Source organism: Streptomyces coeruleorubidus, from assembly GCF_008705135.1.
In the GTDB taxonomy this organism is placed as follows: Bacteria; Actinomycetota; Actinomycetes; order Streptomycetales; family Streptomycetaceae; genus Streptomyces; species Streptomyces coeruleofuscus.
The window spans coordinates 4,506,091-4,563,761 of the sequence record NZ_CP023694.1 but is presented as its reverse complement, the minus strand read 5'-3'; the positions used below and the strand labels follow the sequence as shown (position 1 = coordinate 4,563,761).

Genomic DNA, 57,671 nt, shown 5'->3' with positions numbered 1-57,671 from the left:
CGACAGCGAGGACAGCCCGCCGGTGCTGCGCTACCGCACTCCCATGGTCCAGGCCCGGCGGCGCGTGGCCCGGGGCCTGCGGGCCCTGAAGGAGGCCATGGACGAGGGGCCGCTGATCGACGGCCTGGTGGACGTCGGGCGCTGGCTGGAGGAGTTCCACCCGCGCTCGCTCGTGGAGCTGGACTACGGCGGCCTGGTGCACGCCCTGCCGGCCGGGGCGCTGGAGCACGACCACTCGGCCGCGGACGTGGCCGAGGGCATCGCCGCGCTGCGCCGGGGCGACGGGGCGGTCGCGGGGGAGGCGTACGCCCGGCTGGTGGACCGGTGGCGTTCCGTCCGCGATCTGCGGTCGGCGAACTGACCTCTGACCTTCGGTTCCTACGGACCGCTCGCGACCGGTCACGAACAGGCGTTTGACGTACCGCCCGTTTTGGGGTTTCGTCCTCGCACCGACGTTCCTGAAGTGCGCTCTGCGTCTACTGACGCCTTGTCAACAACGGACGTAGGTTCCGATCCGGGCGTACCTCTCAAGTAGGCCAAACGTGACGGACTGCACGTACATGACCCTTGCGCCCCTTGCCCCTCCTCATGCCAAAATAGGACAAGGAGTCCGGGGGGCTCCTTCCGTCCCGTTGTGCTGCATCGTGGGCGGAATCTCAGCATTGCACGCTTTGGGGGGTCTCGTGACTCCTGATCGCCCTGTGACTGATCGTCACAGTGGCGTGACTGTCCGCTATGGCATGGTCCATCGGCTTCCGTCGCTGATGAACACCTGGGAGGGCAATTCCATCGGTTTGGCCGACGCGGCTGGACAGATGGTGTAGTTGTAGTGCCGAGGACAAGCCGTTCGTCCTATAACCGACTCGACTCGCGTCCGCCATTTCGGGCAACGCGGGTCAAGGTGCAGAATTTAGAGGAAAGAACCGAGAAGGTTCGGTTCTCCCGAGGAGGCCGCTCATGACCGCTCGCACCCCTGATGCCGAGCCGCTGCTGACCCCGGCTGAGGTCGCCACCATGTTCCGCGTCGACCCCAAGACGGTCACGCGGTGGGCGAAGGCCGGCAAGCTCACGTCGATCCGCACGCTCGGCGGGCATCGCCGCTACCGCGAGGCCGAGGTCCGCGCTCTGCTCGCGGGCATTCCGCAGCAGCGCAGCGAGGCCTGAACAACTGAATAACCGGGCAAACCGGCTGGTCCCCCATCAGCCGAGACGTCCGGAACCACAGCTCCAAGCGACGCGGGTCCTGCCCCAACAGGCCCCATGCCCACGCCAGTCAGAGCTCTCCAGGCATATACAGGGTGCGTCGTCGGTCGCGCTGGACTCCGCCGGGTCCAGCGCGACTTTTTTGTGCGCCGGCTGTCGGTCCGCTGAGCCCCGTTGTGAGCGGCCTTGTCGGAGTCTGGGGAGGGGTGTCGGATCCCCTGTGTGCAGCACCGTCGAACAGGGTGCAATTGCACATATTAAATTGACCTGTTGTAGGCGGGGTGTAAGTACCGCACTTTCCAAAACTCATGCGGTGACACCCGTCACATACCGAGCGGCTTGTTAGCTCCACCGCGGGTGCGGTAGTGGAACTCCCGACTCCAGAATCCCCTGTGCGGACGGGTGTTGGGACCGGCCCCCGGTCACGCCCGCGCCGGGCTCTCGTTCTCGACGGCCCCCTGGGAGGCCTGGGCGGTGCGAGGGGCGGACTGGGCGGACTCCATCGCCAGCCGCAGCAGGCGATGGCAGATCGGGCAGTGGCGAGTGAGATGCCGGTACGACGACGCGGCCGCCAGGTGCGCACGGAGCAGGGCCCGCGTCTCGTGCCTAGCCGATGCCGCCATACGCCACCTCCAGAAGGCCGAACGGGAACGGCCCTGGTTTCTGGGTACCGAGGGAATGACAGGCCGTCAAGACGGCGTGAGGGGCCGCGAGGGGGTGTCTCGCAGGTCAGGGGCGCACAAAGGAACCTGAACGCGGCGGGGCCCGGGCGACGAGGAGAGCCCGGATCCGAAGATCCGGGCTCTCCTCGTCGCGGTCATGAGAAAGGGCCCGCACCCCTCGCGGGATGCGGGCCCTCTTTCCTCACTGCGGTCCTGACGGGATTTGAACCCGCGGCCTCCACCTTGACAGGGTGGCGAGCACTCCAAACTGCTCCACAGGACCAGGTTTCGCGGCGCCATTCGTGCGTTGCGCTGCGAGAAGAGACTGTACAGGAGGGTGGGGCCCTGGTCGAACTCACCCTGCGTGCGCACGCCGTTACGGCACCGCCGCGTCGATCGCCTTCACGATCCGCTTGTCGGAGACGGGGTACGCCGTGCCCAGCGCGTGGGCGAAGTAGCTGACCCGGAGCTCCTCGATCATCCAGCGGATGTCCAGGACCGACGACGGCACCGGCCGGCCCTGCGGCATCTGCTCCAGGAGCCAGGCGTACTCGTCCTGCATCTCGTGGACCTTCTGCATCCGCGTGGTGTCCCGCTGGACGTTCGTCGCCATCTGCGTCAGACGCCGGTCCGCGGCCACCAGGTAGCGCATCAGGTCCGGCATGCGACGCAGACCCGCCTCCGTCACGAAGCCGGGCTTCACGAGGGCGTCCAGCTGCTTCCGCACGTCCTGGAGGTTCGGCAGCAGCGCGGGGCTGCGTACGGCCTTCAGGCGGCGTTCACAGGCCTGCCAGGCGGCCAGGACCTGCTGCACCTGGCCCACCGTGCGGACGGTCGTGTCGACGATCTCGGCGCGCACCTTGTCGTACAGCTTGCGGTACGACTCCTCGTCCCACGCCGGCCCGCCGAAGTCCGCGATCAGCTTGTCGGCGGCCGCCGTCGCGCAGTCGTCGAACAGCGCCTGGATGGAGCCGTGCGGATTCGCGGACAGCGCCAGCTTCTGCGCGTTCGTCAGCTTCTCGGAGGCGAACTTCGCCGGGTTCACCGGGATGTTGCGCAGGATCAGGCGGCGGGTGCCCTTCCACATGGCCTGCTGCTGCTCGGCCTCCGTGTCGAAGAGGCGTACGGAGACCGTGTCGCCGTCGTCGACCAGCGCCGGGTACGCCTTCACCGGCTGGCCGGCCCGCCTGGTCTCGAAGACGCGGGTGAGGGTGCCGATCGTCCAGTCCGTGAGGCCCTTGCGCTCCAGGGACTCGCCGCCCTGGCGTTCCGCGGTGGCAGCGGCTGCCTGGGAGAGGGCCTTGCGGGCCTTAGGCCGGAGCCTGAGCTTCAGCGCCTCCAGGTCCTTGTCTTCGGCCAGCTTGCGGCGCCGCTCGTCGACGATCCGGAAGGTGATCTTCAGATGGTCGGGGACCCTGCCCCAGTCGAAGTCCTCGGCGTCGAACGGGACTCCGACCATGAGCCGCAGCTCGCGGGCCATGGTCGTGGTGAGGGGCTCCTGCAAGGGGACCGCCTTGTCCAGGAACGCCTTCGCGTAGTTCGGGGCGGGGACGTAGTTGCGCCGGATCGGCTTGGGCAGGGAGCGGATGAGCTCCGTGACGAGCTCCTCCCTGAGGCCCGGGATCTGCCAGTCGAAGCCCTCGTCCGTGACCTGATTGAGGACCTGGAGGGGGATGTGGACGGTCACGCCGTCGGCGTCCGCGCCCGGCTCGAACTGGTACGTCACCCGGAACTTGAGATTGCCCTGGCGCCAGGAGTCCGGGTAGTCGGCCTTGGTGACCTCGCCCGCCTTCTCGGTGAGGAGCATCTCGCGCTCGAAGTCGAGGAAGTCGGGCTGTTCGTGCCGCTTGTGCTTCCACCAGGAGTCGAAGTGCGCGCCGGAGACGACGTGGTCCGGGATCCGCTGGTCGTAGAAGTCGAACAGCGTCTCGTCGTCGACCAGGATGTCCCGGCGCCGGGCGCGGTGCTCCAGCTCCTCGACCTCGGTGAGGAGCCTGCGGTTGTCCGAGAAGAACTTGTGGTGCGTGCGCCAGTCGCCCTCGACCAGCGCGTTCCGGATGAACAGGTCGCGGCTGACCTCGGGGTCGATCCGGCCGTAGTTGACCTTCCGCTGCGCCACGATCGGCACGCCGTAGAGCGTGACCTTCTCGTACGCCACCACCGCGGCCTGGTCCTTCTCCCAGTGCGGTTCGCTGTACGTGCGTTTGAGGAGGTGGCCGGCGAGGGGTTCGACCCACTCGGGCTCGATCCTGGCGTTGACGCGGGCCCAGAGGCGGGACGTCTCGACGAGCTCGGCGGACATCACGAAGCGCGGGGGCTTCTTGAAGAGGGCCGAGCCGGGGAAGATCGCGAACTTGGCGTTGCGGGCGCCCAGGTACTCGTTCTTCCCGGCGTTTCTCCCGCCCTCCCCACCGGCGTCCTTCACGTCCTTCATGCCGATGTGGGAGAGCAGGCCCGCGAGGAGGGAGACGTGGATGCGGTCGCCCGGGGCATCGTCCTCGTTGAGGTGGATGCCCATCTGCTTCGCGACCGTGCGCAACTGGCTGTAGATGTCCTGCCATTCGCGGATGCGAAGGAAGTTGAGGTACTCCTGCTTGCACATCCGGCGGAAGGAGGACGAACCGCGCTCCTTCTGCTGCTCGCGGATGTAGCGCCAGAGGTTGAGGTAGGCCAGGAAGTCGCTGGTCTCGTCCTTGAAGCGGGCGTGCTGCTGGTCGGCCTGGGTCTGCTTGTCGGCGGGGCGCTCGCGCGGGTCCTGGATGGACAGCGCGGCGGCTATGACCATGACCTCGCGCACGCAGCCGTTCTTGTCCGCCTCCAGGACCATGCGGGCCAGCCGCGGGTCGACGGGCAGCTGGGCGAGCTTGCGGCCGGTGTCCGTGAGCCGCTTGCGGTGGTCCTTCTGCGCCGGGTCGAGGGCGCCCAGCTCCTGGAGGAGCTGCACGCCGTCGCGGATGTTGCGGTGGTCCGGCGGGTCGATGAAGGGGAACTTCTCGATGTCGCCGAGGCCGGCCGCGGTCATCTGGAGGATGACGGAGGCGAGGTTCGTCCGCAGGATCTCCGCGTCCGTGAACTCCGGGCGGGCGTTGAAGTCGTCCTCGCTGTAGAGGCGGATGCAGATGCCGTCCGAGGTACGGCCGCAGCGGCCCTTGCGCTGGTTGGCGCTGGCCTGGGAGACCGGCTCGATGGGGAGGCGCTGGACCTTGGTGCGGTGGCTGTAGCGGGAGATCCGTGCGAAGCCCGGGTCGATGACGTACTTGATGCCCGGGACGGTGAGCGAGGTCTCGGCGACGTTCGTGGCCAGAACGATCCTGCGTCCGGTGTGCTGCTGGAAGACGCGGTGCTGTTCGGCGTGCGACAGCCGGGCGTAGAGGGGCAGGATCTCCGTGAAGCGGTAGTTCTTCTTGGTCAGGGCGTCTGCCGTGTCACGAATCTCGCGTTCACCGGAGAGGAAGACCAGGATGTCGCCCTGGCCCTCCTTCTGGAGTTCCTCGACGGCGTCGGTGATCGCGGTGATCTGGTCGCGGTCGGCGTCGTCACCGTCCTCCTCCAGGAGCGGCCGGTAGCGGACCTCCACGGGGTACGTACGGCCGCTGACCTCGATGATCGGGGCGTCGCCGAAGTGCCGCGAGAAGCGCTCGGGGTCGATCGTGGCCGAGGTGATGACGACCTTGAGGTCGGGGCGCTTCGGCAGCAGCTGGGCGAGGTAGCCCAGCAGGAAGTCGATGTTGAGGGACCGCTCGTGGGCCTCGTCGATGATGATCGTGTCGTAGGCGCGCAGCTCGCGGTCGGTCTGGATCTCGGCGAGCAGGATGCCGTCCGTCATGAGCTTGACGAAGGTGGCGTCCGGGTCGACCTGGTCGGTGAAGCGGACCTTCCAGCCGACGGCCTCGCCGAGGGGCGTGTTGAGCTCCTCCGCGACGCGCTCGGCGACGGTACGGGCGGCGATCCTTCTCGGCTGTGTGTGGCCGATCATGCCGCGTACGCCCCGGCCGAGCTCCATGCAGATCTTGGGGATCTGGGTCGTCTTGCCGGAGCCGGTCTCGCCGGCGACGATCACGACCTGGTGGTCGCGGATCGCGGCCGCGATGTCGTCCTTCTTCTGGCTGACCGGCAGCTGCTCGGGGTACGTGACGGCTGGCACGCGGGCGCGCCGGGTGGCGATGCGCTCCTCGCCCTTGGCGATCTCGGCCTCGATCTCGGCGAGGACGGCGGACCGGGCCTCCGGCTTACGGATCTTGCGCGCACCTTCGAGCCTGCGCCCGAGCCGGTGCGCGTCGCGCAGGGACAGCTCGGTCAGACGGGGGGCGAGGGCGCCGAGGGCGGGGGCGGATTGCGTAGACATACGGGATCCAGGATCTCATCCCCGGGAAATTCGTGGCTAACGCTTTTGCCTCCGGCGGTGGGGCGGGCCGCACAGGGGGGCGGGCGTGAGGGACCTCGAACGCACAAGCCGCCGCCCACGAGAAGTGAGGGACACTCTCTCCCGAGGGCGTTGGCGTACCGGTTGGCGTATACGGCACGAAAGAGCCCCTCTCCACTAGCGATGGAGAGGGGCTCAAGCCCTGGTAAGGGCGGCGGTGGCTGGGGCCGGGGTCGAACCGGCGACCTTCCGCTTTTCAGGCGGACGCTCGTACCAACTGAGCTACCCAGCCACGAGGTTTCACGTGAAACCTCAGCGGTCCTGACGGGATTTGAACCCGCGGCCTCCACCTTGACAGGGTGGCGAGCACTCCAAACTGCTCCACAGGACCAAGCGTCGTACGACAGTGTCGCACAGGGTGGTGCGTGCCCCCAACGGGATTCGAACCCGTGCTACCGCCTTGAAAGGGCGGCGTCCTAGGCCGCTAGACGATGAGGGCTATCGGCCCGCCTGGGCGCTTCTCAGCGCGTCGGGGACGTGAGAAGCATATGGGATGGCGGGAGCTATCGCCAAAACGGTTTAGGGGGAGGGCGTCGGGGACTGCGACGGGGGCTCCGTCGCGGGGGTGGTCGGGGACTGGGTCGCGCCCGGTTGGTTCTCCTCCGGGATGTGGCGGCTGACCTCGGCTGTCGTCAGGCCGAGGCCGCCCAGTTCGATCTCGTCCCAGGCCTGGAGGCGGCGGTTGTCCCGGTCGAAGTACAGGATCGACGCCTCGATGGGATCCGGGTGCTTTCCCTCGATGGCGCGCAGGCCGCTGCCGCCCGTGGAGCCCTCGATGCGGAGCCGGGTGCCGTACTTCAGGACTTCCATCTCGTCGTGGTGGACGTGGCCGGCCAGCGCCAGTGGCACCTCACCGTCGACCTCGCGGGCCGCCGACGGCTCGTGGGCGATGGCGATGTCCACCGGGGTGCCGGCCGTGCGCTGGTCGCGCAGGGCCGTGGCCAGGCGGGCTCCGGCCAGTTCCTGGGACTGCTCGTTGCCGGGCTGCTTCGAGCGGTCCGGGGTGAACTGCGGGTCGCCGATGCCCGCGAAGCGCAGGCCCTCGATCGTCTCGGCCCGGCCGTCGTCCAGGACGTGGACGTTCTTCAGGCCCTCCAGATAGCGCTGGGTGATCATCGAGTCGTGGTTGCCGCGGACCCAGACGTAGGGGGCCCCGAGGCCCTCGATGGGGTCCAGGAAGCCGTTCTCGGCGGCCGTGCCGTGGTCCATCGTGTCGCCCGAGTCGACGATCACGTCCACCTTGTACTGCTCCACGAGCGAGGCGATGATCTTCCAGCTCGCCGGGTTCAGGTGGATGTCGGAGACGTGCAGGACCCGGATGGTGGAGGGGTCGGGCGCGTAGGCCGGGAGGGTCGAGGTGGCGTCGTAGAGCTTGGTGACGTTGGTGACCAGGCGGGCCAATTCCTTCTGGTAGACGTCGAATTCGGTGACGATGCTGCGCGCGTTGCCCACCAGGGAGGGGGCCGAGGTGAGGAGTCCGGAGAACTTGGGTTCCAGGACGGAGTCGGGGCGCCAGGTGGCGTACGCCGTGCCGCCCGAGGCGGCGAGGAGGGTGAGCGCGAGGCCGCCGGCGGCCAGGGCGCGGCGGGGCCGGCGGTAGACCGCGAGGCCGAGTGCGGTGGCGCCGCCGACGACGGCGACGCCCGAGCGGAGGGCCAGGTCGAGGGTGCCGCGTCCGACGTCCTGGGTGACCTCGTCCTGGAGGCCGGAGAGCCGTTCGGGGTGGTCGACCAGAGCCTGGGAGCGCTCCGGGTCGAGCTGGTCGACGTTCACGTCCAGGCGGACGGGGGCGATGTGGCTGTCGAGCTGGAGGGCGCCCAGCGGCGAGATGTTGATCTTGGTGCCGCCCGTGAAGGAGGGGCGCAGGGTCATGGTGGTGTTCATGGGGCCGACCGGGACCCGGACATTGCCCACGACCAGCAGGCCCAGCCAGGCGCCGAGGAGGACGACGGCCACCAGCCCCACCGCGCGGGACCAGGGGTGCGGCTGCGGCACGAGTTCGACCGTGGCCGGGGCCTGGCGGGAGCGGTAGCGGCGGGCGAGGGTGCGCGGGGCCTTGCGGATCGGGTTCAGGACACTCAGGACTGCGGCGGGGACGCGGGCCATTGGTCCCGTATGCCCAAGTGACGGGCCGGATATGCGACGCCGGATGGCTCTCGTACGGCCGTGTCGTGGCCGACAATGGGCCTGTGCTGGAGATGACGCGCGAGGAGTTCGAGGAACTGGTTGCCGAGGCGCTCGACCGGATCCCGCCGGAGTTGACGCGATTGATGGACAACGTCGCGGTGTTCGTCGAGGACGATCCGCCGTCGGACGATCCCGAGCTGCTCGGGCTGTACGAGGGGACTCCGCTGACCGACCGGGGCGAGTGGTACGCCGGTGTGCTGCCGGACCGCATCACCATCTACCGGAATCCCACGTTGCGGATGTGCGAGTCGCGGGAGGACGTCGTCGCCGAGACGGAGATCACAGTGGTGCACGAGATCGCGCACCACTTCGGCATCGACGACGCGCGCCTTCACGCCCTGGGCTACGGCTGAGCGGGTTGTGAATACGGGGCGCGTGTCCTCTTGTGTGCGGCGGGAGTTGGAGGTGTTGACTCCATCACCCTTCCCGGAGGTGGCCCCGTGCGCCCCTTGTACGTACCCGTCCGTCTGGCCGCCACGGTCGTGGCCGTCGCCGCCGCCGCCGGCTGCATGAGCGTCGGCGACGACGACGCGGGCGGGAGCGTCAAGCCGTCGCACTCCGCCGGGCAGCGGGGCGGCGAGACGCCCGACGGCGGCTCGGCGGTGTCGGGCGGCGGTACCGGGCTCGGCGCGGCGGGGGCCGACGGCGAGCGCGGGCGCGGCAAGGGGAAGAAGGGCGGCAAGGACAAGGGCGGTAAGGCGGGGGGACCGGCGACCCCCGGGGCGTCGCCGTCCGCCGTGGTGAGCGCCTCCCCGCCGGGGCGCGACAAGCCGGGGAAGCCGGCCAGGCCGACGCCGAAGCCGCCGGCCCCGCCGACGCCCACCCGGTCGGCGGATCCCGAGCCCACGCCGACGCCGACCGAGGTGACGACGTCGCCGGAGCCGACGGACAAGCCGGAGCCGTCGTCGTCGGCGCACGAGCCGCCGGGGCCGCAGCTGGCGCAGCGGGAGCCGGCACCGGAGGCGGGGTCACCGGCGTAGGGCCGGGAACGCACTGTCGCGGCGGTCGCCGCCGCGGGCCGGGAGTGCGCCGTCGCGGCGGGAACATTTCCGGCCGGGGGTTGGTTGGAGGGGTCGGGAAGCTGTCCGGCCTCGGAAAGCAGCCCGCTGCCTCCTGCACAGTCCGGTTTGCCTTGTGGGGCCCGGAGTGCGTATGGTGGCAGATCGTTTGATCCCAACTTGCCCGGCGCCACTGCAGAGCGCGCCGTGTGGCGCGTACTCTCTCCCTTGCCGTGGTGGACCGCATTGAGGCGGTCGTATTGCGAATCGCGAATCACGGAGTTGACGGGCGCGTGCCGACGAGACTCCGGAAGGTTTCGCATTCGCATGTCCATCGCCAGTACTGATCACATCGTCGTGCCCGAGAACGAGGCAGCCGACGACACCCCCGAACTCACTTTCGCCGGCCTCGGTCTCCCCGAGGGCGTCGTGCGCAAGCTCGCGCAGAACGGTGTGACCACCCCCTTCCCGATCCAGGCCGCGACCATCCCGGACGCCCTGGTCGGCAAGGACATCCTCGGCCGTGGCCGCACCGGCTCCGGCAAGACCCTCTCCTTCGGTCTGCCGACCCTGGCCACGCTGGCCGGCGGCCGCACCGAGAAGCACAAGCCGCGGGCCGTCATCCTCACGCCGACGCGTGAGCTCGCCATGCAGGTCGCCGACGCGCTCCAGCCCTACGGCGACGTCCTCGGCCTCAAGATGAAGGTCGTCTGCGGCGGTACGTCCATGGGCAACCAGATCTACGCCCTGGAGAGGGGCGTCGACGTCCTGGTCGCCACTCCGGGCCGGCTGCGCGACATCATCAACCGCGGCGCCTGCTCGCTGGAGAACGTGCAGATCGCCGTTCTCGACGAGGCCGACCAGATGTCCGACCTGGGCTTCCTGCCCGAGGTGACGGAGCTGCTCGACCAGATCCCGGCGGGCGGTCAGCGGATGCTGTTCTCCGCGACCATGGAGAACGAGATCAAGACCCTCGTCGACCGGTACCTGAAGGACCCGGTCCACCACGAGGTGGACGCCGCCCAGGGCGCGGTGACGACCATGTCGCACCACATCCTGATCGTGAAGCCCAAGGACAAGGCGCCGGTCACCGCGGCCATCGCCTCCCGCAAGGGCCGCACCATCATCTTCGTCCGCACCCAGCTGGGCGCCGACCGCGTCGCCGAGCAGCTGCGCGACTCCGGTGTGAAGGCCGACGCGCTGCACGGCGGCATGACCCAGGGCGCGCGGACGCGGACCCTGGCCGACTTCAAGGACGGGTACGTCAACGTGCTCGTCGCGACCGACGTCGCGGCGCGCGGCATCCACGTCGACGGCATCGACCTGGTGCTGAACGTGGACCCGGCCGGCGACCACAAGGACTACCTGCACCGCGCGGGCCGCACGGCGCGTGCCGGCCGCACGGGCACGGTCGTGTCCCTGTCCCTGCCGCACCAGCGGCGTCAGATCTTCCGGCTGATGGAGGACGCGGGCGTCGACGCCACGCGCCACATCATCCAGGGCGGCGCGGCCTTCGACCCGGAGGTCGCCGAGATCACCGGCGCCCGGTCGATGACCGAGGTCCAGGCCGAGTCCGTGGGCAACGCCGCGCAACAGGCCGAGCGCGAGGTCGCCCAGCTCACCAAGGAGCTGGAGCGGGCGCAGCGGCGCGCGAACGAGCTGCGTGAGGAGTCCGACCGGCTGCTCGCGCGGGTCGCCCGGGAGCGTGGCGAGGACCCTGCGGCCGTGGTCGCCGGGGAGCCCGCGGAGGTTCCGGCCGGCGTCGAGATCTCGGTGCCGGAGCAGCGGACCGCGCAGGACGCCGAGCGCGAGCAGCGCTCCGAGGCTCCCGCGCCCTACGAGCGGCGGGAGCAGCGCGAGGAGCGCGGCGGTGCCGGGCGTGACCGGTCCTTCGACCGTGACCGCGGTGGCCGTTCCTTCGAGCGTCGTGACGACCGTGGGGGCCGTTCCTTCGAGCGTCGTGATGACCGTGGCGGGCGTTCGTTCGAGCGTCGTGATGACCGTGGTGGTCGTTCGTTCGAGCGTCGTGACGACCGCGGCGGGTTCAACCGGGACCGTGACGGTGACCGTGGCGGCCGTTCCTTCGACCGTGACCGCGACCGTGGTGGTTTCCGCCGGGACGACCGGGCGGACCGGGGCGACCGGGGTGAGCGCGGCGGCTTCCGTCGTGACGACCGTGGTGGTCGTTCCTTCGAGCGTCGTGACGACCGTGGCGGCCGTCCGTTCGAGCGTCGTGACGACCGTGGCGGCCGTCCGTTCGAGCGTCGTGACGACCGTGGCGGCTTCCGCCGGGACGAGCGCGGTGGGCACCGTGGCAGCGACCGTCCCTTCAACCGGGACCGCCGGGACGACCGTCCGGGCTTCCGCTCCGGCGGGCACGACCGTCCCGGGCACGACCGTCCGCAGGGCCGTCGTGACGACCACCGTGGCGGCGGTTCCTTCCAGCGCCGCGAGGACAAGCCGCGCTGGAAGCGCAACGGCTGACGCACAGGCGTGACAAGCGCCGTGGCCCCCAACGGGGCCACGGCGCTTCGCCGTTCCGGAGAGGGTTTTCACACCTCCGGCACGGCCGGGTCACCGATACCCGATCGGAGAGTCGGCCTGGTCCGGCTATGCTCGTGGGGGCAACATCGCCTGGGCCCTTAGCTCAATTGGCAGAGCAGTGGACTTTTAATCCATTGGTTGTGGGTTCGAGTCCCACAGGGCCTACCGGAGGCGGGCGGGGGATATGGCCTCTGACCTGCTACGCAGCGCCTGATTCGACTTCGGTCGGGTCGGGCGCTGCTTCGTTTTCGGGTGTCCTGTCCCGCCGCGCGGCGGGACAGGAAGGCTGGGATGCTGAGGGAGGAAGCGCTACCTGTGACGTGACCCTGGCGGACAGGGGTGATGGACGCCGTGGCCGAGACGGACGACAACTCCCGAGGACCAGCGGTTCCGATCGTTCCGGCGGTGCCGTACGCCGACCCCGTGGGGGACCCGTTTCTGCGCACCCGGTTCGCCTTCCCAGCGAGGCCGGACACGTTCCTGCGGCGGCAGCGGCTCGTCGACCATCTCGACCAGGCTCTCCGGACGCCGCTGACCCTGATCGACGGGGCGGCCGGAGCCGGCAAGACCCTGCTGGCGGCCGACTGGGCCGGCGGACTGCGGCCGCCGGTCGCCTGGCTCACCGTGGAGGTGGGGGACCGGCGTCCGGGAGTTTTCTGGGCGTACGTCCTTCAGGCACTGCGCGCTTGTGGTGCGTCGGCGTCCGACCGGATCGGGACTCCCGCGGACGCGACCGAAGTGGATCAGAAGCTGCTGGCCGCGCTCGCCGCCGAGCTGAACGATCGTGGCCGGCCCGTGGTCCTCGTGCTCGACGAGTTCGAGCGGGTGACCGCTCCGGAGGTCGCGGAGCAACTGGAGTTCGTCCTGCGCCACGCCGGGCAGGGGCTGCGCCTCGTCCTCGTCACCCGCACCGAACCGCTGCTTCCGCTGCACCGTTACCGGGCGGCCGGCGAGCTGACGGAGATCCGCGCCGCGGAGCTCGCCTTTACGCCCGAAGAGGCGGTCGCTCTCCTTGAGCTGCATGGTCTGAGCCTTCCGGTCCAGGCCGCGGGCGCCCTGGTGGACCGCACCCGGGGCTGGGCCGCCGGTCTGCGCCTGTCCGCTCTGGCCGCTCGGGAGAGCGCCGACCCGGAGCTCTATCTCAAGGAGTTCGAGGCGGACCACAGTACGGTCGCGGACTTCCTGCTGGCCGAGGTCCTCAAGGGACAGCCCGAGGAGACGCAGGACCTGCTGCTGCGCGTCAGCGTCCTGGATCGTTTCTCTCCCGATCTTGCCGACGCGCTGACCCTCCGCAGCGATGCCGGACCCCTCCTCGCCGGGCTGCACCGCGACAACGCGTTCGTCGAGCACCTCGGGCACTCCTGGTACCAGCTCCACCCGCTGTTCGGGGAGATCCTCCGGGCCCATCTGCGCGAGCGCCTGCCCGGCGTCGAGCCGGAACTGCACCGGCGGGCCGCGCGGTGGATGCGCCGTTCCGGATTCCTGCCGGAGACACTGGCCCACGGCGCCGCCGCGGGCGACTGGGAGTTCACCGCCGGGGCCCTCGTCGACGACCTGGCGATCGGACAGCTCTTCAACGGCCTGCGCTCGGGTGACCTGACCCAGTTGTTCTCCCGGATGGGGCCGGAGGCCCGGAGTCCGGCGACGGACCTCGTACGCGCGGCCTACGACCTGTCCCGGTGCGACCTGGACCGTGGTCTGCCCCGCCTGCGCCGCGCCCGGGAGCATCTGGCCGACGACGCGCCCCACCTGGCCGCCGCCCAGCTGAGCTGTGCGCTGCTGGAGGCCCTGGCCGCCCGGCTGACCGGATGTCCGCCACGGGCCGAGTCGGCCGCCGAGTCGGCCGCCGAGCTGCGGCGGGAAGTCCCGGCGCAGCTCCTGGACAAGCATCCCGAGATCCCCGCCCTGCTGCTGACGCATCTGGGGTCGGCACGCCTGTGGGCCGGGCGTTTCGAGGACGCACGCGCTGTTCTCACCACTGTGGTGGGCACGCCCGGCTCCGCTGCCATCGTGCTGCCCCGGGAGGAGTCGATGGGGCACCTGGCCCTGATCGACTATCTGAACGGCTGGCCCGGCCGGGCGGAGCGCAAGGCCCTGGCGGCGGTGTCCGAGACGGAGCGCGTCGGCATGTCCCAGTCGTCGGGTTCAGGCATCGAGAGGCTGGTCCTGGCCGCCGTGGCCGTCGACCGTCATGAGCTGGACCGGGCCCAGGCCCTCCTCGACGAGGCGCCCGTCCCGTCGGGAGCCCGTGATCCGGTGCCGTCGGCAGGACGAGCCCTCGCCACCGCCCGTCTGCTGCTGGCCAGGGGCCGGGCACGAGCCGCCGTCGAGGCGGCGGACCCGGCCGTCTCCGCCGCGGTGGCCTCACCCTGGGCGGCAAGCCATGAGGCGCTCATCGCGTCCGCCGCCCACCTGGCCCAAGGGCGGCCGGACGAAGCAGCCGAGGTCCTCCAGGGCGTGTCCGGCGACCAGCCGGCGTGTGTGGTGGAGGCCGCGGCGATCCAGCTCGCCGCCGGGCGTCCCGAGACGGCTGTCGACCTGCTCGACAGCATCCACACGCAGGGCGGCACGGGGCCGGCGGTGACCGTGCGGGCAGCGCTGGTGAGGGCTCAGGCCGCGGAGAGGGCGGGAGACACCGCCACCGCCCGCAGACTCGTGGCACAGGCGCTCCTCGACGCCCGGCGCGAGCGGCTGCGGCGTCCGTTCCTGGATGCCGGAGCGTGGATCCGGCCTCTTCTGGCCACGGCTCCGCTGGACGAGCTGGCCGGGGGCTGGCTCACGCCCGGCCCGCTACGACGCGGGGAGCAGCCCGTCCCGGAGACGCCGCCCTCGCCACTTGTCGCGGTGGAGCTGAGCGGACGTGAGTGCGATGTCCTGGAGCGGCTGGCCGGGATGATGTCGACGGAGGAGATCGCCGCCGACCTCTACGTGTCGGTGAACACGGTGAAGACCCACCTCAAGAGCGTGTACCGGAAGCTGGCGGTGAACCGGCGCAGCGACGCGGTGCGCCGCGCGCGCGACCTCGGGCTGTTGTGACGGTCAAGGACGCCGGTGGTGGCGCCGGTACCAGAGCGCGCCGACCGCTGCCGAGGCCGTGGCCAGGGCGATGCCGAGGACCGGCCAGCGGCTGTCGGCGATGCGCAGCCCGGTCAGGAAGGTCGCGGCGGTCAGGACGAGCGGAACGAGGAGGGAGAGGAGCGCGCGGAGCGCGGACGCGATCACTTCCGGTTCGAGGCGGGAGGCCCGGTGGCGCGGGGCGGGCGCGGTGTCGGCGAAGTAGAAGGCGAGGACACGGTCTGCCAGGCGGGCGTCGGCGCGCTGGTAGATCATCGCCATGTACGGGAGCCAGACGAGGGGCGCGACCAGTCCGACCAGGAAGACCACGCCGAGGAGCAGCCACCGCCAAGCCTGGCCGGCGACGCGGTGTACGCGTCGACCCGCGTCATGACCTCCCTCGCCTGGCGTGAGGATGCCCAGCAGGTGGGCCATGCGCAGGGTGACGACCCACAGGGCCGCCCACCGCTTCCAGCGGGTGGGTGCGCCGGCGGCGCGTCCGGTGCGGGTGAGCGCCTGCTGCGCCTGCCGGGTGTCCTCGTACACCCCCTGGAGGACGAGGAGTTCCCCGGCGCGGGCGCTCGCCGTGGGGTCGCGGCCGTCGAGGGCGGCCAGCTCCAGGACCGTCCGTGCCTGGCGGAGCAGCGCCGCGCAGAACGCGACGGGGAGGAGGACGAGGAACGGGCCGCCCACGATCGAACCCTCCGATACGACGGTCCGACGGCCGCGAGCGACCACGCGGGCCCGTAGCTCCGTCTCGGTGGCGGTGGGGTGATCCCGCCGAAGTGAGGCGATGGCTTCGGGCACAGCAGGACCGACGCTGCGGACAGCGAAGTCGGCGAGGAGTTCGGGGAGGTGTCCCGGATCGCCGACGACCGACGCCAGCAGCGAGCGCTCAGGGGAGGGCTCCTTGCGGGAACGCGCAGTTTTCGCTTTCTCCCGGTGCGGCACAGATCGTATCTATCACACACCACCCCAATGAGGACAAATGGTCAGTCCCCTCTTCTTTCGCCCGGCCTTCCCCCGTGGCGGGTGAGGCACGGGGCGTGTGCTTCGGATGCGATGGGACAGCGGCGATACGCGCGAGAGGTGGACAGCGTGAAGCACTGGCGGGCTCTGATCGTCCTCGGAACGGCCCAGTTCCTGATGGTCCTGGACACCTCCGTCATGAACGTGTCCATCAGTCAGCTGGTCGAGGACTTCGACACCGAGGTCACCGCCATCCAGGCCGTCATCACCCTGTACGCGCTGGTCATGGCGGCTTTCATGGTCATCGGCGGCAGGTTCGGGGACATCCTGGGGCGTCGCCGCATGTTCCTTCTGGGGCTGGTCGTCTACGGCGTGGGGTCGGCCCTGACCGCCGTGGCGCCCACGCTGTGGGTCCTCACGCTGGGCTGGTCCGTCATCGAAGGGCTCGGAGCCGCCATGGTGCTGCCGGCCATGGCCGCCCTCGTCGCCGAGTCGTACCGCGGGAAGGACCGGGCCATCGCCTACGCGATCATCGGCGGGCTCGCCGGTGCCGGGATCGCGGTCGGCCCGCTCCTGGGCGGCTGGGTGACGACGTACCTCACCTGGCGGCTGGTCTTCGCCGGCGAGGTCGTGGTCGTCGTGGCCGTCCTGCTGTGCCGCCGGGTGATCGCGAAGTCCGCCCCGAGCGGCCCGCGTCCCCGGCTGGACGGGGTCGGCGCGGTGCTCTCCGCGGCCGGGCTGGGGCTGGGCGTGCTCGGGGTGCTGCAGAGCAGCACCTGGGGGTGGGTGCAGCCCCGCAACCCGCCCTTCACCGTCTTCGGTTTCGCCCCGACCCTGTTCGTCGTCGGCGCCGGGGCGGCCGTCCTGGCCCTCTTCCGGCACTGGGAGCGGCGGCGGGAGCACCGGGGCGCCGATCCCCTCGTGCACTTGTCCCTGCTGGGCAGGCCCGTCCTGCGGTCCGGCCTGATGACGCTGCTGAGCCAGAACCTCATCCTGCTGGGGCTGTTCTTCACCATCCCCCTGTACTTGCAGGTGGTGCAGGGATTCGACGCCTTCGAGACGGGTCTGCGTCTGCTCCCGGTGTCCGCCACGATGCTGGTGACCTCCCTTTCCGCGTCCTCGCTGGGGCGGGTGTGGGGGCCGCGCCGGGTGGTCCGCCTGGCCCTGGTGACCCTGGCGGCGGCCATCGTGTGGCTGCTGGCCACCATCGACCCGGTCATCGACGACGCGCAGTTCGCCGGAGCCATGGCCCTGCTGGGCGTGGGCGTCGGCCTGCTCGCCTCGCAGCTCGGCAACGTCGTCCAGTCCAGCGTCGGCGAGGAGGAACGCAGTGAGGCCGGAGGGCTCCAGTTCACGGCACAGAATCTGGGCTCCGCGCTGGGCACCGCGCTCATCGGGTCGATCCTCATCGGTGCGCTGGCCCACGCCTTCACCTCGCAGGTGGCGGACAACCCGCGGCTGTCCGAACAGACCCGTGAGGAGGTCGGTGTCGCTCTCCAGGCGGGGGTCTCCTTCGTCTCCACCGACCAGGTGCGCTCGGCGGCCGAGCGTGCCGGGTTGCCACCGTCCGAGGTCGACGCCGTCGCGGACTCCTACGCCTCCGCGCAGCTCGACGGTCTGAAGGCGGCGATCCTGGCCACCGGCGGCATCGCTCTCGCCAGTCTCCTGGTCACACCGCACCTGCCGACGGCCGGGGACCGCCGTCCGCGGCAGCCGGACGCCGACGCTCCGGCCTCAGTGACCGGCTCGACGAGCTGAGTCCGGAGGGAGTCACCGGTGCCGAGGACCAGAGCCGGAACGAGAATCGGCCCGGCCACGGCCCGCGCGGAGCGCCGTGCCGAGCGCCGGGCCCGCGCGGACTACACGGGCGGCGTCTACGGATCCATGCTCGCGGCCTCCGTGGTGGTCGGCGCCGGCTCCCTGGGCTCGTTCCCCCGCGTCGAGTTGGTGCTGTTGCTGTTCCTCACCGGCGTGGTGTTCTGGGTCGGGCACGTGCATGCACAGCTCTTCGGGGCGCGCCTGACGCAGCAGGCTCCGGACCGCCGGCTCGTGTGGAACGTGTGCCGTGACGAGTGGCCGATCGTCAAGGCCGCCGTCCCGCCGGCCGCCGCGGTCGCCGTCAGTCCGCTCCTGGGCCTGGACGTGCGCGGCGCCCTCTGGCTGGCCCTCTCCGTCGCCGTGGCCGGGCAGGTGGGCTGGTCCGTGGCCGCGGCCCGCCGCGCCGGTGCTTCGCGGCGGCTCATGGCCGTCACCGCATCGGTCAACTTGCTGCTCGGTCTACTGATCATCTCCGTCAAGATCGTTCTGACGCATTGAGAGGCGTCGACCCGTGGGGGACTGTCACCGGTCAACGGGTCACCTGCACCGGGTGAGGACCGAAGGAGTGCGGAGACGGACGATCGCAGGGAACAGGGAAGGACAGCTCGTGCGCTACGAGATCCGAGTCGAGGGACACCTGTCGGAAACGCTGGCCAAAGCCTTTCCGGAGCTGGGCCACGTGGTGATGTCCGGCCAGACCGTCCTGTTCGGCCCTGTCGTGGACGAAGCGCACCTGTACGGACTGCTGGCTCGCTGCCAGTCACTGGGACTGCGGGTCCTGGAGATGCGGCAGGTGCCGGAGTGAGGGGCCGGGCGGTGTGGACCAGGTGTCGTCACAGGCGCTCCGCCCTGATCCGGCCGGAGCGGCGGGCGGCCTCCAGCGCCGCGAAGTCCCGCTCGTTCTGGTCGGCGTAGGACTGGGCGAACTCGGTGAGCGCGCGGTCGAAGCGGTCGCTGCCGCCCAGGTAGGCGGCGAGGGCCAGGGGATCGCCCGAGCGGGCGTGGGCCCGTGCCAGGGACGCCCCGCACAGCCGGCCGAAGAGGGAGAGCAAGCCAGGGCCCATGGTCTCCGGCCGTGCGATGCCCTTCCAGTCCCACAGCTGGCGCACGTAGAAGTCCCGGCCCCGCCCGTCGAGGCCCACGACGTGCGTCCAGCCGAGGAAGATGTCGCCGGCCGTCTGCATCAGGCGCTGTCCGGCCACCACCCGGCGGCCCTGGTTGTCGTAGCGTTCGCCGCCGGTGTGGGCGGCCAGCACCGACTCCTGCGCCTCCTTGGCCTGAAGCAGCAGGGGATCATCGTCGTCCCTGCCGAGCAGGAGCAGCACCCAGCAGCGCGTACCGACGCTGCCGACGCCCACCACCTTCCGGGCCATGTCCACCAGGCGGTAGTGGCGCAACAGGTGCCGGCGCTCGGACGGCAGGGTCCGTGCGTACCCGTCCAGGAGGGTCTGGAGTTCCTTCTCCCGCCCGGCCGTGGACGAATCGGCCGAGAGCTGGGCGAGCGGGGTGATCAGCGGTGGGTCCGGTGCGATGCGCCGGCCCTCGGCCGTGAGGCGGGTGAGCTTTTCGAAGGCCCTCAGATGCGTACGCGTACGGGCGCGCGCCGCGGCCTCGGCGGTACGGCGTCTGGTCTCCCTGTCCAGCGACTTGTCGTTCGACGACGCCAGCAGTTCCCGCAGCCGGTCGGCGTCGTCCTGGGCGTACCAGATGTCCAGGGTGCGCATGCCGGCGAACTCGCGCATCCGCTCCCGGTAGGCCCGCACGCAGGCCCGCACGGTGCTGTTCTGCTCCTTGCGCGAGAAGCCGTTGGCCCGGCCGGCCGTCACGAAACCGGCGGCCAGTCGCTTGACGTCCCATTCGAACGGTCCGGGCAGGGTCTCGTCGAAGTCGTTGATGTCGAAGACCAGACGGCGCTCCGGCGAGGCGAGCAGCCGGAAGTTCAGCGGGTGGGCGTCCCCGCAGAGCTGCACCTGGAGCCCGGAGTTGGGCAGGGGCGCCAGGTCCGTCGCCATGATCGCGGCTGCGCCGCGGTAGAAGCGGAACGGCGACTCCAGCATGCGGCCGTAGCGGATCGGCACCAAGTCCGGCACACGATCGGCCGACTGATCCTCTATCACCTCGATCGGGTCGGGTCGCCGCTGCGCCGTCTCGTACCAGCCGTGGCACGAACGCGAGGCCCGTCTGCGCGCGTTCCTGCCGTACGCCGCTCGCTCGGCCGGTGACAGGGACGCGGTGAAAGCACTGGGTACGGTCATGGCCCGGTCTCCTCGTCCCGAGTCCCGGCGTCGGTGCCGGGGCGCGGCTCCCGGCGCTGCCGGCTCAGCCCCGCCTGGACCGCGCTCGCGAGCACCCGTGCGGCGACGCCCACGAGCAGCAGTCCTCCCGCCATCTGCACCATCGTCAGCACGCGCCCGGTCTGGGAGCGTGCCGTGATGTCCCCGTAGCCGACGGTGCTGAAGGTGGTGAGAGTGAAGTACAGGGCGTCCGTCCTGGTCATCGGCTCGCTGAAGGAGTCCGGGGCGGAGCGGCCCAGCAGGTAGTAGGCGCCGGCGAAGAGGACCAGAAACAGGGCCAGCGTGGCGGCCAGTGCCTCGACTGCCTTCAGGCGCGGGTGGGCTGAGCGCATGATGGCCCGCACCTCCCAGCCGAACACCAGCAGCACCGCCAGCAGACCGCACACGAGCAGCGCCGAGGCACCGGCCGTACCGCGCTCGTCCAGGGGCAGCAGGTAGTAGGCCGTGAGGAGGCCGGCGGCGATGAGCACCGCGCGGGCGACGGTGCCGACAGCCGCCCACCGGCGGGGGCGGAGCCGCCTGCGGCGCCGGTGGGCGTCCGGCTCGGACCGGGCGCGGTCCGTCGGTGCAGTGCTCGGATCGCTCATCTCGTGTCTCTTCGTTCCGTCCGGCGGCCGGAAGGCTGATGGGTCAGGGCTCCGGGAGTCCCACCTCACCGCCCCGGCGGCGTCGCCGGATCACCCGTGGCGGGTGATCCGGCTTCCGGTGGCAGGCGTGACCCTGGAGCGGTCAGGTCCTCGCACACCGCCCCCTCACACACCGCCCCGTCGGCGGCCGGAAGCGACCGTCCGATCACGCGAGGAGGAGCCATGACCATGTCGCGTGGTCCGGCATCGCGCACCGGGCAGGAACACGAGCCCGACGGGGCGGCCCCAGGGCCGCTGGAGGAACCCGCGCAGGCACTGGCGCGGCTCGGCCGTTCATGGACCTGGCTCCTGGCCTCGGCCGTCGCGACCCTTGTCCTGGGTGTCCTGGTACTGGTCTGGCCGGAGGTGACCCTGCACGTCCTGGCGGTCCTCGTCGGCCTGCACCTGCTGGTGGCCGGGGCGTTCCGGTTCGTCGAGGTCTTCGCCCGGGAGGGCCACGAACGGCTACCGGGGCTGTTCCTGTCCGTGCTGTACGTCCTTGCCGGAGTGCTGTGCCTGCGGAACCCGCTGCAGACGATCGCCGCGCTCTCACTGATCGTCGGGGTCGTCTGGCTGGCGTCCGGCATCCTCACCCTCTACACGGCCGTCGCCGCGAAGGACCTGCCTCACCGTGGCGTCCTCCTGGGCGTCGCGGTGCTCGCCGTCGTCGCGGGGATCGTGGTGCTCGCGCTGCCGGCCGAGTCGGCCCGCGCCCTGACCCGGTTGCTCGGCCTGTGGCTCGTCCTGCTCGGCCTGGGCGAGGCGGTGGTCGCCCTCGCGTGGCGGGCGGCTTTCCGGAAGACGCATCCCCCGGGGCCGCGGGCCCCCGCCGAGACGGACTGACGCCGCACCTGCCGCTCCGGTGGGCGCGGCAGCGCACCGGACCCTGCGGTCGCCTCAGCCACCCACCGCCATTCCGGGCGGCGGCCGTCACGGCCGAAGCGGCGCACGGAGAGGAGCACCCATGGACCCGGCCGAGACCCCGGATTCGCCGGACTCCGGCGGAACGCCGCACCAGAAGCACGTCATGACCGCCGAGGAACGCGCGGAGTACGAGCGACTGCGCCGGCACGCGGCGGTGCGCCACCGGCGGGTACGCCGGGCCGGCTCCTCGGTCCTCCTCCTGCTGGCCCTGCTGCTCGCGCCCCTGGCCGTCGTCGCGGCCTGGGTCCAGGACACGGTCTCCGACACCGACAGGTACGTGGAGACCGTCGCGCCGCTGGCGTCCGAGCCGCCCGTGCAGGAGGTCGTGATCAACCGGCTCACGGACCGTGTGGTGGAGAACGTGGACGTCAAGGCGGTGACGGACTCGCTCACCAAGGCCCTCCAGGACGCCGGGGCACCACCCCGGGTGGTGGCGGGGGCCGAGTCCCTCGAGGGTCCGCTGCGCAACGCGGTCAGGACCGTGGTGGACCGCACCGTGACGCGCGTGATCACCAGCGATGTCTTCCAGCAGGTGTGGGAGGGCGCCAACCGGCGGTCGCACGCCGCGGTGGTGAACATGCTGACCGGTGACAGGCAGGGTGCCCTGCGCGCCGAGGGCGACACCGTCCGGCTGGACGTGGGAGCGGTCGTCGACCAGGTACGGGAGCGGCTCGTCGACGCCGGCTTCGACAAGGCGGCCGCCATCCCGGACACCGACCGGACGATCACGCTGTTCCAGGCCGAGGAACTGGGCAAGGCGCAGGACACGATGCGGCTGCTGGACATCCTCGGCACCTGGCTGCCCGTCCTGACCGTGGTCCTCGCCGCGCTCGCCGTGTGGACCAATCCGGCACACCGGGTGATGCTGATGATCACCGCGACGGGTGTCGGCGTGATGATGGTGGTGCTGCTCGTCGCGCTGGCCGTGCTCCGACGGGTCTATCTGGACTCCGTCCCGCCCACCGCGCTGCCCACCGACGCGGCCGCGGCGATCTACGACACGTTCGTCCGGTTCCTGCGCGACAGCACGCGCACCCTGCTGGTCGTCTCGGTGATCACGGCACTGGTCGCGTACCTGTACGGTCCCGGACGCCCCGCTCGCGCCGTCCGCACGGTGGCCGACCGGGCCACGACGGCCGCCGGCCGGGGGCTTCGCCGCGCCGGAGTGCGCACCGGATCCACCGGACGCCGGCTGGCGGACCACCGGGCATGGATCACCGGTGGCGTCATCGCGGCCGGCGCGCTGGCGCTCGTGTTCTGGAACCACCCCACGGTCGGAGCGGTGGCGCTCGTCCTCGGCATCGCCCTGGCCGTCCTGATCGTCCTGGCGATCGTCGCGGCCGCCGCCGGACCGGCCGACCGAGCGGGGCAACGGGCGGCGCCGTGAGTCATGGAGCCGCCGTCCCCAGCCGCCCGCAGGCTCACCCGCGTCGGGTGAGGCACCCGGCCCCGGTCGTGCCCACGCTGAAGACAGCACACCAGGGCGGCCGGGCGAGCGCCCGGAACGGAGAAGAGACATGAGCGCACAGACGTACCTGGCCTACGACTATCCCTTGCTGAGCGTCTTCTGGAGCATGCTCCTGTTCTTCCTGTGGATCATGTGGTTCGTCCTGCTCTTCCGCATCGTCTTCGACATCTTCCGCGACGACGAGATGAGCGGGTGGGCGAAAGCCGGCTGGCTGGCGTTCACCGTCCTGCTGCCCTTCCTGGGCGTCTTCGTCTACGTGATCGCCCGCGGCAAGAACATGGGGCGCCGGGAAATGGCGCAGGCCCGGGCACAGCAGGAAGCCTTCGACGCCCGCATCAGGGAAGCCGCGGGCAGCACGGGCCGGTCCAGCAGCATCGACGAACTGGCCAAGCTGTCCGACATCCGCGCCCGCGGCGACATCACGGACGAGGAGTTCCGCAGGGCCAAGGAACTGGTCCTGACCGGCCACGGCCCGGCGGAGCACGCCGGTTCCACCGCCCGCACCCCCGGTCGCTGAGCATCCGCGCACCACGAATCGAGGCACAAGATGACCGCGACACACACCCGGCCGGAACACACGGCGAAGCAGGAATGGGCAACCGGCCTGACGGCCTTCGCGGCCGTGATGCTCTTCCTCGTCGGCCTGCTCGACATCTTCCGGGGCATCATGGCCATCGCCGAGGACGACATCTTCGTCACGACGCGCAACTACGTGTTCGAGTGGGACCTGACCGGCTGGGGCTGGATCCACCTCGTTCTGGGCGCGCTCGCCGTGATCGTCAGCATCGGGCTGCTCAAGGTCTCGGTGTGGGCGCGCGTCACCAGCGTGGCCATCGCCGGACTCGTCATCATCGCCAACTTCCTCTCCCTGCCGTACTACCCGGTGTGGTCGGTCGTGATGATCACGATCTCGGGCTTCATCATCTGGGCCGTGTGTGTGGTCCAGCGCGACAACCTCTTCGACCTGTCCGAGGAGCGCCCTCCGTCCGACGAGCGCCGGTCCTACGAGCAGCGCGGAACCTACGAGCAGCGCCGAACCTACGAGCAGCGCCCACCGTCCTAGTGCGACGCGGCGGGAACGCGAGGGGACCGGGAGGGGTGAGCCCGACGGCACGCATGGACAGTGCCGGACGGGCTCGCCTTGCCGTGCTCGCCCTGCTGGCAGGCATCGTGGTGCCGCTCGTGGCCGCCGGTCTGCGGAGCGTGCTGTGGGCGCTGGCCGGCATCGCCGGGCTGGCGCTCGCCGCCGTCGGGGTGTGGTGGACCCTGGCGCACACCGGCGTGCTGCGCGCCCTCGGGGCGGCCCTGTCGGTGGCCGCGCCGGTCGCTGTCCTCGCCCTGTATGCCACGTTCGGCATGCTGGGGCCGGCCCTGCTGTCCCTGGGCCTGTGGCTGCTGGCCGTCACGGCGGCACGTACGGCCCTGGCACCTGGTCACACGGCCGCCTCCCAACTGGCTTTCGCGGGGGCACCCCGTACCCCGTGGATCCTCATGAATCCACGCTCCGGCGGCGGCAAGGTGGGCCGTTTCCGCCTGGTGGAGAAGGCCCGGACGGCGGGCTGCCGGGTGGCCCTGCTCGACGCGGATCGGCACCAGGACGTCGCCGAACTGGCCCGGCAGGCCGTCGCCGAGGGAGCCGACCTCCTGGCGGTGGCGGGCGGCGACGGCACCCAGGCGCTGGTGGCCGAGGTCGCGGCACACCACGACGTGCCGTTCGTGGTGATTCCCGCCGGTACCCGCAACCACTTCGCCCTCGACCTCGGCCTGGACCGCGAGGATCCGGCGGCGGCCCTGGAAGCCCTGACCGACGGCGTCGAACTCCGCGTCGACCTCGGGTACGCCGCGGACCGGGTCTTCGTCAACAACGCCTCGTTCGGCACGTACGCGTCCGTCGTCACCGACCCCGCGTACCGGGACGCCAAGACCCGCACGACCCTGCGCACCCTCCCCGGCCTCCTCACCGGCGAGGACGCCCCCAGACTGCGGACGCGGGCCGACCGGAGGCACGTCGACGGACTCCAGGCGCTGCTCGTTTCCAACAATCCCTACGGACGCGCCGTCGACGCGGCCCGTCCAGGGCGCAGGGAACGGCTGGACTCGGGCCTGCTCGGTGTGGTGTGCGTACGGGTCGGCAACGCCGCCCAGGCGGCTCGCATCGTGCGCGGTCCGCGCTCCGGGCAACTCATCCGGCTGAACGCCGGGGAAGTCGTCGTCGAAAGCGACACGGGCACCCTCCCGGCCGGCATCGACGGAGAACACGTCGTTCTGCCGTCCCCCGTCGTGTGCCGCAGCGCGCCCGGGGCACTCCGGGTCCGCGTGCCGCGCCGTCGCCCCGGCACGTCACGGGCGAGCGGCGCGGCACCCGACTGGCCGCGCGTGGTACGGCTGGCGCTGGGCCGCTAGGGCGTGCCGGGCGTCGCGGGGCGGGCGGGACTTTGCGGACACGCCCTAGCCCGTCGCCAGCATCCCCGACCGCAGGCGGGCCACCGTCCGGGAGATCAGGCGGGAGACGTGCATCTGGGAGATGCCGAGGCGCTTGCCGATCTCCGCCTGGGTGAGTTCCTCGACGAAGCGCAGGTGGAGGATGAGGCGCTGGCGCTCGTCGAGTTCGGCGACCAGGGGGGCCAGCGCGTGGAAGTCCTCGACGAGTTCGAGGGCCGGGTCCTCCTCGCCGAGGAACTCGGAGAGCGTCGTGTCGCTCTCATCCGAGTCACCGGTGATCGCGGCGTCCAGGGACGAGGAGAGGTAACCGTTCGCCGCGACCTGGGCCTCGACGACCTCCTCCTCCGAGAGGTTCATCAGCGCCGCCAGCTCCGCGACCTTCGGCGCGCGGCCGAGGCGGGAGGACAGTTCCTCGGTGGCCTTGGCGAGTTCCGTACGGGCCTCCTGAAGGCGGCGCGGCACGTGCACGGCCCAGGACGTGTCGCGGAAGAACCGCTTGATCTCGCCGATGATGTACGGCACCGCGAAACTGGTGAACTGGACCTCGCGGGAGACCTCGAACCGGTCGATGGCCTTGATCAGGCCGATGACACCGACCTGGACGACGTCCTCCATCGCCTGGCCGCTCGCACGGAACCGGCGGGCCGCGAACCGCACCAGCGACATGTTCATCTCGATGAGCGTGTTGCGCGCGTACTGGTATTCGGGCGTGCCCTCCTCCAGCACGGCGAGCCGTTCGAGGAACTGGCCGGTCAGCTCGCGCGCGTCCTGCGGGGCGAGCTTCTGAGGCTCGGAGATCTGCGGCAGCTCCTCACCGGTGTCGGTGGCGGAATCCGTCGTCGTACCGATGCGCGTCGTCGCCGTCACGGGCCCTCCCTCGTAGTTCCGGCCCGCTCCCGTCCCCCGACAGGCCACCTCCAGCCCGCTACCCGCAGTCGCCCGGCTCATGCCCCGTGTCCTCCCCGTCGAGACGTTGACCACAGTCGGTGCAGGTCGGGGCGGTGACGGGGTACCCGCACCGTGGCTCACGGTACGGGCAGGAGGGTGGGGCGGTGCGTCGTGCAGGAGTTGGCAAAGGGACTCGTGGAGCAGACGGTTGTCGTTTGACAACTATAGTCGTGAGGCAACAATCTAGCCGTGCCATGCGGGCGCGGGGGAGGATCCGGAATGTTCGTCCCGGTGCCACGGCGGGCGCTTCAGGCAGTGCGGGTACCGGACGCGGCGGAGTCGTCGGAGTCGTCGTGTATCTGGGCCGCGGCCGCGTCGCAGAACGCCTCCAGCCCTTGCAGCAGCGCGACCCGCTTGGCGGCGGGCATCTGGTCGAGCACCGCGCGCAGCGTCTGTTCCCGGCGGATGCGCAGGTCGGCCAGGAAGGCGCGGCCCCGCCCGCTGAGGTGCAGCCGTACCTCGCGCCGGTCCGCCGCGCTCACCACGCGTTCGACGAACCCCGCCGCCTGGAGCCGGTCGCACAGCCGGCTGGTCGAGGGCGGCGTGGAGGCGAGGGAGTCGGCGAGGGTGCGCAGGTTGATGCCCTCGTGGTGCTCCAGGATGAGCAGCACGCGCAGCTGCGACGCCGAGGCGGGTGCCGTGGAGGCCCTGCCCCAGAGGACTTCCAGCAACTCCGCGGCCGTGGAGGTCACACGGGCGACCTCTGCTGGCTCAGGGCGGGGTCGGAGGGAAGTCACAGTCACACTCTCGCAGGCACCGGGATGGCCGTCAGCGTACTAGGCGGGCCGTGAGCCAGGGCCGACCACGGCCCCCGGGCCGGCACCGGCCCCGGGGCCGAGGGACATGCCCGAAGACCCGTGGGTGTCCGACCGAGGATTCAAGGATTGGGCTTCGACCATCGTGACGACGATCGTGAACAGACTCGTGACCGCCGAGCGCGCCCTGCGCACGGCGGCGCCCCATCAACTGCTGGACGCGGTCCGTCGTGTACTGACCGATCAGTACGCGGCGGACTCCGTCGAGCTGTACCTGGCCGACTACGGACTGACGGTGCTTCAGCCGGTGTCCGTGCCGCCGCACACCCTCCAGCCGGTGTCCGTGCACAACAGCCCGGCGGGCCGGGCCTTCGGCGCGCAGGAGCCGTACGTGGAGACCCTTCCGGGTGACTCGGGTGACGGAGTACGCGTGCATCTGCCGGTCACCGTGCGCGGTGACCGCCTCGGCGTGCTGACGGTGACCCTGCCGGGCGGCGAGCACGCCGACGGCTGCCTCGGCGAACTGGCCGAGATCGCCGAGGTGCTCGGGCACGAGGTCGTCGTGGCCGAGCGGGACACCGACGTGTACCTCCAGGCCCGCCGCAGGGACCGGCTCACCCTGGCCGCCGAGATGCAGTGGCAGTTGCTGCCGGGCCGCTCCTGCTCCCGCCCCGAGTACGAGCTGGGCGCACAGCTCGAACCGGCGTACGCGATCTTCGGCGACAACTTCGACTGGTCCGCCACGGCCGACCGGCTCAGTCTCTACGTCACCAACGGCATGGGCGAGGGCATAGAGGCCTCACTGCTGACGAACCTGGCGATCAACGCCCTGCGCAACGCGCGCCGGGCCGGCCTTCCCCTCGCCGACCAGGCGGCCCTGGCCGACCAGGCGGTGTACGCCCACTACCGGGGCCGCTGTTACCTGTCCGTGCTCATGCTGGACATCGAGCTGGCCACGGGGCGGGTCCGCGCGGTGGACGCCGGGTCCCCGCGGCTGCTGCGGCTGCGCCGGGGCGCGGTGGAGCGGGTGCCGTTCGACGCCCAGCTTCCGCTCGGCATGTTCGAGGAGACCGACTACGTGGCGCAGGAGTTCGTGGTCGAGCCCGGTGACCGGCTGGTCTTCGTCAGCGACGGCGTGTACGACGCCGGGTCGCCGGGCGGAGAGGCGTACGGGGCCGGAGCCCTGGCCCGGGCGATCCAGTCGACCCGGCTGCTCCGGGCCGCCGAGGTGCCCCGGGCCGTCCTGCGCGAACTGTCCGGCCACCGTGGCAGAACCGTCCCGGACGACGACGCCCTGGTGGTGTGTCTCGACTGGCGTGGGCGGTGAGGACCGGGGCAGACGCAGGTCAAAGGGTATGGACGAGCGGCTGTTTGGCGGTGTCGTAGGGCGGCCCTAATGTTTGTCATACGGCAAGTAATGGCCGAGGTGCCGTAGCGCGACCTCGGCCGGCCCACGCAAGGGAGCGATGCACGTGTCGGTGTCGGATGAGAACGCGGAACGGGAGCCGGCCGCACAGCAGGTGAGTGCCTTCCTTGAACGGCGCCGGGAGCAGATCGCCCAACGGTGGGCGGACGCCTCGCTGTTCCGCACGGTCTTCACCGTGTCCCGCGACGAGGCGGTGGAGGCGGGCAGGTCCGTGGCGGCTGCGCTGGCCGCGGTGGCGGCCACCGGACGGCTGGACGACATCCGGGACCCCGGGTTCGCTGCGGTGCGCGACCAGCTGGGGCGGATGGCGGCGTCCCGCGGCCGCATGGGGATCGGCGCGGACGGGCTCGCCGACGAGGTGGCCGCCCTGCGCGAACCGGTGACCGAGCTGCTGCGCGCCGAGTTCCCGGACCCGTACGCCCCCGAGGCCCAGGAGTGCCTGCTGGCCCTCACCGTGCTGATGGGCACGCTGCGTCTGGTCGTGCTGGAGACGACGGTCAGCGCGGGCGAGGAGGTGATCGCACGGCAGCGCGAGCAGCTGAACGAAGTGGCCACCCCGGTGATCAAACTCTGGGAGAGCACCGTCGCCGTACCGCTGATCGGCACGCTGGACAGCGCGCGCAGCCAGGTGGTCATGGAGAGCCTGCTGGACGCGATCGTCGCCGAACGCGCCCGGTTCGCCATCCTCGACATCACCGGCGTGCCCACGGTCGACTCGCTGGTCGCCCAGCACCTGATGAAGACGGTGGCCGCGGCCCGGCTGATGGGCGCCGAGTGCATCGTCTCCGGCATCCGGCCCGCGATCGCGCAGACCATCGTCCACCTGGGCATCGACCTCGGCACGGTGCTCACGCGCTCGAGCCTGGAGGACGCGCTGGCCTACGCGCTCAGCCGGCAGGGCGTCGAGATCGCTCCGGTCCGGGCGGCCGACGCGGGCGCGCGATGACCGGCCCCTCGGGGAACGGGCCCGCGGGATTCGGGCCCCCGATCGCCGGACCCTCGGGCGCCGGGCCCATGGGCGGGCACGGCTTCACGGTCCCGGTCCTCCGGCTGGGCGACATCCTGCTGGTCACCCTCCAGGGGGAACTGCACGACGGGATGGCCGAGCAGCTCCAGCAGGACATCACCGAGCGGATCGCGCACACCCGCGTGACCGGTGTGGTCATCGACATCTCCGGCGTGGACATCGTCGACTCCTTCCTGGGGCGGGTCCTCGCCGAGATCGCCGCGGGAGCCGGACTGCTGGCGGCCCGTACGGTGCTGGCGGGGATGCGCCCCGCGGTGGCGATCACCCTGGTCGAGCTGGGGCTCACCCTGGCCGGACTGCGTACGGCCCTGGACGTCGAACGCGCGATGGAGATGCTCACCGCGGGTGAGCAGGACGGAGGGAGTCCGTGATGCGGGCCTCCCGTCACGCCGCCCCGGCCAGCCTGCCGATCGGCTCGGACGCCGACCTGGCCTGGGTACGGCAGCAGGTCCGGCAGGCCGCCGCCGAGCTCGGGTTCGGTCTGGTGCAGCAGACCAAGCTCGTCACCGCCGCCAGTGAGCTGGCCCGCAACACCCTCGTCCACGGCGGCGGTGGCCACGTGGAGATCACCCCGCTGAACACCGGTCCCTCGCCCGGCCTGCGGCTGGCCTTCGTCGACGCCGGGCCCGGCATCCGCGACCTGGACCAGGCGATGACCGACGGCTACACCAGCGGCGGCGGGCTCGGCCTCGGCATGAGCGGGTCCAAGCGGCTGGTCCACGAGTTCGAGGTGGACAGCCGGCCCGGTGAGGGCACCACCGTCACCGTCACCGCCTGGGCCACGGTCGTGCCGCCGGCCCGGCCGGGGTCGTGATGAGCAGGGTGTGGGACGTGCCGGTGGACGACTCGACCCGCGTGCGGGACGTCCGGGTGGCGGCCGAGGCGGCCAGCGAGTGTGCCGGGCTCGGCCCGCAGCGCACCGCGACCGCGGCGCTCGTGGCGACGGAGCTGGCGACCAACCTGGTGCGGCACGCGGACGGCGGGTACGTCGTCATCAACCTCGTCGAGCGCGCACCCGCCGCCGACGGGCGCTTGTCCGTGCAGCTGGTCGCGCTCGACCACGGCCCGGGCATCCCGGACGTCGCGGCGGCGATGCGCGACGGCTACACCACCGCCGCCTCCCTGGGTGCCGGCCTCGGCACGTGCCGGCGCATAGCGAACGACTTCGACCTCCACAGCGCGTCCGGCCGGGGCACGGTGGCCGTGGCCCGCATCGACCACGAGCCACCCGCCGGCCGGCATCGGACGCCCCCGCGCGGTCTGCGCGCCGGTGGCGTCAACGTCCCCCTCGGCCGGGCCGAGTACTCCGGCGACGCATGGAGCCGGGTGTGCGCCGGCGACCGGCTGACCCTGCTGCTCGCCGACGGGCTCGGTCACGGCCCCAAGGCCGCCGAGGCGTCCGGCACCGCCGTGGACGCGCTGCACGAGGTGGCCGACCGGCCGCCCGCCGAGATACTGCGGCATCTGGGCCGGGCCCTGCGCCGCACCCGGGGCGCGGCGGTCGCCGTGGCCCAACTGGACATCGGTTCCGGCCGGTTGCACTTCGCGGGGATCGGCAACGTCGGCGCCCGCCTGCGGAGCGACGGCACCTGGAAGGCCATGCTGTCCCAGCCCGGCATCGTGGGCGCGCAGGCCCCGGCGTCCGTGTCCGTGCAGCGGCAGCCGTGGCGGGACGACAGCCTGCTCGTCCTGCACAGCGACGGCCTGCCCGGCCGCTGGACACCACCGGACGACACCGTGCTCCTGGGCTGCGACCCTTCGGTGGTGGCCGCCGTGGTCCTCCGGGACGCGGGCAGCGCGGCTCGTCCGGTGCGGGACGACACGTGTGTGGCGGTGCTGGCGGGTGCCGGCGCCGGTGGGGCGAGCCGTCACGGCTCGGAGGGCTGAGAGGGCTGACCGCCCGGAGCCGCCGCCGCTACGGTCCGTCAGTCGGGTCGGTCCCGTCAGTCGGGTCGGTCCCGTCAGTCGGGTCGGTCCCGTCAGTCGGGTCTGCCCCGTCAGCGCGGTGGGCCCCGTCCGCACGCGGGATCTCCGCATCCCGCGCGGCGAGAAACCCCCGCAACCCCCGGCTCAACGCCACCCGTTCCCCCGGTTCCATCGCCGCCAGCGTCCTGGCCAGGGCCTGTGCCCTGCGACCTGCGACGTCGCCCAGGACATGCCGCCCGTGCGTGGTGAGCCACAGCTGTACCTCGCGGCGGGTGTCCGGGTGCGGGGCGCGCTCCAGGAGGCCGGCCGCGGCCAGTCGGTCGCAGAGGCGGCTGGCGGTGGGAAGGCCGATGTCGAGCTGGTCCGCCAGGGCCGTCAGGTTCAGGCCGGGCGCCGCCTCCAGGGTGCGCAGCGCCCGCAGCTGGTGCAGGGACAGCCGCAGGGACGCCTCCTGGGCGGCGACCGACCACAGGGCCGCCAGGCTCTCCACGGCGTCGGCTATCTGTGCCGCGACGACCTCCGGGCCATCGCCCGGTCTCCTCGCCCGGTGGTCGCCGGGGCCGCCGAGATCGGTCACGAAACGGTCACTTTCCATAAGCTCCGGGTACTGCGGAGGTCGCCCTCATTCAAAGGCTGTACCCGATGAGCCGAGGGGCAAGCCGCCTCGTTCGGCACCCGGCCGGGCCGGGAAGCTCAGCCCGCGCTGAGCCCCGTCAGCGCGGCGAGCGGCAGGGTGTGCTGGGTCTGGAGGACCTTCGCGCGCAGGTAGCGGACGTTGTGCGCGGTGGTGAAGACGCCCGTGGGGACGCGGTCGCGGACGTCCACGCCCAGGCCGCGCAGCTGGGCGGCCTTGTCGGGGTTGTTGGAGAGCAGGTCCAGCTCGCCGATGCCCAGGGCCCGGAGCATCTGGGCGGCCGCCGTGTAGTCGCGGGCGTCCTCCGGCAGCCCCAGGGCCGCGTTCGCCTCGTAGGTGTCGAGGCCCTCGTCCTGGAGGGCGTACGCGTCGAGCTTGTTGTAGAGGCCGATGCCCCGGCCCTCCTGGCGGAGGTAGAGGAGCACGCCCCCGCGCTCGGCTATGCGCTCGACCGCCTCGCGGAGCTGCGGACCGCAGTCGCAGCGGGCGGAGCCGAACACGTCCCCGGTCAGGCACTCGGAGTGCAGCCGCACCAGCGGAACCGGGCCGGGCTCACCCAGCACGACGGCCACGTGCTCCTGGCCGTCGGCCAGGCCGTGGAAGGTGACGACCTCGGCGTCGACCTCGTAACCGTCGTGGAAGCGCAGCGGGACCCGGACGCGGGAGCGCGGGCTGGCGAGGACAGCGGGGGTGTCGGGCATGCGGGGCCTCCGGGTTCCGTTCCTGTTCGGCTGCACAGCCGTCGGCTTGCAGGCTGCTTCAGATTTGAAGCAGATCCACGTCCGGAACCCTACCCTTGCTTTAAATTTGAAGCAATGAGAAGCGGTGACGTCGAGGCGTGTTGTGATGTGCCTCACAAACGGCTGCCTCAGGAGCAAGCCGTGGAGGACCTCCGTCGCCACGGCACGTCGTCCGACGCCGGCCGTGTCCCGTCCTCCTGGAGCCCCTGCGCGATCGCCATGGAGATCTCCTCCAGTTGCCCCACCTGCTCCTCGCTGAGCCGGTCGAACAGGAAGCTCCGCACGGTCTCGACGTGCCCGGGCGCCGCCCGGTCAAGTACGGCGAACCCGTCGTCGGTCAGGGCCGCGATGCTGCCCCGCTTGTCGTACCGGCAGGCCTCGCGCCGCACCATGCCGTCCTTCTCCAGCCGTGTCACCGCGTACGTCAGCCGGCTGCGCGTGATCTTCAGCCGCTCGGCGAGATCGGTCATGCGCAGCCGCCGCTCCGGGGACTCCGACAGGACGGACAGGATGGAGTAGTACAGGTGAGGCATGCCGGCGTCCTGCTGGAGCTGCCGGTCGATCGCGTCCTCCAGGAGCAGCGATGCGGCGATGTACGCGCGCCAGGCGCGTTGCTCCTCGGGGGAGAGCCAGCGAGTCGTCATGCCCCCAGTGTAGGTTTGTTTCAAACTTGAACCAAGCTCTTCCCGTCAGCCCGCCGTCCGCCACGAGTTTCCACGAGCCGGGAGCGTCGATGCCCCATCCGTACGTCCTGCTGTCCGCCGCCGTCTCCCTCGACGGCTACCTGGACGACACCGGCCCCGAACGCCTGCTCCTGTCCAGCCCGGCCGACTTCGACCGGGTCGACGAGGTCCGGGCGTCCGTCGACGCGATCCTGATCGGCGCCGGGACCGTCCGCGCCGACAACCCGCGCCTGCTGGTCAACTCACCCGAGCGGCGCGCCGCCCGCACGGCAGCCGGCCTGCCGGAGTACCCCCTCAAGGTCACGGTCAGCGGCTCCGGCGACCTCGACCCGGCGGCCCAGTTCTGGCACACCGGCGGCGAGAAGGTCCTCTACACCACCGACAAGGGCGCCGAACGCGCCCGTGCCCTCGGCCTGGCCACCGACATCGTCCCACTCGGCGCCGACCTCGACTGGCGGCGGCTCCTCACCCACCTGCACGACGTCCGGGGCGTACGACGGCTCATGGTCGAGGGCGGCGGCCTGATCCACACCCAGCTCCTCACCCAGGGCCTGGCCGACGAACTCCAGCTTGTCCTCGCCCCGCTCTTCGTCGGCGACCCCGGGGCACCCCGCCTCTTCGGGCCCGGCGGCTATCAGTCCGGGCGGCTCCGGCTGCTGGAGACCCGGCGCATCGAGGACGTGGTCCTCATGCGCTACGAACCGACCGCTCCCGGCACCGGCCCGCTCCCCGTCGCCGCCGACCACCACTGGCTGGGCCTCGCCTGCGAACTGGCGGCACAGTGTCCGCCGTCGGACACGGCGTTCAGCGTCGGCGCGGTGGTGGTCGCGGCCGACGGCACGGAGCTGGCCCGCGGCCACTCCCGGGAGGGCGGCGACCCGGTCGTGCACGCCGAGGAGGCGGCCCTGGCGAAGACCGACCCGGCCGACCCCAGGCTCGCCGGCGCGACGGTCTACAGCAGCCTGGAGCCCTGCGCCCGCCGGGCCTCCCGCCCCGCACCCTGCGCCCGGCTGATCCTCGACGCGGGCGTACGGCGCGTGGTCACGGCCTGGCGCGAGCCGGACACCTTCGTGGCGGAAGCCGACGGCAGCGGCGTCCTGGCGGCCGGCGGAGTGGAGGTCGTCGTCCTCCCGGAACACGAGGAGCGGGCCAAGGCCCCCAACCGCCACCTGCCGCGCTGACCGCGGTCCGATCGGCCCCGGAGACGCTCGCCCACGCGGGCAACCCTGGCCGCTGAGCACCGGGTGTGCGCGAGGGGTCCCGCGGATGGCGTACACTGGAGTCACAACGACGCGGGGTGGAGCAGCTCGGTAGCTCGCTGGGCTCATAACCCAGAGGTCGCAGGTTCAAATCCTGTCCCCGCTACTGAAGGCCGAGGGCCGGAATCCGAAAGGGTTCCGGCCCTCGGTGCATTTCCCGATGCCCTCATTACTGTCGGTGAGTGAATCACATCGCTGCGCCTAACAACTGACACACCGTCAAAACTCGTGAGTCACTTACGTGGCGGTCAACTCGCCCGATTTGGGCCGGTCATGGCAGGTTGGTCCGCGCGAAAAAGGTTAATGATCAAGCGGAATCGCTGGAATCCCCACCGCGCGTCTATTAACGTTCGATAACGCAGCGCGGTCGTCCCAGCCGTCACAGAAGGCGGCTCCGTGCGCACGCGCCGAATCCCGAAAGGGAACCGGGGAACCACTACTTGGGGTGAATCGGGCGTAAGCCGCCGTGGAAGCACGGCAGTTATACGCGCGTAGGAGACCTTCCTGCTCCGAACCCGTCAGCTAACCCGGTAGGCGAGAAGGAAGGAAAGGAGTACGCCCACGTGGCGTCCAACCGGCCTGCCCCCGCGGCCCCGTCCGCGCACAACCAGCGCGACACCGAAACCTTCGGCTACGGCGGTCACCGCACCGAGGAGGGCCCGTTCCAGGAATGGAACCCCACCGCGGAGTCCATCCGTCCCGTCCGTGGCCGGCATCGCGTCACCAAGCAGCGCGGCGGAGGCCTCGCCCGCAGCTCCACCGTCCTGGGCGTCGGCGTCATAGCAGCCGTGGGCGCGGGCGGCATGGCCAGCGCCCAGACCGGCAAGCCGCCGGTGTCGATCTCCGTTCCGGACCTTCCCTCGGTGGGTTCCCTCATTTCGGACGACGACACCCCCGAAGGCTCCGCCACCCCGCTCAGCGACCTCGCCACGCCGGCCGCCGACACCGAGCGGGGCACCTCCGGCGCCGGTGAGGCCCTGCGCGCCCGGATCATGGCGCAGGTCGAGCACCAGCAGGAGCAGATCGAGACCAAGGCCGCGCAGGACGCCGCGGATGCCGCTCAGAAGGCGGCAGCGGAAGCCGCCGCCAAGGCGGAGAAGGAAGCCAAGGCCAAGGCCGCCGAAGCCAAGCGGAAGGCGGAGGAGGAGGCCCGGAAGAAGGCCGAGGCCGAGCGGCTCGCCGCCCTCGCCAAGCAGTACACGCTGCCGACCTCCGCGTACACCATCACCTCGACCTTCGGCCAGGCCGGCGCCTACTGGTCCTCCGGCTACCACACCGGTCTCGACTTCGCCGCCCCCACGGGCACGCCGATCAAGGCGGTGCACAGCGGCACCATCACCGAGGCGGGCTGGAACGGTTCGTACGGCTACAAGACGGTCCTCACCCTCGATGACGGCACGGAGATCTGGTACGCGCACCAGTCGTCCATCGGCGTCAGCGTCGGCCAGAAGGTCAGCACGGGTGACGTCATCGGCCGCGTGGGCGCGACCGGCAACGTCACCGGGGCGCACCTGCACCTGGAGGTCCACACCGGTGGGTCCACCAACGGGGTCGACCCGCTGGCGTGGCTGCGGGGCAAGGGCCTGAGCGTCTGAGCGTCGGCGTTTCCGGTCTCGTGCGGGGGCTTCGTGCGGGGGTGTTTACGGAGGTTTTGCGTCCGCTCCGGAATGAGCCTTCCCCGCACGGCCGTTGACACGGAGCATGACTTCTCTTCGCAAGCTCGGCTCCTCCGACCTCGAGGTCTTCCCGCTCGCCCTCGGCGGCAACGTCTTCGGCTGGACCGCGGACGAGGCACAGTCGTTCGCCGTCCTCGACGCGTACACCGCAGCCGGCGGCAACTTCGTCGACTCCGCCGACGTCTACTCGGCGTGGGTGGACGGCAACCAGGGCGGCGAGTCCGAGACCGTCCTCGGCAAGTGGCTGACGTCGCGCGGCAACCGCGCGGACGTCGTCGTCGCCACGAAGGTCAGCCAGCACCCCGAGTTCCAGGGCCTGTCCGCCGCCAACATCAAGGCCGCCGCCGACGCCTCCCTGCGGCGCCTCGGCACCGACTACATCGACCTCTACTACACCCACTACGACAAGCCCGAGGTGCCGGTGGAGGAGATCATCGGCGCGCTCGACGAACTCGTGACGGCCGGGAAGGTGCGGCACATCGCCGCCTCCAACATCTCCGCGGAGCGGCTGCGGGCCTCCCTGGAGTTCTCCGACCGCGAGGGGCTCGCCCGCTATGTGGCCCTCCAGCCCCACTACAACCTGGTCTCCCGCGACACCTACGAGGGCGAGCTCCAGGACCTCGCCGCTCGGACCGGCCTGGCGGCCGTCCCCTACTACGCGCTCGCGTCGGGCTTCCTGACCGGCAAGTACCGGCCCGGTACGAGCGTCGACAGCGCGCGGGCGGGCGGCGCCGCCCAGCACCTGGAGACCGAGCGGGGCCGCCGGGTCCTCGACGCCCTCGACGAGATCGCCGCGGCCCACGACGTCCCCGTCGCCACGGTCGCCCTCGCCTGGCTCGCGGCCCAGCCGACGGTGGTGGCGCCGATCGCGTCCGCACGGACGGTGGAGCAACTGCCCGCGCTGATCGGGGTCGGGGAGCTGACGCTGACGGAGGCGGAGCTCGGGCGGCTCACGGAGGCTTCGGCCTGATCGGTTCCGACCGGGGGCCGACTCGGTTGTCGGCTACGACCGGTACGGGTTGTACGCCGGGTACGGCGTCGCCGTCGGCGTCGCATGCGTTGCCGGACTCGTCGGGTAGCCGTACCCGTACGCCCCGTACACCGGCCAGGGCGGGGCCGCCACCGGTACCGGAGGGGCCGTGATCCGCGCGGCGTAGTCCAGCGCGGGGCGGGCCGTCTCCCTGCGTCGCCACAGTTCGTCCAGCAGTTCCCGTTCCCGTACGACGAAGTCGGCACCGGCGCGGCCGCGGCGGCCCCGGTGCCGCAGGAACGCCAGGGACGTCGCGTACCCCTCGTACTGCGCGACCTGCCCCGCCGCCGCCCTGCCCGCGTGGCGGCGGGCGTACTGGCGGGCGATACGCCGGGCCCGCATCGAGCCGAGGGCGTACGGCTCGACCGGGGACAGCCAGCCGGCCACGGCGTAGACGGGCAGCTCCGTCCGTACGGTCTTCAGCTCCCGCTGCCGTGTCCAGATCACCAGCCACGTCAGCAGCCCGAAGATGGGCACCATGAACGCCGCGTACACGGCGAAGAACCCGTACTCGCCGAACGCCGACGAGCCGTTCCACATCGCGTGCAGGCCCATCGCGAGCAGCAGTCCGGAGAGCGGGAAGGCGACGCGGCGGATGTGCTGGCCGTCCGCCGCGAGCGCGGAGATGCCGAAGCCGATGCCCGTGAGGACGGTGAAGAGCGGGTGCGCGAACGGCGACATGATGATGCGCACGAAGAAGGTCGCCGCCGTGACGGAGGCGATGCCGGTGCCGCCGGTGAGCTGGTCGGTGCCGAAGGCGGTGCCCAGATAGAGGATGTTCTCCGTGAACGCGAAGCCGGTGGCGGTGACGCCGGCTATGACGACTCCGTCGAGGATGCCGGTGAAGTCGCGGCGCCGGAAGAGGAAGACCAGTAAGACGGCCGCCGCCTTGGCCGTCTCCTCGACCACCGGGGCTATGACGGTCGCGCCGAGCGTGTCCGCGCTGGACGGATCCGCCGTCGCCGTCGCTATCCACCTGGTCGCGAAGCTGTTGGCGACGATCGCGATCAGCGCCGCCGCGCAGGCGCCCCAGGCGAAGCAGAACAGCAGATTGCGCCAGGGGCCCGGTTCGACCCGGTCCAGCCAGCGGAACGCGGCTATGAGCAGGGGCACCGGGAGCGTGGCCAGCCCCAGCCCGACCAGGAACCCCTCCGTGCCGGTCTCCTCGCGGACCAGGGCGAGGATGACGAGGCCGGATATCGCGAGGAGCGTGGTCAGCGCCCCGTAGCGCACCCAGGCGCGTTGCCACCAGTGGGCGTGCCGCAGGGGGTCGGCGGCGGGTGCGCCGTCGACGGGAGCACGGGGATAGAGATGTGGGGGGCAGGTGGCCACGGCATTGACCCTAACGACGGATGGGCGCTGTCCGCAGGCGGAAGGGACGCGGGTGCGGGGATGGTGCGCGTGCGGTCAGGCGCCGGCGGGGGGTTGGTCCACGTGCTGTACGCGGCGGAAGACGAGGTCGTTCACGACATGTCCCTTGTCCAGTCCCTGGCCCTCGAAACGGGTCAGGGGACGGAAGTCGGGACGGGGCGCGAAACCACCGTCCGCCTGCGTGTTCTCGAAGTCGGGGTGTGCCGTGAGCACGTCGAGCATCTGTTCGGCGTACGGTTCCCAGTCGGTGGCGCAGTGCACGATCGCGCCGGGCTTGAGGCGGCTCGCGGCGAGGGTCAGGAAGTCCGGCTGGATGATCCTTCGCTTGTGGTGCCGCTTCTTGGGCCACGGGTCGGGGAAGTAGACGCGCAGGCCGTCGAGGGAGTCCGGGGCGAGCATCTCGCGGAGGAGGATGATCGCGTCGCCGTTGCCGACCCGGACGTTGGACAGGCCGTTCCGGTCCGCGAGATTGAGCAGGTTGCCCTGGCCGGGGGTGTGGACGTCGACGGCGAGGATGTTGGTGGTGGGGTCGGCCGCGGCCATCTGGGCGGTGGCCTCGCCCATGCCGAAGCCGATCTCCAGGACGACGGGGTTGTCGTTGCCGAACAGGTCGGCGAGGTCGAGCGTACGGCTGCCGTCGATGTCGAGACCCCACTTGGGCCACAGCCGCTGAAGCGCGTCCGCCTGGCCGGCCGTGACCCTGCTCCGCCGCGGCTGGAAACTCCGGATCCGCCGCTCGAAGTGCGACCCGGCGGGATCGGCCTTCGGCCCATCGGGAAAACGCGGCTCACCCTTGGCCCGGCTGTGCCGGAGTGAGGCACCGGGGGCGGGCGGCTGGGGGGTTTCGGGGGTATTCACGGAGTCAGACACAGTGAGACCGATTTTACGGCCGCCATGTGGTCGCCGGGGTGTGGCCCTAGCTGCGGGCAATCGTGCCTCCCCCAGTGCCTTAAGGCCCTGGGAGGTACCCCCAGGGCGGCACGGGTGGGCGCGGCGGCACCTCGTCACGCCGAGCTGCGCAACGCCCCGGCCCAGCAGCCACGCCGAGCACCTCGAAACCCCAGTGACTGGTCGGTCACAGCGCGCTCAACGCCCTGCGTGCCACCTCCCTGCCGATCGGCAGGGACGCCGTAGCCGCAGGAGACGGCGCGTTCAGCACATGCACCGTGCGAGGGCCCTCGCGGAACAGGAAGTCGTCCACCAGCGTGCCGTCACGCAGCACGGCCTGTGCCCGCACCCCCGCCGCCGTCGGCACCAGGTCGTCCTCGGACACCCCGGGCAACAGCCTCCGCACCGCCTCCGTGAACGCTCCCTTGGACACCGACCGCCGCAGCTCACCCGCCCCGTACCGCCAGTGCCGCCGGGCGATCCGCCAGGAGCCCGGCCAGGCCAGCGTCGCTCCCAGCTCCCGCACCCGGACCGTCCCCCACCCGTACCCCTCGCGGGCCAGCGCCGGCACCGCGTTGGGCCCGATGTGGACACCCCCGTCGATCCCGCGCGTGAGATGCACCCCGAGGAACGGGAACGCCGGGTCGGGGACCGGATACACCAGGCCCCGCACCAGCTCCGGCCGGGCCAGCTCGTAGTACTCGCCCCGGAACGGCACGATCCGGACGTCCGGGTCGTCCCCGGTCAGCCGGGCGACCTCGTCGCTGTACAGGCCCGCGCAGTTCACCAGCACCCGCCCGCGTACGACGTCCCCGGCGGCCGTGAGCACGGCGACTCCCCGCTCGGGGCGGCGGTCGACGCGGACGACCCTCGTGCCGTAGCGGATCTCCGCGCCCGAGCCGTGGGCCAGCTGGCGGGCGACCGCGACGAAGTCGCAGATGCCGGTCGTGCCGACGTGTATCGCGGCGAGGCCCCGCACCTCCGACTCGTACTCCGGGATCTGGGACCCGCCCAGTTCACGCACCGGTATCCCGTTCTCCCGGCCGCGCTGCACGAGTGCGTGCAGGCGGGGCAGCTCGGAGCGGTCGGTGGCGACGATCAGCTTGCCGGTGACGGCGTGCGGGATGCCGTACTCGGCGCAGAACTTGACCATCTCCGCCGCGCCCCGCACCGCGTAGCGCGCCTTGAGGGAGCCGGGGCGGTAGTAGATGCCGCTGTGGATGACGCCGCTGTTGCGGCCGGTCTGGTGCCGGGCCGGGCCCGGTTCCTTCTCCAGGACCGTGACACGTGTGCCCGGTGCGGCGCGTGTGATGGCGTACGCCGTCGACAGACCGACGATCCCCCCGCCGATCACCAGCACGTCACAGTCGTACGCGATCTCCGGCACCCGCGCCACCTGCACCACCTCCCGCTTCGATAGTGCACTGCGCCACTGACAATGCCTTCAAACGCGGGGACGGCAGCACGCCTGTCCGCCTATGCCGGAGCCACCAGCAGCGGCCGGGCGCGCTCCCGCAGCTCGACCACGCGTGGTTCGTCGCCGTACGGCTCCAGCCGGTGCAGGAGGTCCTTGACGTACTCGGTGGTGCGGGCCGAGGAGATGCGCCCGGCGACCTCCACCGCTCGCACGCCCTGTTCGCACGCCGCGTCCAGGTTTCCCGACTCCAGTTCGGCGACCGCCGAGACGACCAGGCGCAGGCCGTGCGAGCGGACGAACTCCTCGGTGGGCTTCGACAGGGCCTGCTCCGTGAAGCGGCGGACCTGGCGTGGGGCCTTCAGATCGCGGTAGCACTCGGCCGCGTCGGCGCAGAAACGGTCGTAGGAATAGAAGCCGAGCCAGCTCGGGTCGCTGTCGCCGGGGCGGGCGCGCTCCAGCCAGCTCTCGGCCGCCTTCAGGGCGCCGCCGGCCGCCTGGGCGTCACCCGCACGCGCGTGTGCCCGGGCCTCGACGAGGCGGAAGAAGCTCATCGTGCGGGCCGTGGCCAGGCCGCGGTTGCGTTCGAGGGCGGCCTGGGCGAGGTCCACGCCCTCGTCACCGAAGCCGCGGTAGGTGGCCTGGAGGGACATGGAGGCCAGGACGTAGCCCCCGAGGGGGACGTCCGCCGCCGCCCGGGCCAGGCGCAGGGCCTGGATGTAGTAGCGCTGGGCGGCTTCCTGCTGGCCCGTGTCGAAGGCCATCCAGCCGGCGAGCCGGGTGAGTTCGGCGGAGGCGCCGAAGAGGGCCCGGCCGACCTCGTCGGAGTAGGAGCCGAGCAGGAGGGGAGCCGCCTCCACCCTTAAGCACTCGGGGACCATCGACGAACGCCAGTCGCCACCGCCGTACTTGGAGTCCCAGCGCCGCGCGTCCTCGGCGGCCTCCCGCAGCTTCTGCACATCACTGTGGCCGACTTTGAGCGGTGCGCCGGAGTCCTCGCCGGGGCCCACGTCACGCGCTACCGAACTGTCGGCCGGGGTTATCAGCCATCGTGAGGCGGGCGTCGCGTACGCGCTCACCGCGAACGATCCGGCCAGCGACTGCCAGATGCCGCCCCCGGCGCGGCGGCCGGCGAGGTCGAGGCGGTACAGCTCCGTCGCGGTCTTCACCGCCTGTCCGACGTCCCGCGGGAAGGCGAGGCCGACTTCGGGCGCGGGGTCCGCGTCCGCCAGGCCGATCTCGTGGAGCGGCACCGGGCGGCCGAGCTTCTGCCCGATGGCGGCGGCGATGAGGTGCGGCGCCGCACCCTGCGGCACCATGCCCTTCGACACCCAGCGCGCCACCGACGTTTTGTCATAGCGAAGCGTCAGTCCTCGCTGAGCGCCAAGATCGTTGACGCGCCGCGCGAGGCCTGCGTTCGAGATTCCCGCGAGGGCGAGAACGGCGCCGAGTTTTTCGTTCGGCCCGCGTTGCTCCCTGGACATGCGCCACCCCTCGACACAGACGGCTGCCGACGTTGGCATAACCACGCGGCATTCGTAAACCCAGCGTAGTTCGCCGCATCCCAAGCGTTAAGGGGCATTGTTCCGGTTGGCGGGATTGTGGTCCGTACTGAAGTGCGGTTCAGATACGGGCTGTTGCGACGTGCTCCCGCTGTGTGGCCGTGCGCCTGTCCGTGCGCTCTTCTCCGGCCATCGCGGGAGCGGTTCCATGGTCATTGCGTGGGTCGGCCCGCTGTACTGGATCCAGTGGGCTGGGGGACACCGCCGCCTCCATCCCCGCGGGCGGCGGAACGGTCCGGGAGGCGTGCTCCGTCTCCCGGACTGCGCGACCGTTCGGTGGTACGCGGAGCCTGTACGGAGAGTGTTCGAAGCTGCCCGCATGTCGGGGATTTGGCTGAAAATCGACCCAGTCGGTGGTGGGGTATCAGGCCTCCGACCACGGTATTTGAGGGCGCGTCGGGCGTATTCGGGGCGCGTATCGGGGGCGCATTCGCGCCGCAGTCGTACTGGTGACGTGTCGCTGACGTGCCTTGCCTCCTGGCCGCCCCTTCTGTTCTCGCCGCTTCCGCCGCCGTCTTCCCTTTCCGTTTTCACTGCCCTCTTCACTGCCGTCTTCTCCGCCCTTCCTTGCTGTGGCATGGGGGAGTTGGGGGCGTTCGGGGGTGTTCCTGGCGGTGTGGGTGGCTCCGCCGGGGCGCGTTCGGCGGGGCGCAAGCGGCGCGGGCACACTCTGGAACGCCTCCTTCATGGCAGCATGGTGAACCGGTTCGTACGGTGCACTGGTTGTCCACAGCCTGTGGAGGCGGCGATGCGGTGGTTGGTGGGATGGAGCAGCACCGCCGCGGGAGCCGTCGCTGCCGGCTCGGCGGGGGCCACGGGACCCGACGGCGAGACCCTGCACCCGGTGGGCTCCCAACTCCTGTGGGGCGACCCCGATCCGCTGTGGGCGGTCGGTGACTGGCGCCCCGACGAGGTGCGGGTGGTGAAGGCCGACGACCGGACGCGCATCGCCGTCCTCGGCATCTGCGGCGCCACCGACGAGCAGCTGCGCGTCGCGCTGTTCGCCGCGCGCGGCGGGGCACTTCGGCATCTGACCGCCTGGCCGGGGAGCTACACCGCGATCGTGCAGGTCGGCCGGAGGGTCACCGTCTGCGGCGACCTCGCGGGCGCGCGGCCGGTGTTCTACACCCCCTGGGCCGGCGGCACGGCGTATGCGACGGCCGCGCTGCCGCTGGCCGACCTCATCGAGGCCAACCTCGACTTCGGCCACCTCGCCGCGCTGCTGGCCGCCCCTGACGTGCCCGCGGCGCTTCACGACTCCACGCCGTACGACGGCGTGAAGCGCATTCCGCCGGGGCATGCGCTGATCCTGCGCGCCGGGGCACGCGAGATCGCCGGGTACGAACCGGTCGCCTCGCTGGCGGTGGCGGCGCCTTCGGCCGATCCCGACAGCGCGGTCGACGCCGTGCGCGACGCGCTCGTGGAGGCCGTACGCACGCGGCTGTCCGCGCCGCGGCACGTCCCCGGGGCGGACATCGACCCCGGGCCCGTGCCCGGCATGGGGCCCGCCGAGCGGCGTGCCGCGCGCGGGATGCCGGTGCCGGGGATCGGGGCGGACCTGTCCGGCGGGCCGGCCTCGGGGACGCTGGCGCTGCTGGCCGCGGGGCTGCCCGGGATGCCGGGCACGGTGCTGGGGCACGGCACGGGCGCGGGGGAGCGGCTGCTGGCGGTCACGTTCAACGACCTGGCCGTCGCGGGACGGGAGGCCGAGCTGGAGCGGGCGGGGGCGCTGGCGGCGAACCCGCGTCTGCACCATGTCGTCGTGGCCGGTGGCGAGGAGACCCTTCCGTACGCCGACCTGGAGGGCCCGCTGACGGACGAGCCGGGCGCGTCCCTGGTGACGGCGGCCCGGCACCGGGCGCGGCTGGCGGCCGGCAGCGCGGACCACTTCACGGGCTACGGTGCGCGCCAGGTCCTGGACGCCCATCCCGCGCGCCTGGCCGACCTGCTGATGGACCGCAAACGGCGCCACCTGGTGCGGCCCGTCGCCGCGCTGGCCAGGACGGACGGCTCGGTGCTGGTCCCCGCGCGCGTGTACGCGGCGGCGCGCCGGCTGTCCCGTACGCCGTACCGGGCGGGGCTGGAATCGCTCGCCGAGCTCCTGCTCGACCACCGCGCGGACGACGGCCCGGACGAGCCCGGGGGTGCGGTGGAGGCCTCGCTCGCCGCGCTGACCTGGGGCAGACCCGGGCCGGCGGCGCGCTGGCTGACCGGTGAGGCGCTCGCTGAAGTATCGGTTCGCCTTCAGGCGGCGACACACCGGTCGGAGCTGGTGGGGCCGGGGCAGCGCCCGGGTGACTTCCGCGCGCGTGCGGTGCTGGCGCGGCATGCGGCGGACCTGCGGGTGCTGGAGCAGGCCGCGGAGATCCGTTTCCAGCGGCTGCACGCGCCGTTCCTGGACAACCAGGTCGTGCGCGCGGCCCGGGCGCTGCCCGAGGCGCTGCGGGTACGGCCGGGGGCGCGGGCGGCCATACTGCGCACGGTGCTGGAAGGGGCCGGCGTCCGGGACCTGCCGCCCGGGTGGGGCGTCCCGACCCAGGCGACGGCGGCGGCCGCGGCGCGTACGGGGCTGAGGGTGGCGGCGGACTCCCTGGTCGCCCTGTTCGACACGCCGCTGCTGGCGGAGGCGGGCCTGGTCGAGGCCCGGGTGGTCCGCAAGGCCCTGCGTTCCGCGGCGGCCGGTGAACCCCTCCCCCTGGACGGCCTCGCCGACCTCGTCTCCCTGGAACTGTGGCTCCGCCGCCTGCTCTCCCGCCGCGGCACCTGCTGGACGGGCACCCCGGCCCGGCAGCGGGCCGTACCTGCGGGGATCGCGCCACAGCGGGGGGCATTGGGGGCGGGGGCCGGGGCGCGGCGGGTGTAGCGCCCTACGCCGAGTGGTGGGTCGGGGCCGCGCCGGGGGCGGGCGCCGGTCCCGCTCAGCTGCGGGCAGTCGTGCCTCCCCCAGTGCCTTAAGGGCCTGGGAGGTACCCCCAGGGCGGCGCCCGTCCCAAAGAAGCGGCACCCCGTTCCGCCGGGCTGCGGACCCACCCGCCCTGGCCGCAACGCCGGGCACCCGGCAGTGCCGAGTTGTACGACGCCCGGCATCCCCGCCGCATCGGAAACACCCGGCCCCGAAAACCCCACGTCCCTCACACCCACCCCAGCGACAATGACCCGGTGCGGTACAGAATCCTGGGCGTCACCACGGCAGAGGACGAACACGGCACAGCCGTACCCGTCGGCGGTCCCCGCCTCCGCGCCCTGCTCACCGCCCTCGCCCTGCGCCCCTCCCGCATCACCCCGCCCCGGACCCTGATCGACGAGGTGTGGACGGACGACCCGCCCCAGGACGCCCACGCCGCGCTCCAGGCCCTCGTCGGCCGCCTCCGCCGCGCACTCGGCAAGGACGCCGTGACCTCGGAGACCGGCGGCTACCGCCTCGCGGCCACGCCCGACGACATCGACCTCTTCGTCTTCGAACGGCTCGTCCAGCGAGGCACCGACGCGCTCGCCGCCGACGCCCCCGCCCTGGCGGAACGGCATCTCGACGACGCCCTCGCCCTCTGGCGCGGCCCGGCCCTCGCCGACCTCCCCGACCGCACCGCCGCCACCCGCCCGGAGGCCACGCGCCTGGAGGCGACCCGGGCCCGGGCCGAGGCCCGCCTGCGGCTCGGCCGGGCGCAGGACGTCGTACCGGAACTGCGGGAACTGACCGCCGTACACCCCTACGACGAACCGCTGCACGCCCTCCTCATCCGCGCCCTGCGCGACACCGGACGCGAAGCCGACGCCCTCGCCGCGTACGACTCCGCCCGCCGCGCCCTCGCGGAAGGCCTCGGCACCGACCCCGGCCCGCATCTGCGCGCCCTCCACGCCGACCTGCTCGCGTCGGCCGCCAGGAGCGAGAAGCCGACGCCCGCTCCGCCCCAGCGCACCGGGAACATCCGTCCCCGTCTGACCTCCTTCGTCGGCCGGGAACCCGAGATCGACGCCATCCGTTCCGACGTGCACAGGGCCCGACTCGTCACCCTCACCGGACCGGGCGGCTCCGGCAAGACCCGTCTCGCCGAGGAAGCCGCCGCCGGGCTCCCGCAGGCGTGGCTGGTCGAGCTCGCCCCGCTCGACCGGCCCGAGGCGGTGCCCGGAGCGGTGGTCAGCGCGCTCGGTCTGCGCGAGACCGTGCTGATGACCAGCGAGCTGACGGCCGTGCAGGACGACCCCGTCGCCCTGCTCGTGGAGTACTGCGCCCCGCGCAGCCAACTGCTGATCCTCGACAACTGCGAGCATGTCATCGGCGCCGCCGCCCACCTCGCCGAGACCCTGCTGACCCGCTGCCCGGGGCTCACGATCCTCGCCACCAGCCGTGAACCCCTGGGCGTGCCCGGCGAAGTGGTGCGCCCGGTCGAGCCCCTGCCGCCGGATCCCGCCCGCCGGCTGTTCGCGGAGCGTGCCGCCGCCGTCCGACCCGACGCGGACGCCGTGCTCCGTGACGAGCGGGCGGTGGCGGAGATCTGCCGCCGCCTGGACGGACTACCGCTCGCCATCGAGCTGGCCGCCGCCCGCCTCCGGCTGCTCACGCCCCGGCAGATCGCCGACCGGCTCGACGACCGCTTCCGCCTCCTCACCTCCGGGAGCCGTACGGTCCTGCCCCGCCAGCAGACCCTGCGTGCCGTCGTCGACTGGTCGTGGGACCTGCTCGACGAGGCCGAGCGGACGGTGCTGTGCGAGGTGTCCGTGTTCGCGGGCGGCTGGGACCTGGCGGCGGCGGAGGCGGTGTGCACCGGGCCCGCCGCCGAGCTGCTCGGCGCGCTCGTCGACAAGTCCCTCGTCGTCGCGGCACCCGGCGGGCCGGAGGACCCGGACGGCACAGACCGCGAGGACGGCCCGGACGGCCCGGTCGGCTCCGCCGGCATGCGGTACCGGATGCTGGAGACCATCCACGAGTACGCCGTCGAGCGCGCCGCCGGTGCTCCGTCGCTGCGCGCCGCGGCCGAGCGCCGGCACCGGGCATGGGTGCGGGCGCTCGTCGAGCAGGCCGATCCGCTGCTGCGCTCCGCCGCGCAACTGCCGTGGATCTCCCGCCTGGAGACCGAGCTCGACAACATCCGCGCGGCCCTCGACCGGGCCCTCACAGCCGGGGACGAGCAGGAGGCCGGCGCTCTGGTCCTGGCCATGGGCTGGTTCTGGTGGCTGCGCAACTACCGGCACGAGGGCATGGAGTGGCTCGGCCGGACTCTGCGCCTGGGCGTGGAGAGGGATACCGCCGGGCGTGTGCCGTCCGGCGGCGAACCGGACCTGCCCGACCCCGTCGACCACCTCCTCGCCGCGCCGGACGGGGAGGCGGGGCACCCGCTGCACGCCCTGCGGATGGATCTGCGCATGCTGCACATGCTCTTCGTGACCGAAGCCGGGTCCACGGAGGCGTTCGTCAACGAGCGGCGGCCGTACGTGGAGCGGGTGTGGGCCTACTTCCAGGAGGGGGGCCCACGGGCGGCCCGGATCCCGGGGCTCGTCTGCCCGGTCATCTCCTCCTACGTGGGCGACCGGAGCGACCTGCGGACCGTCATGGACTCCGCCGTCGCCAACTGCCGTACGCACGGCGGGGAGTGGGAGACCGCCGTCGCGCTGATGTTCCGTACGCACATGGTCGTCGACGCGTCCGGCGATCTGGACGGCGTCGACGACGACCTCGCGGAACTCCGGCTCCTCAGCCGCCGCGCCGGGGACCGCTGGCTGCGGGCCCAGGTGTGCGGCGCGGCCGGCGAGGCCGGTCATGGCGCGCAGCCGCTTCGAGGAGGCCAAGGGGGAGTACGAGGAGGCGCTGCGGCTCGCCTACGAGGTGGGCGCGTACACCGAGTCGCCGTTCCTCATCGCCCGGCTCGCCGAGATCGCCTACCGCGCGGGAGACCGCCCGGCCGCGCTGGCGGGGCTGGACGAGGCGAGCGCCGCCGCCGACCGGTACGGCGTGGCGGACTCCAAGGCGTTCGTCCTGCTGCTGCGGGCCCAGATGGCGTCCGAGGAGGGGCACACGGTCCGGGCGCGCGAGCTCTGTGAGGCGGCGCGGGCGGACGTCGCGCGCGGTACACCACCGCCCCAGTTCCTGGTGATGCTGGATCTGGTCGACGCCATGATCACGGCGAGCGAGTCCGGCCCGGAGCCCGCCCTGGCCAAGCTGACCGGAGCCCTGAACGAGGCCGTCGACAAGCGGTGCTCCGACGCGATCCGGGCCACGGTCGTGGACAGCGCGGCGGGACTGCTTTCCGACCTCGGCGACTTCCCGCGCGCGGCACGGCTGCTCGGCGCCGGGGACCAGTGCTGGGCCGGCCGTCCCCGCCCCATGCCGGAGCACGCCCAGGCGGAGCGGATCGGGGCAGCCGCTCGCTCCGCCCTGGGCCCCGCCCGGTGCGACGCCGAGCGCTCCCGGGGCGCGGCGCTCACCCCGGACGACGTCCTGCGCGAGCTGGACCAGGCGCGGAGCTCGCACGCCACGGCGTCGAAAGCCGCTAACCGCAGGTGAACTCGGACTCCGCCCAGTCCGCCAGGACCACGTTGTCAAGGGCGCCGTGCGGTTCCACGACCAGCCGTACGGTGCTGCGGCCGGTGAGGTTCACCTGGACGGGAACCGCCGGGTCACCGCCCTCCACCGGCCCGGACCGCCACAGCCGGACCCCGTCGGCGTAGACGGAGAAGTACACCCTGCCGAGCTTCAGCGTCAGGTCGTCCACCCCGACGAGCGCCTCGTACGAGGAGCAGGAGCGGTTGAGGTCGATGGTGACGGAGGAGCGGCCGTGCACGGTGACGCCGTGCGTGTACCGCTGGTCGCCGGCCGAGAGGCCGTACCGCTGCCAGACCCAGCTGCTCGTGCCGATCCGCATCTCGGGCTCGGTGCCGTCGCCGCTGATGTCGTACGACAGTTCGTTCCACTGGTAGACGGCCGGGGCGGGCGGCTCCTCCGTCGGTGGCGGTGGGGGTGGCGGTGTCGGTGTGGGCGTGGGCGTGGGTGCCGGGGGTGGTGCCGGCCTCGGGGAGGCGGGCGGCGGCGGGGTGGGCTTCGGTGTCGGGGCCGGGGAGGACGCGGACGACGGGCTGGTCCTGAGGGCCGGTGTCGGCGCGGGCTGCTCGGCGCGCGCGGGCACGATTCCCGGTGGCCGTGGCCCCGGCTCCCGCTGCGAGGGAGAGGGCGTGGGCTCGGCGGGCCGGCCCACCGGCGAGGACGGGGTGGGAGCCGACCTCGCCTCCTCCTTCGGCTTCTCGTCGCCGGCCAGCGCCAGCACCACCGCGGCCACGACGCCCACGGCGACCACACCGGCCGCGATACCGGCCTTCACCGGCGCGCCCACGCCCTCGGAGGCCGCACCACCTCCGGCACCGGACGAGCCGCTCCCCGCAGTCCCGCCGGCCGAACCGGTGCCCGCCGCCGACCCGCCCGACGAGCCCCCGCCCGCCGCCGAGGCCGCACCCGCGGCTCCGGCCGCCCCCGCTCCCGCGCCTCCGGCGATGAGCCCGGCCGCCTTGGCGTACCCGGCGGCACCGAGCCAGCCGATGACCGCGACCAGCACGACGGCGGGGATACCGCCGGCGACCTCCTGGATCTGCGTCGCGGCCAGCCGGCACTTCGCGCATTCCTCCAGATGCTTGCGCAGCCCCCGCTCGGCACGGGTGCGCAGCCGGCCGCGGGCGTACGTGCCGAGCTGGTCGGCATAGCGCGCGCACTCCTGGTCGTCGGTGAGCGTGGCGCTGACGTGGGCCTGGAGGTAGGCCTGCTTGAGGCCCTCGCGGGCCCGGCTGGCGAGCACCCGCGTGCCGTTGGCGTCGAGCCCGAAGAGGGTGGCGACCTCGCTGGGCGACTCGTCCTCGACCTCGGTGTGCCACAGCACGGCCTGCCACCGCTCCGGCAGCGACCGGAAGGCCCGCATGGCCAGGGACCGCTCGGCCTCGTGCATCGCCCGTACGTCGGCGCCCAGTTCCAGCGTGTCGTCGTCGGACACGTCGGAGCCGCGCGCGGACTGGGCGGCGAACACCGCGAAGTCGTCGACGAGCTGTTCCCGCCGCGCCGACCGCGTCCACGAGGCGGCGACCCGCCGGACGGAGGTGAGCAGGTATGCGCGTACGGCGTGCTCGGGGCCGGAGCCGCCGCGTACCGCCTGGAGCATGCGGGCGAAGACCTCGGCGGTCAGGTCGTCCGCGGTGTAGGCGTCACGGCAGCAGGTCCGGGCGTACCGGCGCACCGCCTGCGCGTGGCGCCGGTACAGCTCCTCGTACGCCGTGTCGTCGCCCGAGCGCATCCGGTCGATGAGATCGGCGTCGGAGGGCGGCAGCTCCCGCGGCGGCAGGGCACCGTCCTCACGCCAGGCGCGCTGCGGCGGGACCGAGCCGTCGGCGGGATGCCCGCCCGGTGGGAGGCTCCCGCGTCCGCCCTGTCTCGGCACCTGCGGCGGGACAGGGCCGCCGGCTGTGGCGTCCCCGTCACCGCTCGACTCGTCCCGCCCGTCAACGCTCATCGCGGAAAGCCCCCGCCAGCCGGCCAACACGTCCAGACCACCGGGTCAGAGTGCCATATTGGCTTTTGGTCAGACCCCTGGAGACCGGACCCTCACTCATCCGTGGGGATTTACCGCACGCCAGTACTAGCCGTCACTCATTCGGGGAATGATCCCCCGTCACCCGGACCTTGGAAGGCGACCGGACCCGGTCGACCGGCTAAGCCGACCGGGGCGTTCGACTGGCCCGGCCGACCAGCCCGGCCGATGGGTCCGCCCGTTCCGGCAACCGGCGAACTCACGCCGGCCGCGACCGCAGCCCCTCCAGCAGGATGTCCAGCAGCCGGGCCGACGCGGCCGCCTGCTGTGCCGCGTCCGGCAGCGAGGGCGCGGCCGTCGCGATCACCAGCAGTACGTCCGACACCGACACGTCCGCCCGCAGCTCACCCGCCGCACGCGCCCGATCCACGAGCTGACCCACGACCTCGAGCAGCGCCGACGCCCCGGCGTCGTCCTCAGCCCCGACCGCCGGCGCCGGCACCGAGGCGACCGCCACCGGCTCCTCCGGCACGAGCCGCAGCTCCGTCGAGCCCGGCTGCGTCCGCTGCTGCGGCACCCGCGCCTGACCGGCCCGGTCCTCCTCGACCGAGACCCGCAGCACCTGCGGCGGCAGCAGCCGCCCGGCGCCGGAGGCCACCGACGTCCGCAGGAAGCGCGACAGCGCCGACCACGGCTCGTCCTCCTGCCCGAGCGCCGCACGGGCCTGGTCGGTCAGCCGGGAGGTCTCCTCCTCGGCTATCCGCCGCACCAGCACGTCCTTGCTCGGGAACCGCCGGTACACCGTGCCCACGCCGACGCGCGCGCGGCGCGCCACGTCCTCCATCGGCGCGCCGTACCCCAGCTCGCCGAACACTTCGCGCGCCGCCCGCAGCACGTGCTCCAGATTGCGCTGTGCGTCCACGCGCAGCGGCGTCGTCCGCGATCCGTTCCCGCGTCCGTTGCCCGCCGTCGCGCTCATCGTCACGCCACCCGCCGCGACAGCGGACGCGGACGACCAATGAGAGTCCTGAACATGCATATGCATTCCCCCGGTAATGACGTCTCCCCCCGGAGACACTCCCCGCCATTCGATGCCGGGACGGGGGAACAGGCCCGGGTCCCCGGGCCGCCCGTCGCGGACCCGGCGAGCGCATCCCCCTACACCCCGTCGTCACACGAACATAGTTGAGAGGGAGTCAATTCAGAAGGGGCACGTTCCGCACGGAGCGCCCACCGATCGGAGTACGGGCCGTATACGTCCCGAATGTGCCCCCGGCCGCCCCCCGTACCACCCCTGCTGACCTGCGCATACTCACCGAAGCTCGCCTTTCCGGCCAACTCCGCGCGCTCTCCCGCTCCGGTCACACAATTCGTCGAGGCTGTGGACAAACGCAAGCGGTGGGTGCGTCATGGGATGGTGAAGGAACGTGCGCGCATTCTCGTTGTCGGTGGTGGCTACGTCGGGATGTACACGGCCCTGCGCCTCCAGCGCAGACTGAAACGGGAACTGGAACGGGGCGAGGTGGAGATCACGGTCGTCACCCCCGACCCGTACATGACGTACCAGCCGTTCCTCCCCGAGGCCGCCGCGGGCGCCATCTCCCCCCGCCATGTCGTCGTACCGCTGCGTCGCGTCCTCGACCGGTGCCGCGTCGTCATCGGCGAGGCCACCGCCGTCGACCACGCGAAGCGCACCGCCACCATCACCACCCTCGCCACCGCGGAGGAGGGCACGGGCGGGCAGCAGCTGCCGTACGACGAACTCGTCCTCGCCCCCGGCTCCGTCTCGCGCACCCTGCCGATTCCCGGCCTCGCCGACCACGGCATCGGCTTCAAGACCGTCGAGGAGGCGATCGGCCTGCGCAACCACGTCATCGAGCAGATGGACATCGCCTCCTCCACCCGCGATCCCGCGATCCGCGACGCGGCCCTCACCTTCGTCTTCGTCGGCGGCGGCTTCGCGGGCGTGGAGGCGCTCGGCGAACTGGAGGACATGGCCCGCTACGCCGCGCGCTACTACCACAACATCCGGCCCGAGGACATGAAGTGGATCCTCGTCGAGGCCTCGGACCGCATCCTGCCCGAGGTCGGCGAGGAGATGGGCCGCTACACCGTCACCGAACTGCGCCGCCGCAACATCGACGTACGCCTCCAGACCCGCCTGGAGTCCTGCGCGGACCGGGTCGCCGTCCTCAGCGACGGCGCCCGCTTCCCCACCCGTACGGTCGTCTGGACGGCCGGCGTCAAACCCCACCCGGTGCTCGCCGCCACCGACCTGCCCCGCAACGACCGCGGACGGCTCAGGTGCACGGCGGAACTGTCCGTCGAAGGCGCCACGCACGCGTGGGCCGCCGGAGACGCCGCCGCAGTCCCCGACGTCACGGCCGGTGAACCCGGCCGCGAATGCGCCCCCAACGCCCAGCACGCCCTCCGCCAGGCCAAGGTCCTCGCCGACAACATCGTGCACACCCTGCGCGACGAGCCCCTTCAGACGTACGAACACGCCTACGCCGGCTCGGTCGCCTCCCTCGGCCTGCACAAGGGCGTCGCACACGTCTACGGACGCAAGCTCAAGGGCTACCCCGCCTGGTTCATGCACCGCGCCTACCACCTCAGCCGCGTGCCCACCTTCAACCGCAAGGCGCGCGTGCTCGCCGAATGGACCCTGGCCGGCCTGTTCAAACGCGAGATCGTCTCCCTGGGTTCACTCGAACACCCCCGGGCGGAGTTCGAACTCGCGGCCGGTGGAAAGCCTTCCCAAGACCCCCCGCACAACCCGAAGGGGTCGTCCTGACCGGACCCAGGAACTCCACCGGCCGGCCCGGCGTCTGACGGATGCCGGTCCGGTCCGCTCACTGCCAGACTGGTCCACCACCACGGGCGTGCCCCCACACGCCCCGGTGCGGGCCCCCGGGGCCCCGGCCGGTTCCGGTGCCGGCCGCCGACGACTACACGAGGCAAGGATTCGTGAACTTCACGCGCTGGAGCGCCCGGCTCCCCGGAACGCAGCGCCGCGCCGCAGCGCGGACCGAGCAGACGGCCTCCCCGGACCGGCGGGGGGAAGGTTCCGTACCCGCCGCCCGTGCCGAACAACTGACCGACGAGCCGCCGTCCGTACCCGCCGTCGACGAACTGCGGGTGCGCGAGGTCCTCGACCGCGTCCCGTCCCTCGTCGCCCTGGTCCACGGCCCCGACCACCGCATCGCCTACGTCAACGACGCCTACACGACCGCCTTCGGCGTACGCCCCCTGGGCGAACGGGCCCGCGAAGCCCTCCCCGAACTGGCCGCCCTCGGCCTGTTCCCCCTCCTGGACCAGGTCCAGCGCAGCGGCAAGCCCCGCACGGTCAAGTCCCGCAAGGCCCCCGACGGCCGCTCCTACACCTTCACCTGCACCCCGGTCGCCCAGGGCGACGGCAAGGGCGGCAGCGACGGCCGCGGAGTGCTCGTCTTCGCCACGGACGTCACCGACCACGCCGAAGCCGCCGAACGCCTGCGCGCCAGCGAACGCCGCCAGCGCGAAACGGCGGTGACCCTCCAGAGGTCACTGCTCCCCCAGGAGCTCGAAGAACCCGACGACCTGCGCGTCGCCGCCACGTACCACCCCGGCGGCACGGAGGCCGCGGTCGGCGGCGACTGGTACGACGTCATCACCCTGGGCGGCGGCCGCACCGCCCTCGTCATCGGCGACGTCATGGGCCGCGGCGTCCGCGCGGCAGCGGTCATGGGCCAGCTCCGCACGGCGGTCCGCGCCTACGCCCGCCTCGACCTGCCCCCGCACGAGGTCCTCCAGCTCCTCGACGGCCTGGCGGCCGAGATCGACGCCAACCAGATCGCCACGTGTGCGTACGCGGTCCACGACCCGAACGAGGGAAAGCTGGTCTACGCCTCGGCGGGCCACCTCCCCATCCTCGTCCGCGACGAGAACGGCACGGTCCTGCGCGCCGACGAACCCACCGGCCCGCCGCTCGGCACCGGCGGCTGGATGCACTCCTCGGGCTCGATCCCCCTCAGCCCCGGCTCCACGGCCGTCCTCTACACGGACGGCCTGGTGGAGCGCCGCGACGCCGACCTGGACGAGGGCATCGCCGCTCTGGAACGCGCCCTGGCCGGCGCCACCGGAACACCCCAGGTCGTCTGCGACCGGCTGGTCCGCTCGGCGGGGGTGACCCCCGACCACGACGACGACGTGGCCGTCCTGGTCCTCCAGCACCCGGCCCGGACGGGCCCGGACAGCGAGCTCTTCCGCAACGCCGCCCTGGAACTCCTGGGCGGTGTGGAAGCGGCCCCACGCGCGCGTGCCTTCGCCTCCGGCGTCCTGACCAGCTGGCGCTTCCCCGCCGACCTGCACGACCTGGGCGTCCTGGCCACCAGCGAACTGGTCGCCAACTCCCTCCAGCACGGCACCCCGCCCATGCGCCTGCGACTGCGCCGCACGGACCGGCGGCTGATCATCGAGGTCACCGACGGCGACGACCACCTCCCCAGACGCCGCCGCGCGGAACCGGGCGACGAATCGGGCCGGGGCATCGCCATCGTCGCCACGATCGCGTCGAACTGGGGGTGCCGCCGCACACCGGGCGGCGGCAAGGCGGTCTGGTGCGAGTTCGCGCTGCCGCGCACGCAGGGGACATAGCGGAGACACGAGGAAGGGACTGGAGGGGCGGAGAGGGGGAGGGGATCAGACGTCCGCGGAAACGGGCGCCCCACCCCGCGCCACGACCCGGCTCTTCGCGAGCCACGGCCGGTCCTGCGCCTCCGTGAGCTGCCGCCCCAGCCGCATCGCCAGGCAGGTGATCCCCAGCGAGAACAGCAGGAACGCCACGATGTACGGCGCGTGCAGCGAGGCCCCCAGCGGCCCGCCCACCGCCGGCCCGACGGCCAGCGCGAGCTGCTTGACCAGAGCGAACGCGGAGTTGTACTGCCCGGCCATCCCCTCCGGCGCCAGGTCGGCGACCAGCGGGGCGACCGTCGGCGACAGCATCGCCTCACCCAGCCCGAACAAGGCGTACGTCGAGACGAACGCGGCGGTCGCCATCTCCTGGCTCCCGTGCCCCAGCCCCGCGTACCCGGCGACAGCCCAGGCCACGGCCCAGATCAGACCGACAGCGGCGATCACCCGCGAGCGCCGACGCCGCTCCACGAACCGCAGCACGGCGAACTGCGCGACGACGATCACCAGCGTGTTGGCGGCCAGCGCCGTCCCCAGCGCGGACGTCGAGATCCCGGCGGCCTCGACCCCGTACGCGCTCAGCCCCGACTCGAACTGCCCGTAGCAGGCGAAGAACAGCACGAAGCCCAGAACACACAGCTGCACCATGGCCCGGTTGCCCAGCAGCTGCTTCCAGCTGCCCCGCCCCGACGCCACGGGCGCGCCCTCGATCCGCGGCGCGTGCGGCATCCGCACCGTCGCCATCACCACGACCAGCAGCAGGAACATCGCCGCCTCGATCGCGAAGAGCAGCGTGAAGGAGGCAGCGCTCGTCGTGTCGACCAGATGACCGCCGATGAGGCCACCGACCCCGAGCCCGAGGTTCTGGAGGAAGAACTGCGTGGCGAAGGCCCGCGACCGCGTCTCCGCCGACGAGCAGTCCACGATCATCGTGGCCAGCGCCGGCTGCATCACGGCCTGCCCGGCCCCCAGCAGGGCAGCCGACACCAGCACGGCGGCCGCACTGCTCGCGATCCCCAGACTCAGCGCACCCAGGGCGGCGGTGACCAGGGCGGCGAGCAACACCGGCAACGGTCCACGCCGGACGATGGCCCGCCCGGCGAACGGCAGCACGACCAGCGCCGCCACAGCGAAGACGGCGAGTACGAGACCCGCCGTCATGGCTCCCAGTCCACGCACCTGCGCCACATAGACGTACAGATACGGGACGGTGAAGCCGAGCCCGAACGCGCTGAGTGCGTTGCCCATGTGGATCCGGCGCATCGCTGCGCCCATCGCCCTGGTCACGTTCACCTCTCTCACAAGTTAGGAGTGAAGACTTCGAAACTAAACTTCGAAGGTAAAGAGTACATACCCAAGGACTTCAAGGCAAAGAACGGCCGTGCCATACTGCGCCCATGGGCGACACCCCCGGCCCCAACGAGCCGACCCTCGAAGAGCAGATCGCCGCGTACCAGCGCGAGTTCCAGGACCTCGACCCCCAGGTGGAGCAGATCGTCTCCGCCTTGTCCCGCCTGAACCGCCGCATGAACGTCGCCTACGGCCGTC

The 57,671-nt window shown here is 72.0% G+C and carries 45 protein-coding genes, 6 tRNA genes, 1 pseudogene and 1 riboswitch (2 of these 53 only partly in view); of the genes and pseudogenes, 30 read left to right on the top strand and 22 right to left on the bottom strand.

The annotated features are described in order from the left end of the window. Both CP976_RS21070 and bldC read left to right on the top strand, forming a co-directional pair. Positions 1 to 361, top strand: the 3' end of a protein-coding gene (locus CP976_RS21070; protein WP_150481782.1) for a DUF8083 family protein. It extends 485 nt beyond the left edge of the window; the window shows 361 of its 846 coding nt (coding positions 486-846); its start codon lies beyond the left edge, outside the window; the stop codon is at positions 359 to 361. Between the two features lie 596 nt (positions 362 to 957). Continuing rightward, entirely contained in the window at positions 958 to 1,164 is a 207-nt protein-coding gene (gene bldC / locus CP976_RS21065) for a developmental transcriptional regulator BldC (protein WP_003949541.1), read from the top strand. Positions 1,165 to 1,625: 461 nt separating this feature from the next. On the opposite strand, the gene CP976_RS21060 is transcribed toward bldC, so the two are convergent. From CP976_RS21060 to CP976_RS21030, 7 genes are all read right to left on the bottom strand, one after another. Further along, positions 1,626 to 1,826: a DUF6274 family protein gene (locus CP976_RS21060; RefSeq protein ID WP_150481781.1), complete on the bottom strand. Its 201-nt coding sequence runs from the start codon at positions 1,824 to 1,826 to the stop codon at positions 1,626 to 1,628. Between the two features lie 247 nt (positions 1,827 to 2,073). Then, positions 2,074 to 2,148, bottom strand: a tRNA-Asp gene (locus tag CP976_RS21055). A 93-nt stretch (positions 2,149 to 2,241) separates the two neighbouring features. Next, positions 2,242 to 6,210, bottom strand: a complete 3,969-nt coding sequence (hrpA, locus tag CP976_RS21050) for an ATP-dependent RNA helicase HrpA (RefSeq protein WP_150481780.1) — start codon at positions 6,208 to 6,210, stop codon at positions 2,242 to 2,244. A 236-nt stretch (positions 6,211 to 6,446) separates the two neighbouring features. After that, a tRNA-Phe gene (locus CP976_RS21045) sits at positions 6,447 to 6,520 on the bottom strand. A gap of 24 nt (positions 6,521 to 6,544) precedes the next feature. Beyond that, positions 6,545 to 6,619 (bottom strand) — tRNA-Asp (locus CP976_RS21040). A 35-nt stretch (positions 6,620 to 6,654) separates the two neighbouring features. Then, positions 6,655 to 6,727 (bottom strand) — tRNA-Glu (locus CP976_RS21035). An 80-nt stretch (positions 6,728 to 6,807) separates the two neighbouring features. After that, positions 6,808 to 8,394: a metallophosphoesterase family protein gene (locus tag CP976_RS21030; protein ID WP_150481779.1), complete on the bottom strand. Its 1,587-nt coding sequence runs from the start codon at positions 8,392 to 8,394 to the stop codon at positions 6,808 to 6,810. 83 nt (positions 8,395 to 8,477) lie between these two features. Between CP976_RS21030 and CP976_RS21025 the strand changes: the two genes are divergently transcribed. From CP976_RS21025 to CP976_RS21005, 5 genes are all read left to right on the top strand, one after another. Then, a complete protein-coding gene (locus CP976_RS21025; protein ID WP_059420586.1) occupies positions 8,478 to 8,828 on the top strand; it encodes a metallopeptidase family protein in 351 nt (116 codons plus the stop codon). Positions 8,829 to 8,915: 87 nt separating this feature from the next. After that, complete coding sequence (locus CP976_RS21020) at positions 8,916 to 9,455, top strand: hypothetical protein (RefSeq protein WP_150481778.1); 540 nt, start codon at positions 8,916 to 8,918, stop codon at positions 9,453 to 9,455. 345 nt (positions 9,456 to 9,800) lie between these two features. Next, positions 9,801 to 11,957, top strand: a complete 2,157-nt coding sequence (locus CP976_RS21015; protein ID WP_150481777.1) for a DEAD/DEAH box helicase — start codon at positions 9,801 to 9,803, stop codon at positions 11,955 to 11,957. Positions 11,958 to 12,109: 152 nt separating this feature from the next. Continuing rightward, positions 12,110 to 12,182 (top strand) — tRNA-Lys (locus tag CP976_RS21010). Positions 12,183 to 12,359: 177 nt separating this feature from the next. Next, the gene (locus CP976_RS21005; protein ID WP_150481776.1) at positions 12,360 to 15,053 is read left to right on the top strand and encodes a winged helix-turn-helix domain-containing protein; all 2,694 of its coding nucleotides are present in this window, start codon (positions 12,360 to 12,362) and stop codon (positions 15,051 to 15,053) included. A gap of 3 nt (positions 15,054 to 15,056) precedes the next feature. Here CP976_RS21005 and CP976_RS21000 read toward each other — a convergent pair whose 3' ends face one another. Further along, positions 15,057 to 16,022, bottom strand: coding sequence for a hypothetical protein (locus CP976_RS21000; RefSeq protein ID WP_150481775.1), 966 nt, complete (start codon positions 16,020 to 16,022; stop codon positions 15,057 to 15,059). A 147-nt stretch (positions 16,023 to 16,169) separates the two neighbouring features. Between CP976_RS21000 and CP976_RS20995 the strand changes: the two genes are divergently transcribed. The 3 genes from CP976_RS20995 (at position 16,170) to CP976_RS20985 (ending at position 18,663) form a co-directional block, all read left to right on the top strand. Beyond that, entirely contained in the window at positions 16,170 to 17,798 is a 1,629-nt protein-coding gene (locus tag CP976_RS20995; RefSeq protein ID WP_150481774.1) for an MFS transporter, read from the top strand. A gap of 18 nt (positions 17,799 to 17,816) precedes the next feature. Continuing rightward, positions 17,817 to 18,356 carry a hypothetical protein gene (locus CP976_RS20990; protein ID WP_190146868.1) on the top strand — a complete coding sequence of 180 codons (540 nt, stop codon included), beginning with the start codon at positions 17,817 to 17,819 and terminating at the stop codon, positions 18,354 to 18,356. 109 nt (positions 18,357 to 18,465) lie between these two features. After that, the gene (locus CP976_RS20985; protein WP_031116763.1) at positions 18,466 to 18,663 is read left to right on the top strand and encodes a hypothetical protein; all 198 of its coding nucleotides are present in this window, start codon (positions 18,466 to 18,468) and stop codon (positions 18,661 to 18,663) included. Between the two features lie 28 nt (positions 18,664 to 18,691). Here CP976_RS20985 and CP976_RS20980 read toward each other — a convergent pair whose 3' ends face one another. Further along, a complete protein-coding gene (locus tag CP976_RS20980) occupies positions 18,692 to 20,113 on the bottom strand; it encodes a DUF2252 domain-containing protein (RefSeq protein ID WP_150481773.1) in 1,422 nt (473 codons plus the stop codon). Beyond that, positions 20,110 to 20,739 (bottom strand): potassium channel family protein, encoded by a 630-nt coding sequence (locus CP976_RS20975; RefSeq protein ID WP_150481772.1) that lies wholly within the window; start codon positions 20,737 to 20,739, stop codon positions 20,110 to 20,112. The genes CP976_RS20980 and CP976_RS20975 overlap by 4 nt, the downstream gene beginning before the upstream one ends. Positions 20,740 to 20,961: 222 nt before the next feature. On the opposite strand from CP976_RS20975, the gene CP976_RS20970 reads away from it, so the two are divergent. The 5 genes from CP976_RS20970 (at position 20,962) to CP976_RS20950 (ending at position 25,573) form a co-directional block, all read left to right on the top strand. Beyond that, entirely contained in the window at positions 20,962 to 21,621 is a 660-nt protein-coding gene (locus CP976_RS20970) for an HdeD family acid-resistance protein (protein ID WP_150481771.1), read from the top strand. Between the two features lie 121 nt (positions 21,622 to 21,742). Beyond that, positions 21,743 to 23,089 carry a hypothetical protein gene (locus CP976_RS20965; protein WP_150481770.1) on the top strand — a complete coding sequence of 449 codons (1,347 nt, stop codon included), beginning with the start codon at positions 21,743 to 21,745 and terminating at the stop codon, positions 23,087 to 23,089. 130 nt (positions 23,090 to 23,219) lie between these two features. Further along, complete coding sequence (locus CP976_RS20960) at positions 23,220 to 23,687, top strand: SHOCT domain-containing protein (protein WP_150481769.1); 468 nt, start codon at positions 23,220 to 23,222, stop codon at positions 23,685 to 23,687. A 30-nt stretch (positions 23,688 to 23,717) separates the two neighbouring features. Next, positions 23,718 to 24,233, top strand: coding sequence for a DUF7144 family membrane protein (locus CP976_RS20955; RefSeq protein WP_150481768.1), 516 nt, complete (start codon positions 23,718 to 23,720; stop codon positions 24,231 to 24,233). A 53-nt stretch (positions 24,234 to 24,286) separates the two neighbouring features. Next, a complete protein-coding gene (locus tag CP976_RS20950) occupies positions 24,287 to 25,573 on the top strand; it encodes a diacylglycerol/lipid kinase family protein (RefSeq protein WP_150485430.1) in 1,287 nt (428 codons plus the stop codon). Positions 25,574 to 25,618: 45 nt separating this feature from the next. On the opposite strand, the gene CP976_RS20945 is transcribed toward CP976_RS20950, so the two are convergent. Then, on the bottom strand, positions 25,619 to 26,479 hold the full coding sequence (locus CP976_RS20945) for an RNA polymerase sigma factor SigF (RefSeq protein WP_150481767.1): 861 nt from the start codon (positions 26,477 to 26,479) through the stop codon (positions 25,619 to 25,621). A gap of 329 nt (positions 26,480 to 26,808) precedes the next feature. Continuing rightward, on the bottom strand, positions 26,809 to 27,303 hold the full coding sequence (locus CP976_RS20940) for a MarR family transcriptional regulator (RefSeq protein ID WP_167537379.1): 495 nt from the start codon (positions 27,301 to 27,303) through the stop codon (positions 26,809 to 26,811). Between the two features lie 169 nt (positions 27,304 to 27,472). Between CP976_RS20940 and CP976_RS20935 the strand changes: the two genes are divergently transcribed. From CP976_RS20935 to CP976_RS20915, 5 genes are all read left to right on the top strand, one after another. Then, the gene (locus tag CP976_RS20935; RefSeq protein WP_150481765.1) at positions 27,473 to 28,642 is read left to right on the top strand and encodes a PP2C family protein-serine/threonine phosphatase; all 1,170 of its coding nucleotides are present in this window, start codon (positions 27,473 to 27,475) and stop codon (positions 28,640 to 28,642) included. A gap of 145 nt (positions 28,643 to 28,787) precedes the next feature. Continuing rightward, positions 28,788 to 29,687 carry an STAS domain-containing protein gene (locus CP976_RS20930; protein ID WP_244403665.1) on the top strand — a complete coding sequence of 300 codons (900 nt, stop codon included), beginning with the start codon at positions 28,788 to 28,790 and terminating at the stop codon, positions 29,685 to 29,687. 68 nt (positions 29,688 to 29,755) lie between these two features. Next, on the top strand, positions 29,756 to 30,139 hold the full coding sequence (locus tag CP976_RS20925) for an STAS domain-containing protein (RefSeq protein ID WP_150485429.1): 384 nt from the start codon (positions 29,756 to 29,758) through the stop codon (positions 30,137 to 30,139). Beyond that, a complete protein-coding gene (locus CP976_RS20920) occupies positions 30,139 to 30,582 on the top strand; it encodes an anti-sigma regulatory factor (protein WP_150481763.1) in 444 nt (147 codons plus the stop codon). The genes CP976_RS20925 and CP976_RS20920 overlap by 1 nt, the downstream gene beginning before the upstream one ends. After that, the gene (locus tag CP976_RS20915; RefSeq protein ID WP_150481762.1) at positions 30,582 to 31,655 is read left to right on the top strand and encodes an ATP-binding SpoIIE family protein phosphatase; all 1,074 of its coding nucleotides are present in this window, start codon (positions 30,582 to 30,584) and stop codon (positions 31,653 to 31,655) included. The genes CP976_RS20920 and CP976_RS20915 overlap by 1 nt, the downstream gene beginning before the upstream one ends. Positions 31,656 to 31,791: 136 nt before the next feature. Here CP976_RS20915 and CP976_RS20910 read toward each other — a convergent pair. The 3 genes and pseudogenes from CP976_RS20910 to CP976_RS20900 all read right to left on the bottom strand — a co-directional run. Further along, positions 31,792 to 32,271 (bottom strand): annotated as a pseudogene (locus CP976_RS20910) (MarR family winged helix-turn-helix transcriptional regulator); the annotation flags it as partial. 116 nt (positions 32,272 to 32,387) lie between these two features. Further along, positions 32,388 to 33,029: a GTP cyclohydrolase II gene (locus CP976_RS20905; protein WP_150481761.1), complete on the bottom strand. Its 642-nt coding sequence runs from the start codon at positions 33,027 to 33,029 to the stop codon at positions 32,388 to 32,390. A gap of 167 nt (positions 33,030 to 33,196) precedes the next feature. Next, positions 33,197 to 33,712, bottom strand: a complete 516-nt coding sequence (locus CP976_RS20900; RefSeq protein ID WP_150481760.1) for a MarR family winged helix-turn-helix transcriptional regulator — start codon at positions 33,710 to 33,712, stop codon at positions 33,197 to 33,199. An 89-nt stretch (positions 33,713 to 33,801) separates the two neighbouring features. Between CP976_RS20900 and CP976_RS20895 the strand changes: the two genes are divergently transcribed. The 4 genes from CP976_RS20895 (at position 33,802) to CP976_RS20880 (ending at position 37,656) form a co-directional block, all read left to right on the top strand. Then, positions 33,802 to 34,932: a dihydrofolate reductase family protein gene (locus CP976_RS20895; protein WP_150481759.1), complete on the top strand. Its 1,131-nt coding sequence runs from the start codon at positions 33,802 to 33,804 to the stop codon at positions 34,930 to 34,932. A gap of 110 nt (positions 34,933 to 35,042) precedes the next feature. Further along, positions 35,043 to 35,116 (top strand) — tRNA-Met (locus tag CP976_RS20890). Positions 35,117 to 35,405: 289 nt separating this feature from the next. Further along, positions 35,406 to 35,562: riboswitch (cyclic di-AMP (ydaO/yuaA leader) on the top strand. A gap of 11 nt (positions 35,563 to 35,573) precedes the next feature. Further along, the gene (locus tag CP976_RS20885) at positions 35,574 to 36,605 is read left to right on the top strand and encodes a M23 family metallopeptidase (protein ID WP_150481758.1); all 1,032 of its coding nucleotides are present in this window, start codon (positions 35,574 to 35,576) and stop codon (positions 36,603 to 36,605) included. Positions 36,606 to 36,711: 106 nt separating this feature from the next. Then, positions 36,712 to 37,656 carry an aldo/keto reductase gene (locus tag CP976_RS20880; protein WP_150481757.1) on the top strand — a complete coding sequence of 315 codons (945 nt, stop codon included), beginning with the start codon at positions 36,712 to 36,714 and terminating at the stop codon, positions 37,654 to 37,656. A gap of 33 nt (positions 37,657 to 37,689) precedes the next feature. Here CP976_RS20880 and CP976_RS20875 read toward each other — a convergent pair whose 3' ends face one another. The 4 genes from CP976_RS20875 to CP976_RS20860 all read right to left on the bottom strand — a co-directional run bounded on the left by CP976_RS20875 (position 37,690) and on the right by CP976_RS20860 (position 42,873). Further along, complete coding sequence (locus CP976_RS20875; protein ID WP_373304860.1) at positions 37,690 to 39,048, bottom strand: PrsW family intramembrane metalloprotease; 1,359 nt, start codon at positions 39,046 to 39,048, stop codon at positions 37,690 to 37,692. Positions 39,049 to 39,123: 75 nt separating this feature from the next. Further along, entirely contained in the window at positions 39,124 to 39,957 is an 834-nt protein-coding gene (gene trmB, locus CP976_RS20870) for a tRNA (guanosine(46)-N7)-methyltransferase TrmB (RefSeq protein ID WP_190146869.1), read from the bottom strand. 205 nt (positions 39,958 to 40,162) lie between these two features. After that, a complete protein-coding gene (gene lhgO, locus CP976_RS20865; RefSeq protein WP_373304865.1) occupies positions 40,163 to 41,377 on the bottom strand; it encodes an L-2-hydroxyglutarate oxidase in 1,215 nt (404 codons plus the stop codon). Positions 41,378 to 41,451: 74 nt separating this feature from the next. Further along, complete coding sequence (locus tag CP976_RS20860) at positions 41,452 to 42,873, bottom strand: NsdA family TPR-like regulatory protein (protein ID WP_150481754.1); 1,422 nt, start codon at positions 42,871 to 42,873, stop codon at positions 41,452 to 41,454. Between the two features lie 826 nt (positions 42,874 to 43,699). On the opposite strand from CP976_RS20860, the gene CP976_RS20855 reads away from it, so the two are divergent. The 3 genes from CP976_RS20855 to CP976_RS44685 all read left to right on the top strand — a co-directional run bounded on the left by CP976_RS20855 (position 43,700) and on the right by CP976_RS44685 (position 49,450). Beyond that, positions 43,700 to 45,814 (top strand): asparagine synthase-related protein, encoded by a 2,115-nt coding sequence (locus tag CP976_RS20855; protein WP_150481753.1) that lies wholly within the window; start codon positions 43,700 to 43,702, stop codon positions 45,812 to 45,814. A 296-nt stretch (positions 45,815 to 46,110) separates the two neighbouring features. Next, the gene (locus tag CP976_RS20850) at positions 46,111 to 48,987 is read left to right on the top strand and encodes an AfsR/SARP family transcriptional regulator (protein ID WP_373304861.1); all 2,877 of its coding nucleotides are present in this window, start codon (positions 46,111 to 46,113) and stop codon (positions 48,985 to 48,987) included. Next, complete coding sequence (locus tag CP976_RS44685) at positions 48,899 to 49,450, top strand: hypothetical protein (protein WP_373304862.1); 552 nt, start codon at positions 48,899 to 48,901, stop codon at positions 49,448 to 49,450. Before CP976_RS20850 ends, CP976_RS44685 begins: the two co-directional genes overlap by 89 nt. Here the strand turns inward: CP976_RS44685 and CP976_RS20845 are convergent. Continuing rightward, on the bottom strand, positions 49,437 to 51,434 hold the full coding sequence (locus tag CP976_RS20845) for a sigma-70 family RNA polymerase sigma factor (protein ID WP_150481752.1): 1,998 nt from the start codon (positions 51,432 to 51,434) through the stop codon (positions 49,437 to 49,439). The two genes, CP976_RS44685 and CP976_RS20845, sit on opposite strands and share 14 nt — an antisense overlap. Before the next feature lie 277 nt (positions 51,435 to 51,711). Beyond that, positions 51,712 to 52,491, bottom strand: coding sequence for a TetR/AcrR family transcriptional regulator (locus CP976_RS20840; RefSeq protein WP_150481751.1), 780 nt, complete (start codon positions 52,489 to 52,491; stop codon positions 51,712 to 51,714). A 375-nt stretch (positions 52,492 to 52,866) separates the two neighbouring features. Here CP976_RS20840 and CP976_RS20835 point away from each other — a divergent pair, with 375 nt between their 5' ends. Together CP976_RS20835 and CP976_RS20830 are read left to right on the top strand one after the other, a co-directional pair. Then, positions 52,867 to 54,246 carry an NAD(P)/FAD-dependent oxidoreductase gene (locus CP976_RS20835; protein WP_150481750.1) on the top strand — a complete coding sequence of 460 codons (1,380 nt, stop codon included), beginning with the start codon at positions 52,867 to 52,869 and terminating at the stop codon, positions 54,244 to 54,246. Between the two features lie 173 nt (positions 54,247 to 54,419). Further along, the gene (locus CP976_RS20830) at positions 54,420 to 56,087 is read left to right on the top strand and encodes an ATP-binding SpoIIE family protein phosphatase (protein WP_150481749.1); all 1,668 of its coding nucleotides are present in this window, start codon (positions 54,420 to 54,422) and stop codon (positions 56,085 to 56,087) included. A 45-nt stretch (positions 56,088 to 56,132) separates the two neighbouring features. Here CP976_RS20830 and CP976_RS20825 read toward each other — a convergent pair whose 3' ends face one another. After that, positions 56,133 to 57,398, bottom strand: a complete 1,266-nt coding sequence (locus CP976_RS20825; RefSeq protein ID WP_150485427.1) for an MFS transporter — start codon at positions 57,396 to 57,398, stop codon at positions 56,133 to 56,135. A 122-nt stretch (positions 57,399 to 57,520) separates the two neighbouring features. Between CP976_RS20825 and CP976_RS20820 the strand changes: the two genes are divergently transcribed. Then, positions 57,521 to 57,671 carry the 5' end (the start) of a MarR family winged helix-turn-helix transcriptional regulator gene (locus tag CP976_RS20820; protein WP_150481748.1) on the top strand. 398 nt of this gene lie beyond the right edge of the window, so 151 of the gene's 549 nt are visible here — the first part of the coding sequence; it begins with the start codon at positions 57,521 to 57,523; the stop codon falls past the right edge of the window.

Coding starts and splice junctions, on each gene's coding strand:
- CP976_RS20980 (WP_150481773.1), bottom strand. CDS start 20,113: ATGACCGTACCCAGTGCTTTCACCGCGTCCCTGTCACCGGCCGAGCGA.
- CP976_RS21030 (WP_150481779.1), bottom strand. CDS start 8,394: ATGGCCCGCGTCCCCGCCGCAGTCCTGAGTGTCCTGAACCCGATCCGC.
- CP976_RS20960 (WP_150481769.1), top strand. CDS start 23,220: ATGAGCGCACAGACGTACCTGGCCTACGACTATCCCTTGCTGAGCGTC.
- CP976_RS20915 (WP_150481762.1), top strand. CDS start 30,582: ATGAGCAGGGTGTGGGACGTGCCGGTGGACGACTCGACCCGCGTGCGG.
- CP976_RS20880 (WP_150481757.1), top strand. CDS start 36,712: ATGACTTCTCTTCGCAAGCTCGGCTCCTCCGACCTCGAGGTCTTCCCG.
- CP976_RS20825 (WP_150485427.1), bottom strand. CDS start 57,398: ATGGGCGCAGCGATGCGCCGGATCCACATGGGCAACGCACTCAGCGCG.
- CP976_RS20925 (WP_150485429.1), top strand. CDS start 29,756: ATGGGCGGGCACGGCTTCACGGTCCCGGTCCTCCGGCTGGGCGACATC.
- hrpA (WP_150481780.1), bottom strand. CDS start 6,210: ATGTCTACGCAATCCGCCCCCGCCCTCGGCGCCCTCGCCCCCCGTCTG.
- CP976_RS20895 (WP_150481759.1), top strand. CDS start 33,802: ATGCCCCATCCGTACGTCCTGCTGTCCGCCGCCGTCTCCCTCGACGGC.
- CP976_RS20840 (WP_150481751.1), bottom strand. CDS start 52,491: ATGCATGTTCAGGACTCTCATTGGTCGTCCGCGTCCGCTGTCGCGGCG.
- CP976_RS20905 (WP_150481761.1), bottom strand. CDS start 33,029: ATGCCCGACACCCCCGCTGTCCTCGCCAGCCCGCGCTCCCGCGTCCGG.
- CP976_RS20920 (WP_150481763.1), top strand. CDS start 30,139: ATGCGGGCCTCCCGTCACGCCGCCCCGGCCAGCCTGCCGATCGGCTCG.
- CP976_RS20955 (WP_150481768.1), top strand. CDS start 23,718: ATGACCGCGACACACACCCGGCCGGAACACACGGCGAAGCAGGAATGG.
- CP976_RS21060 (WP_150481781.1), bottom strand. CDS start 1,826: ATGGCGGCATCGGCTAGGCACGAGACGCGGGCCCTGCTCCGTGCGCAC.
- CP976_RS21015 (WP_150481777.1), top strand. CDS start 9,801: ATGTCCATCGCCAGTACTGATCACATCGTCGTGCCCGAGAACGAGGCA.
- CP976_RS21005 (WP_150481776.1), top strand. CDS start 12,360: ATGGACGCCGTGGCCGAGACGGACGACAACTCCCGAGGACCAGCGGTT.
- CP976_RS20975 (WP_150481772.1), bottom strand. CDS start 20,739: ATGAGCGATCCGAGCACTGCACCGACGGACCGCGCCCGGTCCGAGCCG.
- CP976_RS20950 (WP_150485430.1), top strand. CDS start 24,287: ATGGACAGTGCCGGACGGGCTCGCCTTGCCGTGCTCGCCCTGCTGGCA.
- CP976_RS20970 (WP_150481771.1), top strand. CDS start 20,962: ATGACCATGTCGCGTGGTCCGGCATCGCGCACCGGGCAGGAACACGAG.
- CP976_RS20965 (WP_150481770.1), top strand. CDS start 21,743: ATGGACCCGGCCGAGACCCCGGATTCGCCGGACTCCGGCGGAACGCCG.
- CP976_RS20860 (WP_150481754.1), bottom strand. CDS start 42,873: ATGTCCAGGGAGCAACGCGGGCCGAACGAAAAACTCGGCGCCGTTCTC.
- CP976_RS20855 (WP_150481753.1), top strand. CDS start 43,700: ATGCGGTGGTTGGTGGGATGGAGCAGCACCGCCGCGGGAGCCGTCGCT.
- bldC (WP_003949541.1), top strand. CDS start 958: ATGACCGCTCGCACCCCTGATGCCGAGCCGCTGCTGACCCCGGCTGAG.
- CP976_RS20900 (WP_150481760.1), bottom strand. CDS start 33,712: ATGACGACTCGCTGGCTCTCCCCCGAGGAGCAACGCGCCTGGCGCGCG.
- CP976_RS20845 (WP_150481752.1), bottom strand. CDS start 51,434: ATGAGCGTTGACGGGCGGGACGAGTCGAGCGGTGACGGGGACGCCACA.
- CP976_RS20835 (WP_150481750.1), top strand. CDS start 52,867: ATGGTGAAGGAACGTGCGCGCATTCTCGTTGTCGGTGGTGGCTACGTC.